Below are 56,094 nucleotides of genomic sequence, written 5' to 3' on the forward strand. Positions count from 1 at the left end.
TCTGCAAGTGCGCTCGACTCTTTTCAATCCTCGGAACGCCTGCATGGACGCACCACAACTCGGTCTACCACTATTTATCCTATAGAGTCTCAATTATTGTCCTCGTGGGTCGGAGCTAAAAACATAATTGAGATCACAAGAACAGGCAGTCGATGGCAAGGTAAAAAAAGCCGTCGTCGCTTAGTTGATTTTCATGAATCACACTATTATTTAAGTAGTTTAGATTGGTCAGCCCGTGAATTTTCGGAGGCAATTCGAGGACACTGGTTAATTGAGAATCGACTACATTGGGTTAAAGATGTGACGTTAAATGAGGATAACTGTATTCATCGTGGCGGCAATGCACCTGCTAACTGGGCAATGGTCAGACAATTTTTAGTATCTTTAGCCCGGATGAGTGGTACGCATACTCTCCCCCAAGCTTTAAGATTGATGGCCAACCAAATTGAAAATATTAGTGAGTTACTTTTCGGCTTTTGTCCCCGTGACAAACCAGTTAAATCCCGAGGGCGCGCATCAGCAAATAGCCCAATCCCCTAATTTATTATTCCGACAATAAATCCGCCCTGCTTTTTAAGGGGGGTTAGGGGGGATCAAGGCCTTGAGAGTCAGCGGTTGAAACCGCATATATACAAACGAAGTTCGTCTCTAAGAGACTGAAGAATAATAAGGACTTTAGTCCTCATTAAGAACCTTTAAAGCAACCCGAAATTAGCAGCACTAATGCTGTTAGCAGAAACACCACTGAGAGAAGCTAAAATCTCCCCTGTTTGTGCAAACCGGATTAAAGTCGAACCGCTATCTTGAGCAATTGCCAATTGCGAGAAACTCAACCCGTTACCCAATACTAACAAGTCTTTACCGACTTCAAAATCAGTAATCGTATCAGTACCGGAATTGGTAGACAGTAAGAACTTATCTACTCCCATTCCTCCTATCAAACTATCAATTCCCAAACCGCCATTCAGCAAATCATCTCCCTTACCTCCGTAAAGAATATCATTACCATCATCTCCATTCAAAATGTCAGCACCGCGGTTGCCAAATAAGGCATCATCACCGCTACTTCCCAAGATTGTATCGCTACCTTTGCCACCGAAAATAGTGTCATTCCCCAGAACTCCATCGAGGGAATCATTGCCGCTCATCCCCATCAACACATTATTTCCGCTGTCGCCACTCAGGATATCGTCGCCATTTGTACCGAGAATTGCATTGGGAGAATTGCTGCCCAAATCTGCATCACCGCTGACAACAGGAGTTGCAATCCCAGCAGGTAATATTACAGCTTCAATTCTGCTATCTAAAGCAGTACCTGTATTGTCAGCAACTACCTGGGAAATAGGTTTATTTCCCGTACCAACTGCTTTGAAGTCTTGAGCTGTTGGGCCCAAGGCTACTTGTTGGAGGCGGGCAAGTGATTCAGGAATTGATGTTGCTGTTGGGTTGGAGACAGCCGCATCTATGCGTTGATTGGCTGTTGCCATTACTGTCGCGGATTGCGAGGTAATTTGGCTGACTTGTTGAGTGTTGAAACTGGGGTCTATTTGCTGGATTTTAGTGGCAGCTTGCTGAATTATTGGTTCTAAAGCTGCTGCATTGCTGAGGTTTAAGACTGTACCAGATTGAATTTGAGCCGTAATTGAACTGACAACAGCTTTGACAATATCGGTATTGACTGCACTGGAAGCACCGTCAATCAAAGCGCTGGTTTGGGTGATGAAGTTTTGGACTTTCACCATTGCGGATAAGACTTGGACTCCGCCCGGTTGGTTGTTGTTGGTGGCGAGGATGGGGTCTAAGCTAGTCAGGTCAACTTCAGCGGGGAGTCCAAGGGCGGCTTTGACTAAAGATTGTGCTTCTTCTGGTTCAATTCCTTTGTCGATTAAGTCGGCGATTAAGGTGGTTAGGAGGGTGACGACACTCGCATCTGGGGGTGCGGTGACTGGTGTTTCTAGGGGTAAGCCGGTGGCGGTGTCAGTGCCTCCGGTGGCTACTAGATTGCCTTCTGATGGGTCGATTTCTCCGTTGTTGTTGGTGTCGAAAATCTCGAAGGGGATATTGAGATTGAATTTACCGCCTGAATCGGTTGTGGTGGATGGTTCGTTGGTGTCGAGGACGCCGTTTTTGTTGGCGTCGAGGAAGAGAGTTGCACCGGAGATATAACCGTCAATCACCCAGCCATTTCCTTGTTTCACTACGTAAATTTCCTGGCTAGCACTCGCACCATAAGGGTCTGTTGCTGTTAACTTGGCGTAGAAGTTTTCCCCGTTGCTTGGGGGAGTTCCGGTGAACTTGATGCTGTTATTGGCAGAGTTAAACGACAATCCAAGCCAACTGCTGTTCGGATTGCTCAGTAATGAGCTGTCGTCAGACCGGGTTAGTGTGTAGGTGAGTAGGTCGCCATCCGGGTCTGTGTAGACGTTAGGAACCTCTACATTGAGAGCAGTGTACCGACCGCCTAGGTTAATCTGCTGTTCTGGAGGACGATTCACACCTGACGGGTAGTTGGGGTCGTTGTCCGCGATCGTCACAGTAGCACTAGAGGACTCGCCTATCTGGCTGTTGTAGTTGCTGGTAGGATCTAAGCTGATAAACACTCTCTCGTCGCCTTCTACTAGGCTGTCGTTGTAGACATCCACATCTATGTTGACGCTGCGCTTACCTGCTGGAATGGTGATCATGTTGCTGCCAAACAGGTTGATAGGCAACGCCTGACGGGGTTGGGAGGGTTGACGGGACTCGGAGTCGGAAAACAATTCGTAATCTCCATACATACCGATACCTGGTATGGCAGTACCGGCTATAGGAGTGTAGCTATTATCGGATAGATTATCGAACTTGTAGTAGACATCCAGCGGACCAGCTAGGCTGCCACCAGTACGGGTAATAGTGAATTTTCCAGGATTGGGTTGTTCGGGTGGAAAGATGGTTTCCGCAGCATTAGCATCCGTAGCGCTGATGGTAAGCGTTGGCTTGATATCGGGGGCTGTAAATGTAAAACTTTGTCCTTCAACAAACGGGGAACCAGCCCAAGCACTGTCGATCGCCTGTACACTCCAGTTATAAGTTTGTCCAGGGATTAAGTAATCTGGTTTTAACAGCCAACCAGGGGAGTAGTAGTTGCTGCTGCTGTTGGCTTGGTTGACATTTCCCAACTGCACTACTTGCCGAGTTCCATCATCAAGGGACATCGGGCCAACAATGTACTCTTTAACATCGCCGCCACCGAAGGGATTGGGACGATTAGTCCAAACTCGCAGGTTGTAGCTTAAACCCTGATTTGGAGTTTGAGCGTCGAGCAGATTCCCCCATCCTCCAGGCAAACTTAAGAAAACTCCTTCCTGAGTAATCTGAGGGTAATTTAAACCTTCAGGTGCAGAGGGTGCCGTGTTCGGTTCAGGGGTCTCGTTGCGATAGACTTTGACAACGTTGCGAGAGTAGGGGTACTCAGGTGAATCCTCTCTTGTCGAGACTGCAATATCTAGTCTTCCATCCTTGTCGTAGTCTCCCCAAGAAGTTGGGCTGGCAACATTATTAGGTAGCGTTGGATCGTCGATGGGTGTAAAATAGCCAGACTCATCTTGTCGGTAAACTTTGGCGACACTCTTACCCGAATAATCCCGTTCTGTCAGCAGAATATCCAGCTTGCCATCATTGTCTTCATCTCCCCAAGTACCAAGACCACCATTAGACCCCCATATAGTCTGACGTTCCTGAAAGCTAGTAGTATCCCCATAGCTGTAGTTCTGGAGTACCCTGGTAGGGGCGTACGGCCCACCATTATCATTTAAACGCTGATTTTGGCCTGTCAGCAAGATATCTAGTTTGCCATCGTTGTTGGAGTCTCCCCATGCACCGTAATTAATAGGTTCGTTGGGGTTTTGATATTGCAGCAGTGGATTGCTCTCTTCGGTAAAGCCATTGTCAGTGTTGCGATACAATTTTGCGACGTATGCTGAACCGGTATCGCCTGTCAGCAAGATATCTTGTTGGCCATCATTGTTGTAATCTCCCCAAGCGGCATTGCCAATAACACCGGGCAAGCTAGCCCCAGTCTCCTCCTCAAAGGTAAGGGCGTAGTTAAAGGTACTGCCGTTGTTAAAGCCAGTAAGCTCGTTGCGGAACACTTTGGCGATGTAGCCTGAACTCGTGTCGCCTGTGAGTACGAGATCCTTTCTGCCATCGTTGTTGTAGTCTCCCCAAGCTGCGGAACCGTTGAAAATACCAGGCAGCTTTACCCTCGTGTCTAGAGTAAATTTAGTGGGGTCGATCGAGGTTGGGTAATAGGGAAGAGTGCTATCAGTCCTTTGGTTCCGGTACAGTCTGGTGATAGGGGTGTAGGGCAAACTGGGGACGTAGGGTTCAGCGGGGATGGAGTAAGGATCTGGTGCAGGAGTATCAATTACCCCTGTGAGCAAGATATCGAGATCACCATCATTGTCGCTGTCTCCCCACGTAGCAGAAGGTTTGGAATCATGATTATTCCCATTTTCCTGGATCACACCTCCATAAACGGTAGGCAGCCCTATATCAATTGGTTTAAAGCCTTGAGCACGTTCGTTGCTGTACACTTTCGGGGTGTATTGCGATTGGGGAAAAGATTGATAATAGTTGTTTTGTAAACTACCTCCTTCCATCACCAACAGATCCAAATCGCCGTCATTGTCGTAGTCTCCCCAGGCATTAGGGCCGACATAACCAGGTATCTTCAGATCGAGTTCGTCGCTGGAAAACGGGAGGTAACCCACCTCCGAAAAGCCAGTGAGTTCGAGGGTGAATTGGTCTGTGCCACCTGCTTCTGTAGTTCCGTTAGATGCAGGTAGATCGTTAGAGCTCGGTATTCCGATCGGGAATATGTTTGGGTTGCCTGTTCCTGTAGTGACTGGCGGTTGCGGATTGACGATGACTGGTGGCTCGACGACTACTGGTGGCTCGACGACTACTGGTGGCTCGACAACTACAGGCGGCTCGACTACAGGCGGCTCGACAGGCGGCTCGACAGGCGGCTCGACAGGCGGCTCGACAGGCGGCTCGACAGGCGGCTCGACAGGCGGCTCGACAGGCGGCTCGACAGGCGGCTCGACAGGCGGCTCGACAGGCGGCTCGACAGGTGGCTCGACAGGCGGCTCGACAGGTGGCTCGACAGGCGGCTCGACAGGCGGCTCGACAGGCGGCTCGACTATCGGTGGCGGCGGTGGTGGCGGTACATCGTTATCAGCGATCGCCACTGTCACGCCCGGAATCGCGATCGCACTATACTTAGTATCAGCACTAGCAGCCGTATGAGAAATACTGCCTGTATGATTTCCTTCAACAACCGCATCGTCTTTCGCCGTGACAGTCACTGGTTTCGCGACATTCCAGTTAGTAGAGTCGAAGGTAACATCAGCGATCGCATTAATTTGACTGCCATTGGCGAAACTAATCGTCACAGGCGCCGTGGGCACAGAAGTTAGTTGAACGCTGTAAGTGCCAGTAGCACCACCTTCGGTAGCAGTTATGTTCGTAGGTGAAATACTCACGCCTGCGGTATCGTTGTCAGCAATCGTGGCAGTCACAGGAGAAATTGTCAGCGCATTATACTTGGTATCGGTGCTGGCCGAAGTGTGAGCGATCGTGCCGCCGTGGGTTCCTTGGGCTATGCTGTCATCGATCGCACTAACAGTGACAGTCTGATCCACATTCCAGTTAGTGCTGTCAAAAGTAATTGGGGCGATCGCATTTATTTGATCCCCTGTAGCGAAACTAACCGTCACAGGCGCGATCGGCTCGGATTTTAACTTAACCCTGTACGTGCCATTCGCCAATCCTTCGGTAGCAGTTGTACTTGTTGGTGAAATACTCACGCCTGCGGTATCGTTGTCAGCAATCGTGGCAGTCACAGGAGAAATCGTCAGCCCATTATACAAAGTATCGGTACTGACAGAAGTGTGAGCAATTGTGCCGCTGTGGGTTCCTTGGGCTATGCTGTCTTCGATCGCACTAACAGTCACATTTTGAGCAACATTCCAATTATTTGGGGTGAAAGTCAGAGGTGCGATCGCACTAATTTGAGTCCCAGTGTCAAAATTAATCGTAACGTTGGCAGCAGGTGCAGTAGTCAAAACTACGCCGTAGGTAGCCGCCGTTGCACCGCCTTCAGCAATATTTGTACTGCCTGCTGATTGCACGATGGAAACACCGGGACTATCGTTATCAGTAATCGAAGCCGTCACATCGGGCATCGCTTTGGCGTTATAACTGGCATCGGTACTGGTAACTGTGTGAGCGATCGTGCCGCTGTGGGTTCCTTGTGCTACATTGTCGTCGATCGCACTAACAGTGACAGTTCGATCGACATTCCAGTTAGTGCTGTCAAAAGTAATCGGTGTGGCGATCGGGCTAATTGCATTGCCAGTATTAAAGCTAATATTAACCGGTGCCGTCGGTTCCGAAGTTAACTTGACTTTGTAACTGCCAGTTGCGCCGCCTTCTGTAGCAGTGATGTTCGTAGGTGCAATGCTGAAACCCCCAGAGTCATCATTTGTGATGGTAGTTGTAGCAGTTGCAGCAGTAAAGGTAGGTGTCGGCCCCGGTGCTACAGGATTCGACAGCGTAATTTCAACTGTTTCGTCGGGTTCTACTAATCCGTCGCCTACCACATTTAATGTAATAGTTTTAGATGTTTCCCCTACCGCAAAATTGATTGTGCCACTAATACCCGTTGCCCCAGAAGTGCCGCCGATGTTGTTGTAATCGCTGTCGTTTGTAGCAGTTCCTCCAATTGCATAATTTACGCTACTTGCTGCACCAGTGCCGTCGCTGCGAGTCACGGTAAAAGTCAGAGGAGTTGTGCCGCTATTACCTTCGGGAATGCTGGCACTATCGGCGGCTACAGCGTAAGAAACAGTACCGTTAGCTGCAATAGTTAATGTTGTTTGAGCGGTTGTACCTGCAACGCCACCAGTGATTGTGCCAAAGTTGAGAATTGCGGTTTCGGCGTTTTCAGGGAGATTGTCAGGTTTGATAGTAACTGCAACATCCTGGGTGAGAGTAGTAGTGCCGGCGGGGAAAGTAACAGTTGGAGGCGAAAAGGTGTAGTCAGAATTTTCGGTGGCTGTGTTGCTGGGGTCGATGACAATTGGTACAACTACATCGCTCAAGGGAGTGGCACTGAGAGTGACGGGAATATTAACAACTGTATCTGCCGTTCCTTCAGTGCCAGCGTAGGTTGCCGCACCGAAATTCACCACAGGTTTTGTATTGAGTAGAACTGAGACATTGTATGAACCAAAGTTCGCCGTAGCTAAATCAGATAAGCCATCTTTGTTAAAATCACCTACAACAATACCTTGGGGATTCGTTCCTACAGTAAGATTAGTGGCTGTGCCAAAGCTGCCATTGCCACTTCCAAACAAGACGGAGACATTGCCCGATCCATTGTTTGCTGTGGCTAAATCGACTTTTCCATCTGCATTGAAGTCTCCACTAGCAATAGCAAGGGGTTGTGTTGCAACGCCAAAGTTGGTAGCTGCACTAAAGCTTCCCGTGCCAGTTCCTAACAGTATTGATACGTTGTTTGAGCTTCCATTGCTGGTTGCTAAGTCAGGAATGGTGTCCCCATTAAAGTCTCCTAAAGCAATGTAATTAGGGCTATTTCCAACGGTAAAGTTAGTGGCGATACCGAAAGTGCCATCAGCATTCTGCAACACGATGGATACGCTGGTAGAACCCGAGTTCGCTGTCGCAAAGTCAGACTTGCCATCCTTGTTAAAGTCGCCGACAAGCACAAAAGAAGGAGTTGACCCCACGCTCAAATTATTAGCTGCGCCAAAAGTACCATTACCATTACCGGACAAGATGGAGACGTTGTTAGAGGTTCTATTGGCTGTAGCTAAGTCAGAATTGCCGTCCCCGTTGAAGTCTCCCACAGCCACGGTATAGGGGCTTGACCCCACACCAAAGTAGGTGGCTGCACCAAAAGTGCCATCGCCATTTCCTAACAGGAGAGAAACGTCGCTAGTCAAATTATTAGCCGTAACCAGGTCAGAATTACCGTCTTTGTTAAAGTCGGCTACAGCGACAGACCACGTATAGAGCTCGGTCGGCGAGTCGGTGTTAAAATAAGTGGCAGCGCCAAATTTGCCAGTGCCATCTCCCAATGCGATCGAGACCCTGTTGGTTCCAGTGCTGGCAAAGGCTAGGTCAAGGTTGCCGTCTTTGTTAAAATCGCCACTGGCCACTTTACGGAGACTGTATGTTATGGGAAAATTAGTTGCCGCACCAAAACTATTCAAAACATACTCGTAACCTGCTAATACTTCGGGTTCAAATACCAGCGGCGTTTCTATTTTCCCGGTTCTGACTTCCAGTTCCCAGTCCCCGCCCTTTGCTACACTTCCGGTGAGGTTTTGGGAAGCTGCAACTCTTGCCCCGGTTAACTCACTCAAGCGTTTGACAAATGCTTTACCTGTCTCGCCTGCTGCTACGTTGCATCCGTACAAGAGGATTTGAGCTCGATTTTTGCCGAGTGAGTCGGTTTGTGGGGAAAACCATTGCTGTAGAGAATCTCGCTCGCACTCTATATCATCTAAACTAAAGCGAACGTCTCCGAGTTGCAAGCTGCCCGGAGCACCGTGAGAAACGATGTGAATGCTGTCAATATTGGTACGAAGAGCTAAAATTTGAGTAATTTGGTCGATCGCATCGCGGTTCCCATCTAAAACGACTACTTCCGTACCCGCTTTTACCCCGGCAATCAAACTTTGATAATTTTCTACTTTAGTATCGATAAAGGCGATCGCACTTGGTGAAACTTGATTATTTAAATTTGGCATACTGCACCTACTAATAGCTAAAAAAAGACAATGATTCCCCTGTTTCGCGACTTGCATCGGAAACTCTTTCTGAATGTTGTAGTAACCATAACTGTTTTTTGAGAAAATCTATATAAACTTTTCTTTATAAACACTTTTTTAATTAAAGTTTTGATAAAGAGGGGGAAATTTATTAAGTAATATTACGGATGAGCCAGCGCGAGGTTGCTCACATAACACAAAAGCCGTTCAATAGCAAGTGTGATTAGACTGAAATATTAAGATCGGGATTTTTGATAGATATCTGCGATCCGGTTCCGCCCTTCGTTTCAACCCCTGGCGGACTTTCGGGCAAGGGTGGGGGCGGGTTTACGAGATAATTGGTTTTAGGCAATTATTTTTGGTAAAACCCGCCCCTAAAACTTATTCGTTACCATCTTTACGGGCGATTCCCTACGGGATAGCTTCGCTTGACGTACTTACTTCTAACTCCGATAGAATAAGTGCTTGAACCCATACCTTTCTTAAATCAATCCGAAATTAACGGCACTGATACTGCTAGCAGAAACACCACTGAGAGAAGCTAAAATCTCCCCTGTTTGTGGAAACCGGATTAAAGTTGCACCGCTATCTTCGACAATTGCCAATTGCGAGAAACTCAGCCCGTTACCCAAGACTAACAAGTCTTGACCCAGTTCAAAGTCAGCAACAGTATCAGTACCGGAATAGGTAGAGAGTAAGAATTTATCATTGCCTACATCCCCTACTAAGGTATCATCCCCCAAATCGCCACTGAGGAAATCGTTACCCTGACCTCCTAGGAGAATATCATTGCCTTGACCGCCGTAGAGGGTATCGTCACTCTTTTCACCAATTACGATGTCTTCACCTCGATTACCAGAAAGGAAGTCACTGCTGGCACCACCAGTCAAAGTATCAAAACCCTTTCCGCCGTAAAGCGTATCGTCCCCAATTCCACCATCTGTTAAGTCGTTCCCCTGATTGCCATTCATCCAATCATTGCCATCAAGGCTAAACAGCAAGTCATTTCCTTTTTTACCGCGCAATATATCATCGCTAGCGCTGCCCGTCAGGGTATCATCGCCATCCGTGCTGTCGCTAGTATTTTCCCCATCTTTAACTAATTCAATACCGCTGCTGGGGAAGGGTTCTTCGGGCGTAGATGGTGCGCTAGAGTCATCAGTATCTAAGGTATTGCGGACTGTTGGGTTGTTAGCTGTCGCCGACTGAATTTTGGTATTTAGAGATGGACCAGTATTTTCGGAAATCGCCGACTGAATCGTTTTATTTCCGGCTGCGACTTGCAGTAAATCTTGGGCTACTTCTCCTTGTGCAACTTTTTGTATGCGGGCGATTTCTGTCGCGGCATCTGAGGGCGAGAAATTGCTGGATGCGATCGCACTAATTCGCTGATTTCCCTCGGCAATAATTTGGGCAGCCTCCGAAGCAATACTAGATACTTGCGGTACTTGCAGTTGACTCGTCGCCGACTCAATCATCGCCTGCAATTGCGTTGAATTGCTTAAATCGACAGTGCCAGATTTAATTTGATTGGCAATGGTAGAAATTACGCGATTGGCAATCTCATTTTTTGCGGTATTTGAAGCACCGCTAATTAAATCAGTTATCAAAACAATGGTATTTTGCACCTGAGCGTGGGCTGCATAAACCGCCAAAGCGTTCGGGTCGTTTTGAGTAATTGCCTGTAGGGGATCGTAGCTAGTCAAGTCAATTCCTGACGACACTCCCAGTGCAGATTTAACCTGAATTTGCGCCTGATTAGGGTCAGTACCTTGCTCGATCAACTCGGTCAATAGGGTAGTTAACGGAGTGACAACAATAGCATCAGGTGTGGCAAAGAGGGGGGTTTGCTGTGGCAAATAAGTAGAAGTATCGATGCCATCGGTAAGGACAATTTTGCCTTCATTTTGTTCGATATCACCACTGTTATTTTTGTCGAAATCGTCAAGAGAGACATCTAAGTCAAAGCTGCCATCGGCGTTAGTAATGGTGAAGGGTTCGTTATCATCTCGGATACCGTTAAAGTTGCCATCAAAGAAAACAGTAGCCCCGGCCATGTAACCGTCAATTGCTCTCCCCCTAGTGCTAGCACTCGGCCCCAAACTAAAGTTAGCTAACTCAAATGTGGCCAAGTTATTATCGTAGACTGTTGTGTAATCAAATCCGCAAGGATAAGGTATCTTGATTTCAGGGGTGATCTTTTTGCGACCCCAGGGCGTCCAAACTTTTACTGCTGGAATGGTTTTCTCACAGAATTTGACTGAAATTACCTTAGCTTCAGCACCCAAGAAAGCATTAACTTGTCCTGTGACATCAAACAGTACGGAGGGTTGGCTGATGCGCGAAGTGATTTCCGATGTTCGGATTTTTCCGTCGCCGCCTTGTTTGGGCTGGAATTCTCCAATATCTATCAAATCGATACCGACTTTTCCTTGAATTCCACCTTTGACATAACCCTCGACAATTTTCGCATCTATCCCTGCACCCACCGCAATACTAGCGTCAAGACTGAGTTCGTCAACATCTGGCCCTGTACCGTCAGCATTTTCGCGATCGCTCACATAAAACCCATTCAAAATTTGGTCAGCAGAGTCCGCAGCAAAATTCGAGTTTTTCCACTCATTTAATCCGTAGGTATCGTACCCAAATCCTAGATGAGCTGAAGCACTAAAATTTCCTTCCAGTAAACCCTCAATCGGCCCCCATATCGGAAATTTTTGCTCGATATTAAAGTCAAATCCCAGTTTGGGCATCTGATAGCTGAAGACCGGAACATCCGGTTTACCTATCAGCAATTGAATCGCGGTTTCTGGTTTCGTCAATAGTGGCAAATCAAAGCCATCAATATCTTGTAAAGCATTTAAGAAGTCCTTGATATTGGCGCTTGTTTTGGAGTTAATTTGTTGGTTAGCCGTTTGCTGTACAGTATTTGTTGGAACTGGTAAAGCATTCTGAAGATTAGCACTTTGGTCGGCAACATCTATATTACCCAGAGTGTAGGAACCCAAGTCGATTTTATCTGGAGAATTTGCTATTTGGTTTGCCAAATGCACAACTTTATCAACCTTCGCAACCGCCTCTAAAAACCTAGTATCGATATCGCGACCAGAGATTTTTGCTGCCAGTTCTAGTACACTGACTATGCCATCCCCATTTTTATCAAACGGCTCCGCTAGACCGATTTGAGACAGTAACTGGGTGTCGGCATTGAGGAAGTTGATAACTGGTCGAAATGGTTTAATGACATCGGAAATTTTACCGATAATTGGTTTGGCAAAATTATTGACAAATGTTCCCAAATCTAGTTGCATATTGTTAAATGCAACTGTGGGCTTTTGCGGCCCGGTGAATTGACCGTTAGCGTAATTTAAAATGGGCCAATCCACTGCTAAGTCGAAGTTATAGGAGGGGAAGGCAGCATTGCCGTTGATGCTGGTTTTTGCTGTGAGACCGAGATTAGCCTCGCTGCTTAAGCTGGCGTTGAATAAGTCTTGAAACTGATAGTTGCCTTGCAGTTCTGGCAAGGTGAGGCGAGATCCATCATTGGGGCCGCCGAGATTATCTAAGTCATTGAGCTTGACTTCGAGGTTGGCATCGACTTTAGTAGGGTTGTTGGTATCGTTTGCCAGGTCAACTTGGAAAAAACCTAAGTTGCCTTTAGCCTTAAATTGGTCATCTAGGTTCAAGTCAATGTTGGCGGTTAACTTGGTTTTGTCAGTATCTATGTAGCAGCCCAAATCTTTACTAACACCAACTCCTAAGGACAAGTTGTAGTTGTATTTTGATTTGGCTTTTCCATCTACATCTAAGCTTAAGGCTGGTACTCCTAAATTTTGCGATAGATTGAGATATGGAAACTGATATTGCTTGCCAAGAGTAATTAGCAAGGTACTTTCATCAGCACTGGAATTCTCAGTTAAAGCAACATTGAAGTCAGATCCCAGTGTAGTGCGGAGGCTACTTTCTAACTGACTCAGACTTTGAGTTCCATAATTTTTAATCGTATCGACTAACTTAGTCTTGAAGTCGCCAATAAAATCTGGGGAAATGTCCTTGAGGGGGCCGACAATCGGCAGGTTAACTGCCTGTAATTGGTCGTCAAGAATTTTCTCAAGTTTATCCAATCCAGCTTCTACGCCGCACCAATTCTTCTGTGTGTCGATGGTACCACCAAGCGTTGGCGGTGTCGGTGTCGGCGGTTCTGGTGTCGGTGTCGGCGGTTCTGGTGTCGGTGTCGGCGGTTCTGGTGTCGGTGTCGGCGGTTCTGGTGTCGGTGTCGGCGTTGGCGGTGTCGGCGTCGGCGGTTCTGGTGTCGGTGTCGGCGTTGGCGGTGTCGGTGTCGGCGGTTCTGGTGTCGGTGTCGGCGTTGGCGGTGTCGGCGTCGGCGGTTCGGGTGTCGGCGTCGGCGGTTCTGGTGTCGGCGTCGGCGGTTCTGGTGTCGGCGTGGGTGTAGTGTCGTTATCCCCGATCGCCACCGTCACCCCTGGAACCACAACCGCATTATACTTAGCATCAGTGCTAGTCACACTGTGAGTAAGATTAGCGCTGTGTCCCCCTTCCACAATCGTATCGTCAACAGCCTGCACTGTAACTGTTTGAGCGACATTCCAATTATCCGCAGTGAAAGTCACAGGGGCGATCGCCTGAATCTGCTCGCCTGTTGTGAGAGTGATCGTAACAGGGGCGATCGGCTGCGACATTAATTCGATCTCATAACTGCCATTCGCACCGCCTTCTGTAGCAGTTGTTTGCGTGGGAGTAATAGAAATACCAGCGGTATCATTGTCTTTATTGGTAATGCTAACATCCGCTACATCTCGGTTGTTATAATTCACATCTGTACTAACAGCAGCCGCCGTGACTATTTTGTAGTCAATATCGCCGTCAGCACTGCTATCCTCAACCCCTGTTACTGTCACCGGCTGCGGTATATTCCAATTAGCCGGAGTGAATGTTAAACTATTAGTCGAAACAGTTCCCTCGGCAACATTATCCGTGTTCAAACCGATAGTCACATCAGCGATCGGCTGAGTATTTAGAACCACAGAAAAGTTAGCCTTGGTGCCATCTTCCCCAGTAATTAATCCCGCCGTCGGATTAATTGTAATTCCCGGAGTGTCATCGTCACTGTTGGTGACAGTGACATCATCAGGATCGAGGCTATTGTAATTAGCATCGGTACTCACAGCAGCAGCCGTGACAATTTTGTAAGCTTGAGGGCCATCAGCTACCAAATCGTTAACACCACTCACCGTTATTGTTTGCGGTTCATTGTAGTTAGCGGGAGTGAAAGTTAAGCTATCAGTCGAAACAGTTCCCTCTGCTGGGTTGGAACTCCTCAAACCGATGGTAACGTTAGCAGTTGGTTGAGAATCGAGTTTGACTGTGAAATCTGCCTTTCCGCCAGCTTCTGTTGTTGATATTTCTTTTGGACTGACAGTGAAACCGGCAGCATCATCATTAGTAATAGTTGTGGTGGCAGTAGCAGTGGCAATTGTCGGTGTAGAATCTAATTTCGAGGGATTGGACAGCGTAACCTCAAGGGTTTCATTGGTTTCGATCGCAGCATCGCCTAAAACATCCAGAGTAATGGTTTTCGATGTCTCGCCCGCGGCAAAATTAATCGTACCAGTCGCAGCAGTTGCACCGGATGTGCCGCCGATGTTGTTGTAATCGCTGGCGTTTGTAGCAGTACCTGCGATCGCATAATCTATCGTGCTCGCCAAATCAGTGCAACCGCTGCGGGTAACAGTAAAAGTGGCAGCAGTTTTGCCGGAGTTTCCTTCTGTAACGGTTGCAACACCAGCAGTAATCGCGTAGTCGATCGGATTAAGCAGAATTGTCACCTTGCTAGCACCCGATCCGATGCGATCGCTATATGCGGAAATGACCCTGTTAAATCCGGCGTAAATCTCGGAATTGACTGGCCCCGTAGCATCAACTTGACCGTTGAGGGCGTAAAGATACGGCGAAGTCAAGCTATTTTTTAGCCCATTTTTGTTATCCCACGCCAGTTGTTCGTTACTGACTTCTAACTCGACACTCGAAGCGTTAGTCACAAAGTTAGGCACATTTCCTGGGGTAAGTTCTCCGCCAGGAGGTGTATTGTAGTCATTGCCGAAAACGCTCATATTGCCGTTAACAATGTTCATCTCGGCATCGCGGCTTTGAGTGCTGCCATCCCCTCCATAGCCGTCGTTTGACCCAGAGTCACCCAGATTTACCGTCCATCCTGACGGGGCTTTGTCGTATTCAACGATAAATTTCGCTTTCTTGATCTTGCCGTCAAAATTGATTTTAGCTACGGCTTCTAACCAACTGTCGCCGTCTGAGTCTTCCGGGGTATTTACTAGAGAAATAAACTGGTTTGGCCCACCAGTAATTGTGCCTGTTTTGAGGTCTATTTGATACGGAATCAGGCTTGAAACAGTACCGTTGGCTTGAATAGTTAATGTGGTTTGAGCGGTTGTATCGGCTATGCCACCTGTAATTGTGTCAAAGTTGAGGATTGCGGTTTCATCGTTTTCAGGGAGATTGTCAGCTTTGATAGTAACTGCAACATTCTGGGTGAGTTCCACACCTGTCGCACCTGCGGGAAATGTAATCGATGTAGGGGAAATGGTGTAGTCAGAATTTTCGGTGGCTGTGCTAGTGGGGTCGATCGCAATTGGTACAATGACATCAGCAAAAGGAGTCCCGCCGCTGAGAGTAACGGGAATATTAACTACTGTATCTGTGCTTCCTTCTATACCGCTGTAAGCAGCCGCACCGAAATTAACTGTATTGCGTGTATTCAGCAGAATAGAGACATCTTTAGAGGTAAAGTTCGGCGTCGCTAAATCCAACTGGCCGTCAGCATTAAAATCTGCCGCAGCGATCGAACGGGGAACATTTCCTACACTAAAATTGACTGCTGTACCAAAACTGCCAGTACCCTCCCCCAACAAAACTGAGACATTGTTATCTCCACCGTTAGACGCGGCTAAATCGAGTTTGCCGTCGCCATTAAAGTCGCCCGCAATTACAGATTCGAGAGATGAGCCGACACTAAAGTTGGTAGCAGTACCAAAATTACCCGTACCATCCCCCAACAAGACTGAAACGTTGTTAGAACCAGTGTTCGATACGGCGAGATCGAGTTTGCTGTCGCCATTAAAGTCGCCTGTAACGACAAAGTGATTCCCCGTCCCCGCACTAAAGTTAACGGGGGCGCTAAAGTTCCCCGTACCATCTCCTAACAAAACTGAGATATTGTTAGTGGCGCTATTGTTCGATGTGACTAAATCGAGTTTGCCATCGCTGTTAAAGTCGGCTGTGGCAATAGTAAGAGATGCTCCTGTATTAATGGTAGCGGGAGTGCTAAAGCTACCAGTACCGTCTCCCAAAAGAATTGAAAGGTTGTTACCACTCAAAGGGGCTGTGGCTAAATCTAACCTGCTATCTCCATTAAAGTCGCCCGCAGCGATTGATCGAGGATTTATCCCTGGACCGAAGTTGGTAGGATTGCCAAAAGTGCCAGTACCTGTCCCCAGCCGGATGGAAACGAAATCGCCGTTAGCGTCACTGAGAGGATTGGCTACAGCTAAATCGAGGTTGCCGTCTCCATTAAAGTCGCGCACTGCACTGAAAAAGGGAATCTCGTTGCCGGGGTTAAATAAGTTGGTAGCAGTACCAAAGCTACCCGTACCTGTCCCCAACAATATGGAAATATCTCTGGAGTTGAGGTTGATCACGGCTAAGTCGGGGAAACCGTCGCCGTTAAAGTCGCCCGTATTAATCGAAAAAGGAGTTGCCGTCGGTGCAAGGCCCGCACTAAAGTTAGTAGCCGTACTGAAGCTGGAGAGAACGTGGCTGTAAGCCGCCAGCACTTCTGGCCGAAATGCTAAAGGTGTTGCAATTTTCCCTGATGTTACTTCTAGGAACCAGTCGCCGCCTTTTGCTGCACTTCCGGTGAGGTTTTGCGAAGCAGCAACCGACGCGCCGGTTAACTCACTCAGGCGTTTTATAAATGCTTTACCTGTCTCGCCTGCTGCTACGTTGCACCCGTACAAAAGAATGTGAGGTCGATTGTTGGGGATTGAGTCGGTTCGTGGCGAAAACCACTGCTGTAGATCATGCCGATCGCACTCTATATCATCTAAACTCAAGCTACCGTCGGCCAGTTGCAAGCTGCCTGAACTGCCGTGAGAAACTATGTGAATGCTGTCAATATTGGTACGAGCGCGTAAAATATCAGTAATTTGGTCGATCGCATCCCGGTTCCCATCCAAAACAACTACTTCCGTACCCGGTGTTACTCCGGCAATCAAACTTTGATAATCTTCAACTTGAGTGTCGATAAAGGCGATCGACCTTACTGAAACTGGAATATTTAAATTTGGCATAATCCACCTGACTGCGGTTTCAAAAAAATACAAAAATTCCGCTATTTCGTGACTGGCGTCCGAAACCATCTATCAATTTTTATTTATACAGACACACCCTTTATCCGTAAAAACCCGGCGAGTCCTCATCTTTTGTCCTAAAAATAACAGTTTTTTTACGGAATATATGTAAATTTTTCTTAAAAAATACCTAATTAATTAAAAGTTTGATAAAAATACGGAAAATACTTAAGTATTATTACTGTAAAAAATGCTAGGTTGAGTTACCACAAATATTTAGGAAACGTAAGTGCAATTGTACAGAAATTTCAAACTCAGCAATTTTGATACATATTTTAGGGTGCGTCAGCAATTAGTCGTGCAGAAAATACAGTCTTCTAACGCACCTACTAAACTTTTTACTACCGCAAGCTCCCATCTATCCCCGCTAAAATCTGCTCGGCTTGCCCGCACAAAGCAGCGTGACAGCAACCGTTACTCGCCAACAATCCCCCCCACTGACTCACATCTCCCCGGTTATATTGCAAAGTAGAACCGTCAAAACGAGTAAATTGACCGCCGGCTTCAGTCAAAATTAATTCCGGTGCCGCTAAATCCCAATCTTTCGGTGCAGACTTTCCCGAAAGAGCAATATAAACATCAGCCTTTTGTTCGACAATTGTCGCAATTTTACAGCCGATACTACCGACAGCTAGTTGATTTTGACAAGGTAGTTTTTGTAACAATTGATTAAAGCGATCGCCCCGGTGACTGCGGCTAGTTACTATAGATAAATCTGCCACTATATTTCGCGCCGAAACCTGCAATTTGACTGCTGAACCGTCCCGACTTTCCATAAAAGCGCCAGCATTTTGCACCGCGTAATAAATCTTTTGCTGCTGGGGCCAAGCCACAACGGCCAATACCGGTCTTCCCTCGAATGCTAAAGCAATATGTACTGCAAATTCCCCTGTCCTGTCAATAAAATCTCGCGTTCCATCCAAAGGGTCAATAATCCAAACCCAACTTTGGGGTAAGGGAACTTTGCCATAAGTTTCTAAATAAGATTTGTAAGTTTCTTCGCTGAGATAGCCAAATTCTGCATTCCCTAAAGCCGACTGCAATTCGTCGAGAATGTAAGAATTGACTGCGACATCGGCGGCGGTGACGGGGCCATCTTTTTTTTCTTGGATGTCGAGGTTAGGAGTGTTGGAATCCTGGCGATAATAGGATTGTAGGATATCTGATGCACTCCAGGCGATCGATCGGGCAATGTCGCTGATTTCTTCGAGAGTTTTCATGAATTTCTTTGTTGTGAACCGCAGATGAACGCCGATTAACGCAGATTTCTGTAGGGGCGGTGCCCCCGTGCCCGCCCCTGGAAACCATACATTAGCAATTACCAATTAATATGAGGATATTTCCATTCATAATAATTGGGAAATACAAAATTAGTAAACGAAACCGAAATACTAACCTCCAATGATTTTACATGATGCCACCAACCGACAGGAATAAAGATAGCCTCTCCCGGTTCCAAAATTACTTCAATAATTTTCGCATCTCTGTAAAGCGGGTATTTGTCATAATCGGGATTTTCGCCGTCCACCTTGCTGAAAACTCCGACGTGATTGTAAAGCAGAGGGGTTTGTTGCGGAGAAATCAATTTAATTAGTTTGCGACCAGACACTTGAGCTAAAATTAAATTAACTGGGTCATGGTGCAGCGGTGTAATCGTGCCTTTCGGGCCGAACCAAAAGAAAACTCTGCCTTTTGTGTCCGTTGGATTTAGGTATTCGGGGAAAATTTCAATGTCGTCGAATAGGGATTTAAATTCCTCTCTTTCCAGAGTTTTGTTATTAGCAACCATGTAGTAGTCGTTGCTAGGCCCGCCCTTGACTACCATCTCTACATATTTGCGGAACAAAACAATTTTTTTGTGATTTTCTATCTTAATTTCGTAATTCGGGTCTGAGTTGCGGTTAGCTTGAATTTGTACCTCTGCATCGCCATATTTTTGCTGCAAATACTCCGGCGTCCACAACTGCAACGCTTTCCAGTTGTGCATAATATTGGTAATAATTACTGGAGTATTTTTTGCGTAGTAATTTTCGAGAAAATACTCTCTAGAAAGGCTGCTTTTGCGTTCGATTGTGCCAAACTTGGAAGACAATGCAGCTAATTGATTGCTAATCCTGAGATGCGATTCTAATTTCTGCAATAACTGCACGTACTGACTGCCTGCTTGAAAGTAGGGATGAGATGATATTTCCCTAACTTCTGCGGTGGCTGTTTCCGCATCTATGCCGGTACTTATTAGTGCTTGAATGATTTCTGCATCGGGTTGATTTAATAATTTGTTAGCCGCCACCCACTGTTTCATATTGTCGGGAAGTTCTTGTTTGCTTGGGGTGAGTAGATTGGGCAAGTTTTGTGTCAGCCATTCTAGGTTAACTTGCTGTTGTTCTGTGAGGGTAATCCGCAAAGGGGGAAGGGTGATACTTAGAGGCTGGGTGTCAGGCATGATTAGGGTATGTTGTTTTGGAAGTGTTTTGTGTGACTTTCACTTGTCTTACTAATATAGCAATTTTGCTAACGAACCGCGAAGGCGCTAAGGGCGCGAAGAAAGAGAAGAGGGAAGTTCACAAATTTTGTCGAGGTTGCTGTCAGGATTTTAACTCAACAAGTGTTGCCAGTTCAAGTTTTCTAGCTTTGAGCGCTTTTAACCGGATAGTTTGGTTAAGTTTAATTTTAAATTAAGCCTTATTCATCCAGGCGCGGGTTCCGAAGTTTTTGCAGGAATGGGAAGCGATTTTAGCCGCTGCGGTGAGAGTATCGATAAAGTAGTTTTGCAATATGTAGTGACAGAAAGCCCCGTGAAAGATGTCGCCAGCGCCTAAAGTATCTGTGGCTTGAATTTGAGGTACTTCTACAGTGCCATAACTGCCATTGCTGAGGTATAAAATAGATTTTTCGCCGCGAGTGATGGCAATATGGGAAATTCCGGATGCTGAGAGATAAGCAAAGACTTGTTCTGAATTGTCGCAGTCTGGCGGATGAAAGTTATCGGAACATACGGCCCATTCTATAAAAGGCAATATTTCCTCTAATCCGGGTTTCCAACTGCCACCGTCGAGGACAATGGGAATGTTTTTTGACTTGGCAAGTTGAGCAATTTCTTTGCTGGCTGCGATTTGATGTCCGTCAACCAGTACAATACTAACTGATGTTAAAATATCCGGGTTAATTGTTTGACTGTCAACTTGCGATTTCGTAGCATTGATGGAAATTACCGATCGATCGCCCGTTGCTTCAGTTACAATAATCGAGGACACTGGCGGCGAGTGCGATCGCCCGGGTTCCAAATCAATTATCCTGACATTATACTCCCCTAAGTCTGCACGAATTAATTGGGCGATCGCGTGAGTACCCAAAACGCCAGCCCATACCGCCGCATTCCCCAAAAAGCTAAAAGTGACCGCAGCATTTGCCGCCGGCCCGCCCGCAGCAATGGTACAATCAGAAGCAACAACTTTCTGATTTTCACCCGGAGGCTTCCCGGCCAAATAAACTAAATCTAAAGTCGCCAATCCCAAAAACAATCCAGTTTTCATATCTGCGTTAATCCGCGTTCATCTGCGGTTAAAAAATCCCAATCTTAAAATGCAAGCAAATCCCACTACAGGAACACTTTACATCGTAGGAACCCCGATAGGCAACCTCGAAGACATGACATTCCGCGCCATCCGAATCTTGCAAACAGTAGACTTAATCGCCGCCGAAGATACCCGCCATACAGGCAAACTTTTGCAACATTTTCAAATCCAAACCCCCCAAATCAGCTATCACGAACACAACCAACACCAACGAGTTCCCGAACTCATCAACAAACTACTTTTAGGCAAAGATATCGCCCTCGTCACCGATGCCGGAATGCCGGGAATTTCTGACCCCGGATACGAGTTAGTCAAAGCTTGCGCCCATGCTAATATTAACATCATTCCGATTCCCGGGCCGACTGCCTGCATAGTTGGCATAACTGCATCAGGATTACCCACAGAAAGATTTGTATTTGAAGGTTTCTTACCCGTGAAAGGTCAAGAACGACAACAAAGTTTAGAAGCTTTGCAAATAGAATCACGCACTATAATATTATACGAATCTCCCCACAGATTGCGGCAAACTTTACAAGATTTAGCAAATACTTTGGGAAGCGACAGACAGATTGTGCTGGCGAGAGAGTTAACTAAAATGCACGAAGAGTTTTGGCGTGGTAGTATGGAAAGTGCGATCGAGCTTTACACCAATCGCGAACCGCAGGGAGAATTTACCCTCGTAATTGCCGGCATCCAAACAGCCGCACCAATATTTTCCGAAGACGCCATTAAAGCAGAATTACAAACATTAATTGCAGAAGGAATAAGTCGTTCCCAAGCCAGCCGCCAACTAGCGCAACAAACATCCCTCCCCCGCCGCCAAATCTACCAAATCGCCCTCACAATAGGCGACAGTTAATGATTATAATAGAAGGAATGCACGACACCGATTTTGACACGCATACACGGATTAATTATTGACCGTGAGGCAGCAGTCAGAAAAAAGACCGAAGTTGGAAGAATACCTACAATCATACTAGAAAAACTTATGGCACGCGGCAACTACGAGCGACACAAACCATATTTACGCAACCCCCACATCAACAAACCAATCGCCGAGATTTATGCAGACTTAGACGCCTTTACGTGGGAGATATTTGAGGATCAACCCCACCGCTTCGATACCGTCAGTTTTTACGTCTTGCTTCCCCCATTGATGTACGAAGGAAAATTCATCAAAGGAATTTACTTCAGCGAAGCAGTCGAACTAATCAACAAACTATTTCCCGGATTATCATCAGTCTTTCATTCCTTTACCTATGCCCCCTGGATTGGATATTCTTGGGCACCGATAGCCGATGCTTACTCCAGCTTATACAAAAACCCGCAACGGGATAAATGGTTTCGCGAAACTTATCCCGAGCGCGCGCACAAACCAACTATACCCTTACAAGACTGCGACTTCATCAACGAATACTGGATTTCCCCCAGGAACGTCCCTGAAAAAGACATCGATTTACTCGCCGTCGCCCGAATTTCCGAAGAAAAGAACTTGCCAACAATTGCCAAAGCCTTAAAAGTTTACCGCCAAAAATACCCGCAAAAACCGATAAAATTAACAGTGATCACCGGACACGACTTTGATCCTAGCAACCTGAACACTCTCGACGAAGGCGCCTTAAACGAATGGCGACAAATCGAGACAATTTTAACCAATCCCAAGGACTACATCAGCTTAGTACCGAGAGTAGACTACTACAGCGAAATGCCGCTGTATTATTCGCGAGCAAAAGCATTTGTACTCGGTTCTCTCCTCGAAGGAAAAAACCGAGCCATTATGGAAGCCATGAGTTGCAACGTACCAGTAATTTGTTTCCAAGAATTCAATCAATACGCCAGAGGAGACTCGCCCGTTTTCCCCGAAGGTGCAGGGCTTTATGCTAAATTCAACCCCGAATCTCTCGCCGATACTATATATACAGTATTGGAAAATCGGACAGAATTCAGACCACGATATCAGTATTTAAAGCATTCCGGGCGCAAAAACTTTTTTAACACTTGTATAGACAGTTTTCCTTACTATCAGCACAACATTCCCGACTACAAGCCCGGAGATGCGATTAACAATTTGTGGCTAGATTTAGCAGTTCAGCAAAATTATCAAGTCAGCTTGAATAGCTTTTTGTACGGAGGTTCACCCATTTCTCACCTGCGCGGAATAAATGCGATTCAGCACAATCTCGGCGAGTTAACAAAATTTAAATGACAGACGAAAATAGCCTGAGTCTACTCACCCTAAGATTGTGCTTTTGCAAGAGATTTATTTTCTACATCAGGCGTTAATTTCCATTCAGAAGCTAATAAACTTAATGGAGTTTGATATTCAGTGGGATTTATAATTGTCTTTAAACTGGCTTTTTGATATTCTTTAATATCTTCATGTATCTTGCTTGCTAGTACCTCCGCTAACTTAACAGGCACGGCATTTCCAACCATCTTGTAGCCATCAATAATATTTTGATATTTCAAAATAAAATCATCCGGGAACGTCTGTATTCTCGCACATTCTCTCACAGAAAGCCTGCGGTAAGGTCTAGGTGAAGTGGGGTCGAAACTGCGTTTGTCTTTGCCAACGACAATCATTTTGCTAGATTGAGGGTGAAGAGGTGCGTGTCTGCCACTAGCCTGGATTGTAAAAGAAGGTTCTAACCAACTCCTAACTCTATTTCTGGACATATAAATACTAGAAAATCCAGTATCTAGATATTCATGGTTAGGAACTTTAAGGTTAGAGTCTTTTGGTTTCTCCTTATATGTAACTTTCAAGGGTTCTATAGATTCCAAATTACCGATAACATCCCTAAGAGTTAAAATTTTACTTCTCGCTTCTGGAAACTCAAAAAAAGCACTCATTTTTTCATGATAGCCAATGATGATTACTCTTTGACGATCTTGAGGAACTTCAAAGTTTTTAGCATTCAGTAATTTGTATGCAATTTGATACCCTATATCTTTAAACTGCGATAAGATATTAGCGAAAGCCTGTTTGTGCTTTGCTGCTAATATGCCACTCACATTTTCAGCAAGAAAAAACAAGGGTTGTTTTTCTTGTACAATTCTAATGTAGTCATAGAATAGCTGACCCCGACTGTCATTAATACCTCTTTGAGCACCGGCTTCGCTCCAGCTTTGGCAAGGTGGTCCACCTATTATGCCTATGCAGTTCGGTATTTCCTCAGATTTAATGTTTCTAATATCTCTCTTGTCTAGTCGAGTGCTAGGATGATTCAATTCATAAGTATCCCAAATAGTGCGATCGTACTCATTCGCCCAAACAATATTAAATCCTGCTTGTCGAAAACCCAAATCCAGCCCACCACATCCTGCAAACAGAGATATGATATCCATAATGCCTTTGCCTTTAGTGTTAGATTTTGTACGTAATAATTTTAGCAGGTATGAGGTTTACAGGATTATCGGGACATTTAATCGGCTGAGTATTAATATTAAATCCTGGCACTGATATGGATTCGATCATTGTTCTGCTGTCAAGTGGAAAAGACAAATATTTACTTTCCTTCATTATGGCGATTATCTGAAAATTTTTCTGGGGGTTAGATTCTATATCTATATAATCAAAAACTTTAGAAGGATTCTTTATTACCCACATTCCTCTAATTCTTAATTCTGTTATATTTAATTTGTCTACTTTATTCACTCTCCCTAACTCTTTTGTTTCGCTAAATTCGACATCGGGAATTGCATTAATCCCAGTGACTATTTGGTCTCTAATTCCTTCATAATATTCTTTGCTAGCAGCATAGCAGTCACCATAAATAAACCAGAGGGTTTGTAGATTTTCTTTTGTATTGTCATCACTGGTGGCTCTAATTGCATAAACAATATCCTTCTCTGTCCATGTTTCACAATCACGACACGCTGAGACAATTTGTGGATTGTCAGAAAACAATTTTGATTTTGGATAGGAACTATTTAATTGAATCGTTGCGCTGGAATTTTTTATTTTACTTACTTCTATGGCATCACCATTTCTGATGATTAAATCGGGAGGATTATTCTTATTGCCACGCATCCAAGAAAATAGTTCATCGTACTTTTCAAGTTTATTGCTGAGTTCCGGTTCATTTATCGTATTGGCAAAAGCATCCTTGACAAAATGCTCGAGTGCATCACCCACAGCATTAGTTCTATTGTTCCTTTGGATTTTATAATGACTGAGTAAGTCAGGTATAAGGTTATTGATAATTGTAGCGATCGCTTGCAGTATATTTGTCATCTGTTATAAAAATTAGAGGACTCAATTTAACTAGGGTCAACCATAGCAGATATCCTCAATGAATGCAAGTTCCCTCCTCCAATCTTACCAACATTTCGGCGTCCATCTTGGGCTAGAAAGAATTCACCAACTTCTCGAAAAACTAGACAACCCCCACAAACAAGTACCCATTATCCACGTTGCCGGCACCAATGGCAAAGGTTCCGTTTGCGCTTATCTCTCTTCCGTACTAGCAGAAGCAGGCTATCGAGTTGGACGCTATACATCCCCGCATTTAATCGATTGGACAGAAAGAATTTGCATCAACCAACAACCGATTTCCTCAACACAATTGCAGCAGTGTCTCCAACGAGTTGTCGCCGCTACTCAAAACAACACCGAAACTCCCACTCAATTTGAAATAATCACCGCCGCAGCTTGGCTGTATTTCGCCGAACAAAAAGCAGACATCGCAGTCATAGAAACTGGATTGGGCGGTAGATTAGACGCGACTAACGTTTGCGAAACACCTCTCGCTAGCGTCATCACTTCTATCAGTCTCGAACACTGGCAAATACTCGGCCCCACCGTCGCAGATATTGCTGGGGAAAAAGCGGGAATTCTCAAATCAAAGTGTCCGGCAGTTATGGGAGAATTGCCAGAATCAGCTAGAATAGTAGTAGAAAAACGCATTCAAGAATTAGATTGTCCGGCAACTTGGGTAAAACCAGCAATAGATTTAGGACAAGGATTCGCCGAATATCAGTTTAATCAAAATGCGGTTAAAATAAAATATCAATTGCCGCTGCTGGGAAAAATTCAATTAATGAATTCAGCAATTGCGATCGCAACTTTGCAAATTCTCCACAACCAAGGATGGCAAATTTCCCAAACCGCCATCGAAAACGGTATCGCCAAAACCCAATGGCCCGGAAGACTCCAGCAGACAACTTGGAAAAACCGCAATATATTAATTGACGGCGCGCACAACCCCGCCGCAGCGATCGCACTGCGCGAATATGTCGATAATCTTAACAGTTCCCAACCGATTAACTGGGTAATCGGCATTCTTGCGACTAAAGACTGCGATGATATTTTGAAAGCATTACTCAAAAAGGGCGATCGGCTTTACCTAGTACCCGTACCCGATCACAACTCCTCATCCCCCGCAGAATTAGCTGCCCTAGCTCAAATTATCTGTCCCGAATTAACTCTATGTCAAGCCTTCTGCGACTTAACAACAGCTTTAGATGCTGCTGTTACAGGTGACAACCTAACAATCCTTTGCGGTTCGCTTTATCTCGTCGGCTATTTTCTGCAACAACAACAATCCCAAGCTTAAACCCATCAGAATTGTGTTTCTTCCTCAGTAAAGATAGGAGGCCACAATTCCGAAACGGGCAATTCCCAACCGGGAAAAAGTTCTGCTACTGTTAAGATATCGCCATTTCCTAAAACAGTCGGTTCACCTGTAGAGCGATAAATAGTCACTGTTTCTTGATCAGGATCGATCAGAATTCCGACGATCGCACCCAGCTCTATAAACTTCAAAACCTTGGTTTCTATAAGCTTAATGCGATCGCTCTGAGATTTAATCTCAACCACCAAATCGGGGACAAGTTCTCCAAAATACCGCGGACTTTGGCGCAAGCGGGCGGCGCGCACAAAAGAAACATCCGGTACTTTGACATTCGTATCCGGCATGATAAAACCGCCTGCGGAGTCAAAAACTCTCCCCAAGCGACGGGGATTTATCCAAGCGAAAAGAAAGGCGATGAGACGGCTACTGATTTCACTGGATACGATGTCTGATGGCCCCATAACTGAAATTATCCCGTCTTCTAGTTCAATTTGGTAATCTAAACCCGCTTCGGAAAAAAGGGTTTGAACTTGGTTTAAATCTTTGAGCGTCATCGCTGGCATAAGAATTTTATCCTATTCTGAGCTGAGCTTTGATTTTAACACGAGTCAAATTTCTGAATATTTGAGGAATTCAGGCTATACTCCTACAAATTATCAATCAAGCTGAATTGATAAAGGCGATCGCACGGGATAAATAAACTCGGTTTCTGGGATGAGCAAGCCTTCTTATCAACAAACATTTACTTCTAAAATATTGGAGATTGTCTTATCCAGAGTTCTCCTCCGACTCCGCCTTGTGAAGAGGCGATAATTTCATCATTCGATAATAACTTAAAAGCTTATATGCTGATATATATGGCGGCACAATTTGCCATGATTTAACAATATGTCAAATTGCCTAAAAAAGCAAGGGGCTAGAGCAAATAAAATCCCGCCCCTGCTGCAATTCAAAACTACCTTTGATCCCAAGCCTTAGCCGCATCAGCCACAGCCTGTTCTACCGATTTCTCCTCCAACATTGCCGCCTGCAAATTGTCATAAATCGCCTTTTGCAGCTTCTTAACATCCTTGAGAGGCGGAATCAATAGCTCGGCGGAACTCAACCCAGAAGCACTAACAACCCGAGCGCGATCGGCTGCAGGAGCGTCAGCCGGAACGTTCTTAAAATAATCGTCCTTTAAAGCCTCAACCGTAGAAGGCAAAACATTAGCAGCCTTAGCAAAAGCCAACTGATTTTGAGAATTAGTCACGTACAAAGCAAACTTGACAGCATCATCAGGGCGCTTGCTGTCGCGGGGCACAACCAAATTCATCACCGCCACAGTCTTCTTGCCGGTTTCCCCCGTAATTTGAGGCGCAGCAGCCGAAACAGCACCAATACTAGGAGCATTCTCAGCAATCGCCTTCAAAAACTGAGGCCCGGAAGCCAACAAAGAAGTTTCCCCAGCTTGATAAAGCTCGATCGCCCTGCGATGTCCCTGCACCAAAACATCCTGCGGCAAAAGTCCGTTCTTGTACAAATCTACCCAATACTGAAAAACAGCTTTGCCCTTAGCAGTATTAAAAGCCGCCTTGCCTTTAGCGTCAATCAAAGGCACACCCATCTGCACGAAAGATTGCAAAACTTCTGCCGAATCTTCCGGCACAAAAGTCACAAAAAAAGCAAACTTACCAGTCTTTTCCTTCACCTGCTTGGCAACAGTTGCCAACTCGGCATAGGTAGCCGGAGGCTTAGCAATTCCAGCCTTCTTCAACAACTCCGTATTGTAAATAGTTACCCCAGTCGTGAGATACCAAGGAATGCCAAAACTCTTGCCGTCGAGTACGCCAGCTTTCCAGATATTTGGCAGATAGGTCGATCGAACTTGCTGCGGAATCCGAGAATCCAAATCCAGCCAAGCATTGCGTCCCGCCAACAGCGAAGCAAAATCTGGATTTAGGTTCACCACATCCGGCGCAGTTTTCGCCGAAACAGCCCCCAAAATCTTGCTTTCCATCGCCGACCAAGGAACGTCCACCCAGCGCACCTTCACCCCCGGATTTTCGGCTTCAAAACCGGCGATCGTCTTGTTGAAATACTCAGTAAACTGAGGTTGAAGCTGCATAGTCCAGAACTCGATTTCCTGCGTATTATTTGCCTGGGAATTAACAGCCGGCTTGCCGCAACTCACCACCGCAGCCAGCAGCAGCCCTACCAGTCCAAAAACAGCAAACAGTTGCCAAGATTTACGTTTCATAGAATAAAATTTGAGAGTTATCGGAACCGTCAGACAAAAAAGCGTGAAGCGAAGCTATCTTCCCGCAGGGGTTCCCGTTCCCCGTAGGGGTTCCCGTAGGGTAGGGTAGGGAATCGCCCGAATCAAGCGCGATCGAGTCAGTAACAAAGTTTTGTACCTGGGCCCAGGATCGAGATAGTCTGTTTTTGTGCAGAATCGGCAGGTTTTCGGTCGATTCTGCTGGAATTTATTGACATTCGCAGCAGAATAGCTATTGTCAAGTAAATTGGATAGCATAAAATCGGAACTAGCGATCGCGCAACACAGACGGAGCTGCGTAGCTACGGCGGGATACCGAGATTACAGCACTCTTGCGGCAGTTGGAAACCAACCCTCCAACACCGGGCACGCTGAATCAGGCTGGCCAACAACAAAAGAAAAAAATAGCAATTATCGGCGACCCAATCACATGGTTAACTTTTTCAAAGGTCTACTTTCCCAACGCCAGCCAGGAATCGGGATCGAAATAGCCCCAGACCGCATCAACATCATTCAGCTCGAAAAGAAAGCTCAGGCATTAAAATTAGGCATCCTAGCCTCCATAGAAGTTCCAGAAGACTATGTACAAGAAGGACAAATAGTCGATCCGCCCGGAATGGCAGAACTAATACGTACCGTCCTTGCCGACAACAAAATCAAAGCCAAGCGAGTAGCCACAGCCATTCCCGGCCGCGAAGCCGTCATCCGTCTCATCCCAGTTCCTGCAGAGCTCAACGAAGAAGAACTGCGGGATTACATGAACGCAGAAGCAGGACTGTACTTGCCGTTTCCCAGAGAAGACGCCGACGTAGACTATCAAAAAATAGGCCTTTTTGTAGATGACGACGGAGTAGAAAAAGTACAAGTCGTGTTAGTAGCAACCCGCAGAGAAGTTACCGACACATACATCGAAACATTCAAAGAAGCCGGACTGATTATAGACGTATTAGAAGTAACCAGTTTTGCCCTAATCCGCACCCTCAAAGAACAACTGCAACAATTTTCCTCCCAAGAAGCAGCAGTTCTCACCGCCATAGAATTTGACAGCACCGAGTTAGCTATAGTAGTGGACGGCATACCTCAGTTCAACCGTACCATCCCGATCGGCACCTACCAAATCCAGACCGCCCTCAACCAAGCCATGAACCTGCCGCCAACCAGAGACACCAGTGAACTGCAAGGCATGACCCTGCCCGTCACAGATACAATGGGCGCATCGGGAGACGCCAATCCGGGAACAAATGCGATGATAAAAGTATTGGGAGAACTAGCAGACGAACTGCGCCGCTCAGTAGACTTTTACCTCAACCAGAGCGAAGAACTCGAAGTAGCGCAACTGCTGCTAGCAGGCCCAGGAGCTGCGATCGGCAAACTAGACGAATTTTTTATGCAAAGATTAAGCTTGCCCGCATCTCAAGTCGATCCCATCGAAACCCTAGGACTCGAAATCAGCCAAGAAATTACCCCAGAACAGCGAGCAGGTTTAGGAGTCGCCCTAGGTTTAGGACTAAGGGAGGTTATGTGACCTAACACTTTTAGATGAGAGAAAAACAGATTTGAGAATTTTAGGTAAAAACCCCTTCCAAAAGAAGAAGGCAGAAAGCAGAAGGTAGAATATTGGAGGTAGAAGATAGAAGGTAGAATATATCTGAGGTAGAAGCAGCCCCTTCCTTCAGTAGAAGGCAGAAAGTTGTTTCTTTCTTCCCTAAATAAATCCTTCACTTGTACCAGCAATCTTGGGTTCTGTCTAAAATCTCAAATTTCAAATTTAAATCTATAGCAACAGCCAAGACTGTTAGGACATTCTTAATTCCTGAAACCTAAACGCTAGATCACTTTTTCCTTCTACCTTCTACCTTCTACCTCGTGCCTTCTACCTTTTACCTTGTGCCTTCTGCCTTCTACCTTCTGCTATAAAATCGAGTGAAGCCATGTACAGCCTAGATATTAATTTTCTCAACGACCGTCCCGACTACAAACCCGTTGCAACCAAAAGCCCAGCTAAAAAAAGTTCCGGTGGAGCCAAAGACCAACTGCCCATATATGGGGCGACGCTGTTTGCCCTTGGCATCATCGCCGCAGTCATGGGCGCCTGGTGGTGGGCGACTAACGAAAATACCAGCTTGGCCACAAAACAAGAAGCCATCGACCAAGAACTGGCCAAGTTAAACACTCAAGCCAACACCATCAAAGCCATCAACGCCGAAACCGACCAAGTTACCGCCGAATACAAAGCATTAGCCGGAGTATTCGACCAAATTAAACCTTGGTCGGCGATGCTGCAAGACCTCAGTGCCCGTACTCCGGCGGGAGTGCAAATTGGCAAAATCGAGCAAATCGACCCGAGTCCCTCCCCCGTTGCAGCAGCACCCCCACCCCCTGCTCCAACTCCCGCAGCCTCCCCAGGGGCGAGTCCGTCTCCAGCAGCCAGCCCCACCCCGGCAGCACCTCCCCCCGCCGTCGTCCCGCAGCAGGCATCAAAAGTACAAATTTCAGGGATAGCCAGTACCTTTGCTCAAGTTAACGACTTTATGTTGCTAGTCCAGCGCTCTCCTTTCTTCCTTAACACCGATACAAAACTGATAGCGGCCACATTAAAAAACAACCCCGCACAATTACAAGTGCGTAACGAAAACGCAGCACCAGCAGAACTTCCCAAACTGCGACCGGTGGTGGAATATAAAATTGAAACGACACTCAGCCCGACGGGGGCCTCCGAGTTGCTCCCCGAGCTGCGAAGCAAGCAAGCAGACGGCCTAGCAATACGGATAGAAACACTTCAAGAAAAAGGAGTGCTAGAACCACAAAAACCAGAGGTGAAAAAACAATGACAGCAAATCAGTTTATTCCCAGCGGCGCACAAGCACAAGAGACAGGGGGTCAGGAAATATTCGGCATTAAGCTGACACCCCAAGTCCAAGCAATCGGCATCGCGGTTCTCGGCCTCGTCATTGCCGGTGGCATTGGCTACCAGTTCGTACTGCCCGAATTCGAAAAAAGAGACGCATTCAAGCAAAAACTTAGCGAAAGCGAGCAAACGCAACTGCAATTGCAAACTCAAATTCAAAAAAAGGCAGAAGCAGAAGCAAAGCAAGAAGAAGCAAAACAGCGCCGGGCCAACGTGACGGCAATGTTTGCCAGCGACGCCAGCGCCAACACGCTTTTGCTTGACATGACCCAACTCGTTAATAGAATCAACGCCGGCGTGCAAGGAGATGACCTCAAGGCTAAAATTACCAAATTTGAGCCGGATATGCCCCCAGCAGCAGCAAACGCCGCGCCGGGAGCTCCAGACCCTGATATTCTGGCGGATACCTCCTTCGGGCCGTCCCTGGCTGGCAAGCTCAGACGCAAAAAATTTAAGGTAGAGTTTGAAGGCACTTTCGCTCAAACCCGCAATTTTATGCGTAACTTGGAGTTGATGCAGTCGCTGTTGGTAGTTAGGAATTTGAAATCTGAATTGCTAGCATCAAATCAGCCAATTGAGGTTGATTTTTTGAAGGGGAAAATAGTTCCTGTGGAGCAGCCGCCAACTAAAATTAAAACTGCTTTTGACTTGCACGCGCTGCTGCCGTTAAAGCAAGAAGAAAAACCGCCAACTCCGGCTCCGAGTCCTGGTGCTAAGTAGCGGTAGTTGGGCGGATAGATATTAGCTATTGTTCCCAACTTGCTTTTTCACAAAAAAAGAGAAGGCAGAAGGTTTTATTTTGAAGATTGAAGGTAGAAGTAAAAAAATATGAATGCCACAAAAAAAAATATATGGCAATCAAAAATTTGCTCTAGAACCTACTTTCTTCTAATACCAAGTTTCCCAAAAAGGGAACTGTAGGATAGTTTCTAACCATTATGTCAGCGGTTATTCCCCTCGAAAATCTAAAATCGAAAAGGGCATAATTTCTGCTTTTAAATAGACTCGAAGCGAGAATCTTTCAGTCAGTTTAGCAGCTAGCGACAAAAGACTGCGAACAACAAATACAAATTGTAGTTGAGGAGAGAACGTGAAACAGCATCTACGGTTAAGTGGAGGACTCTTATGCAGCGTTGCAGGAGTTCTGATCGCCCAAGCCCCCGTCTTGGCAGTGCCGACTCAAGTCACAGGAGTGCAAGTAAGTCAAGGTAATAATGGCGTAAATATTGTCATGGCGACAGAAAAGGGCGATCGCCCGCAAGTTTTCGCCATCAATAACGGGAATACTTACCAAGCCACAATTATCAACACCCAGCTTCGCTTGCCACAAGGCAACAGCTTCCGTCAAGATAACCCCGCTCCGGGAATTTCTTCAGTAGAAATCAGCCAGGTAGAGGCTAACAGCATCCGCGTTGTGGTAGCCGGCACCAACGGAGTTCCCAACGGACAAATTGTTCCGGGACAAGGCCAAAGCATCGTCCTCAGCGTTGCCGGACAGGGTGGTACAGTACAGTCTGCCCAAACTGCACCCCCGCCGCCTCCGGGACTGCCGCTGAGCCAAACAGCTCCCGCGCCGGCTCCCCAAGTCCGCACCTCGCAAAACTCAGGTGTGCTGCTGCCAAATCCCGAAGTTACTGTTACCAGAAACGATCGCCCCCCCCTCCCCAGCGAAATACAATCCCAGACAAATCAGGCGGCGCCTTTCCAGCCGCGGGCCGTGGCGCCGCCCTTGGGAGATATCGCAGTGTCTAACATCGCCCCTGGCGCGGGAAATATTGAACTGAGTTCGGGAGAACGCATCCCCCGCTTGGTGCTGCGGGATGCCCCAGTCCGGGACGTTTTGGCTCTGCTGGCCCGCGCTGCTGGATTGAACATCGCTTTTACAGGCGGTGCGGCCCCTGGTCAACCGGGTCAGCCCGCAGTGCCTGGTCAGCCGGGAGCCTCCGGCTCAGATGAAGGGCCGAAAATTTCTTTGGACATCGAAAATGAGTCGGTGCAAGATGTCTTTAATTACGTGCTGCGGCTCAGCGGACTGCAAGCTAACCGCCAGGGGCGGACGATTTTTGTAGGGACTAGCTTGCCGATCGACTCGCGCAATATTATCATTCGGACTTTGCGGCTCAATCAAGTTCGGTCTACGGATGCAGCTAACTTTTTGAGCGCTCAAGGCGCGGAAACTCAACTGCCGATTACTCGGGTGACGATTCAAAGCGTGGGCCAGGGAAATGCGGCGCGGGATGTAGAAATTAGGGAACCGGACATTAAGGCGATCGGCGCTAGGGAAGGCACCGGGCCGCTCTTGCTGAGGGGACTGTCGGTGCTGGCGGATTCTCGCCTCAATTCCATCACTTTAGTGGGAGACCCGCGCAAAGTTGACATGGCTGTGGCTTTCTTGACGCAGCTAGATTTGCGTCGCCGTCAAGTGGCTGTCAACGTCAAGGTGATCGATATCAACTTGTTGGGAGACAACAGAACCAACAGCAGCTTCTCTTTTGGAATTAATAACAATTTCTTTGTCAATGACGGCGGGGTGGCAAGTCTCAATTTTGGCGGCATCAATCCGCCCAGTGGGACTGACCTTGAGGGGATCAACGCTCGGCCGATCGTCCCCAACCCCCTAGGAACCCCGGATGTTTTCTACGATGCGAACGGCCGGCGTATCGTGCCATTTACAGGTCAAGGTCTCGAAGGTCCCGCCAAAGGTGTTTTCCTCCAGCCGACAGCCCCAATTACTAATAACCCCACGCGAGTTGGAATTACGGATTACGAGCCTGGATCTCGGGACGCCTCGGGAAGTGCAACTTTCGGCCTGTTCCCGCTGTTCCAGTATCCGAGGAGGTTCCTGTCGGCGTTGCAGGCAACTATTCAGAGCCAGAATGCCAAAATCCTGACCGATCCGACTCTGGTGGTTCAAGAAGGAGAAACGGCGAATGTGAATATTACTGATGAGGTGATTACTAACATCACGTCCCAAACCCAGAGTACCGGCAATACAAGTACCACAACGGTGACGGCCGTCAAAGACAGGGCTGGTTTGCAGTTGGGGGTGGCGATCGACCGGATTGACGATAATGGCTTTGTCTCTCTGCGGGTGAACCCGATTATCAGGACACCTGGCGGCGAGCAAAACCTGGCCACAGGCGCGAACACCAATACTATTAGGCTGCTGGGCGAGCGATCGTTGCAATCAGGCCTAATTCGCCTGCGGGACGGTCAGACTTTGATTGTTTCGGGGATTATCCGCGATGAAGAACGGGTTACAGCGAACAAGATTCCGATTTTGGGAGATTTGCCGATTATCGGTTCGCTGTTTAGGAGAACCAGTAAGGCCAACCAGCGGGCGGAGTTGATTGTATTGCTGACACCGCAGATTTTGGATGATAGCGATCGATCGAACTTTGGCTACCAAAACAACATTAGTCCCGACGCGCGCCAACTGTTGCAGCGCAGTCAGCCGGTCCAGCCGAGACAGTAGGAACAAAGGAAAAATGCCTTGCTGTCAACTTTCCACGCTCTTTCCCCTGAGTCCGACAGTCCTACAGTCCGACAGGGGTTGAAACCCCTGCCTCAAAGCTTTAGTCCTCTTTTAGAGGACTAAAGCACTTATTAGTCCTATGCAAGAGGAGTATAAATCACTCTTTCAGTCGTCTTCAGACGACTTCAGCTATGAGACAGGGACTTCAGTCCCTGGCGGGTTTCGGGAGAATGAAACAGCCCGACCCCACGGGGGAAAGAAAGAGGGGAAAGGAAGAGGGAAGAAGGAAAAAAATTTTCCTTTAGCCCTTGACAAATTACATTTTATTCCTTCTATTTCTCCTTTTTTAAGGCTTTCAAATCCACCGAGGCGAGAAATCTTCTCTCCAAGGTGGTATTTTTTTACCTAAATTTTGGGATTAATTAAAAAAATTGTCCAAATCCATATAAATTAAAGGTTCCACCGATCCATAACGGTCGGCAAGACTTTAGAATAATGCAGTGAAAATTAGATGCTGTGGGGTTTTCAGCAGTTAGAAACAAAAATTCCTTTTCTGACCAATTATCCTAGGGTAATTGGTATTGAGCAGGAGTTGTGATTCGGGGAAGCGGACGGGAGCAATCGGGAACCACCCAAACCTCCCAATCCACACCTCAATCGAGTTGATAACTCACGGCTAATAGTTGAACTAAGTCTGTTTAACGTAATTTTGCAAATCCAGAAGGAGTTCGCAATGAACAAAGGTGAATTGGTTGATGCAGTCGCGGAAAAGGCTAGCGTGACGAAAAAACAGGCAGATGCTGTTTTGAGTGCCGCCCTCGAAGCAATCATGGAAGCTGTCTCCGATGGCGACAAGGTGACGCTTGTCGGTTTTGGCTCGTTTGAGTCGCGGGAACGCAAGGCTCGCGAGGGTCGCAATCCCAAAACTGGCGACAAGATGGAAATCCCGGCAACCAGAGTTCCTGCATTTTCCGCAGGGAAGTTGTTTAAGGACAGAGTTGCACCCCCGAAAAACGCAGAATAGCTGGCGAACTGAGTCTTGATTAGACCTGTACACGGTGGGAATTTAGCTTGGGCAGCCGCACTGGCAGGCTGCCCTCCCTCTGCTATTCTCGATTTTTCTGCGAGTATCAGTCCTTTGGGCCCTCCTGAGTCGGCCCTGGCTGCGATTCAATCAAACTTGAGCAGTCTGACGGCTTACCCAGACCCGGATTATGGGGAGCTCAGGACTGCTTTGGGGGAGGCTTTGAATGTGGACCGGGATTGGATTTTGCCAGGGAATGGTTCGGCGGAATTGTTGACTTGGGCGGCTTGGGATTTGTCGAAGCTGGAGGCGACTTATTTGGTGACTCCGGCTTTTGGCGATTACTGGCGGGCTCTTTCGGCTTTTGGCGCGCAGGTACTCAAATGCCATTTGGATCTTAAATCTTGCACCATTGTCAAGAACGAGCAAGATGCCCATTCCACAAAAGATGAATTTTCTTGTGGAACAGGCAAGATGCCTGTTCCGAAACAAGTAATTGAGAAGGGTGCGACATCTCAGTTGGATCTGAAATCGTTGGACGCGGAGGCTGGAAGCCGGTTAGTAACTGATGATTTGTCGGTTTCTAACCCTTCCCTTGTCTCCCCTTCTCTCCGTCTCCCGGTTCCTCTTGCTCTTGATGCCGATCATCGACGAGGTTTGCTCCTGAACAACCCGCACAATCCTACGGGTTTGCTATTTGGTAGGGAGGCGATTTTGCCTTATTTGAAGCAGTTAGGTATGGTGGTGGTGGATGAGGCCTTTATGGACTTTCTACCGCCTTCTGAGCAGGAAACTTTGATCGATGCTGTTGAGGAGTTTCCGAATTTGGTGATTTTACGATCGCTCACTAAATTCTATTCTCTGCCGGGACTGCGGTTGGGCTGCGCGATCGCCCATCCCGATATTCTGCGCCGCTGGCAGTTGCTGCGCGATCCTTGGCCTGTAAATGCTTTGGCTGCTGCTGCTGCTGCTGCTGTGGTGCGAGATACTGTTTTTGAGCGGCAAACTTGGGATTGGCTGCCTGTTGCTCGCCGAGAGCTATTTGAGGGTTTGGCTAATTTGCCGGGTTTGCAGCCTTTTGGAGGGGCGGCTAATTTCTTGTTGGTTGAGTCGTCGATGTCGGTTTCTTCAATTCAAAAAAGTCTGTTGGAACGACACCGGATTTTGATTCGGGATTGTTTGAGTTTTCCTGAGTTGGGCGATCGGTTTTTTCGGGTGGCTGTGCGCTCAAGGGCGGACAATCTGCGGCTGATTGCTGGACTTGCCGAAGTTATTCGTTAGCTGACAGTTGACAGTTGACAGTTGTCAGTTGTCAGTTGACTCTTTACAATAAATAACAAATAACTCATAAATAAATAACAAATAACTCATAAATAAATAACAAATAACTCATAAATAAATAACAAATAACTAACAAATAGCTAACAACTGACTTCTTTATTTATGCTTGACTATGATTTAGTGATTATTGGTGGAACTCCGGCCGGACGTTATGCTGCTTTGACTGCAACTAATTTCCCGGCTCGCGTTGCTTTGGTGGAACCGCTAAGTAATTCCCAAGATTTGCCGACAGGGGGGAAAGAGTCGATCGACCTTGGTTTGAGATACAGCCAAACTTTGAGGGAGGCTGCTCGTTTTGCCCAGCAGATAACCCGCCAGCAGTTGGGGGTTCGCTGGGAAGTCGCTAATTCCTCTATGCCTATCAAATTGGGGTTTGACGGGGTTCTCAAGTGGGCCGAGGGTGTTGTTTCTAATTTGTCAGAAATTGACGATCTCGGCGTTTTGGCTGCTCGCGGGGTCGATGTTATTTTTGGCAGCGGCGAGTTTGTGGCGAAACCGGATTTGGCTTTTGTCGCGGGCGGTAGGAAATTGCGATCGCTCTGTTATTTGCTGGCTTGTCCAACTCTGCCCACGATTCCCAATATTGAAGGACTTTCATCTGCTGGCTTTTTTACTTCGGAAACTGTCGGGGAATTAGCAAAACTTCCACAGTTGCCTAAAAGTTTGGCTGTAATCGGCGCAGATCCCAGCGGTGTTGAAGTGGCTCAGACTTTTGCTCGGCTGGGGGTTGCTGTCACTTTGGTAGTGAAAAGTTCGCACATTTTGGCTAAAGAAGACCGGGAGGCTGCTGGGTTGGTTCAAGCTGCAATGGAAGCTGAAGGAGTGCGAATTCTGACTGCGACTGAGGTGACTCAAGCGAGGGTGATTGATGGTAAGAAGTGGATTCAAGCTGGGCCAAGGGCGATCGAAGCTGAGGAGATTTTTCTGGCCGCCGGTAGAGGACACAATTTTTCATCGTTAAATCTCGAAGCGGCTGGGGTTAAATTCAGCAATCGCGGGGTGATTTTAAATGAAAAGCTGCAAACAACTAATCACCGAATTTACGCGATCGGCGATCTTGCTGGGGGTTATCCGTTCCCTCACATCGCTAATTGCGAAGCTGCGGTTGCTGTGAAAAATGCTTTGTTTTTGCCCATGTTTCAAATAGATTATCGCGGGATTCCTTGGGCGATTTTTTCTGACCCGCAATTGGCGAGGGTGGGCTTGACTGAAGCGCAAGCAAGGCGCCGTTTTGGAGACGATCTCATTGTTTGTCGGGAATATTTCAAGAATGTTGAAAGAGCTCAAATGTCCGGGGATACAAGTGGTTTTTGTAAGATTGTCGGGCGTCGCAACGGGGAGATTTTGGGATCGAGTATTGTGGGGCCACAAGCTGCTGAGTTGATTCACGCGATCGCATTGGCTGTGCGTCACGGGATGAAGGTTGAGGCGATCGCCGAACTTCCTTATATTTGGTCGAGTTTTTCGGCAATTAACGGTCAAACTGCTGCTGTTTGGGAGTCGCAGCGCTTGGGCAGCAATACTTTTATGCAGAATTTGTGGGAGAATTTGTTTCACTGGCGCAGGTATTGGAAGTGAAACAATCAAAGGGGTAATTTGTAATTTGTAATTGGTAAATATGTGAGTGGCAAAATATAATTGATTTGGGCTAATTCCATAGTCTAGTTACGAACTTTTGCATTTAATGCCTGATTCACTTATTAGATTGGGCCAGCTTGTTGTGGCATCTCGACAAATAATTCTGCTAGCGATCCCATGAATCCCAATTTATCCCAAATTTGACACACAAACTCAATTTTTTCTGCTTCCGGCTTTAAATTCCGCTGCGATCCAATTGTATTAATGACATTAAATTATCACCTAAACTATACATTAACATTTAATAGGCGATCGCATACAAGCATTGGTGTCAAAAATACTCTTAAGTACCTGATTAGTCTCTTAAATTCCTCTTCTATCAACTGCTGTCCTTCACTCAGCCGTAGCCTCCTTCATTTTCTACTTAGTCTTAACTCAAGTATAAACAGCTCTTACATAAACAATTCAAGTATTGTTTTAAACTCGTGCTTTCATAAGTTGAACCACAAAGTATATTAAGAAAAATGTAATACACTGAATACCACAGCAGATAGAGCGACAATAGTAGATATCAACTCTCAGAAACTTCAGGCTTTATAGAAGTAGTAGGAATACGTAGGTATGACTAGCATCACAAATCTTGTTCTAGGATATCACATAAACGAGCAAATATACGCAGGTAATCGAACTCTAGTTTATCGTGGCATTCGCTCGGAAAATGGGCAGCCAGTCGCGATCAAACTGCTGCGAAATGACTTTCCCCGCTTCAACGAACTGGTTCATTTCCGCAACCAGTACATCATTGCTAAAAACTTAGAGATCCCTGGCAGTGTTAAGGCATACAGCCTGGAGACTTACCAGAACCACTATGCTCTGGTGATGGAAGACTTTGGCGGAATTTCCTTAAGTAACTACCTTGCTAGCCTCGCATCCGATAGCAACGAACCTCTAGAAGGCTTGCCCGTTAACGAGTTTCTTCCCATTGCCATTCAAATTGCCAACGCCCTTGACGGACTTTATCGCCACCACGTCATCCATAAAGACCTCAAGCCCGCCAACATTCTAATTAACCCCACCAGCAAAGAAGTGAAGCTGATTGACTTCAGCATCGCTTCCCTGCTGCCTCGCGAAACCCAAGAAATTCAAAATCCTAACGTCCTCGAAGGCACTTTACCCTACATATCTCCAGAACAAACTGGCCGGATGAACAGGGGTATTGACTACCGCACAGATTTCTACTCTCTAGGAGTAACATTCTACGAATTACTAACAGGAAAGTTACCATTTCAAACAGATGATCCAATGGATTTGGTACACTGTCACCTCGCCAAACAACCTATCCCAGCCTCAACGATCAACCAGAGTGTTCCATTGGTGCTGTCTGAGATTGTCAGCAAACTGATGGCGAAGAATGCTGAAGCTCGGTATCAAAGCGCCCTAGGACTCAAGTTTGATTTGGAAACTTGTTTATTCCAGTGGCAAGAGACAGGGGCGCTGACTAACTTTAAAATAGGGGAGCGAGATTTGTGCGATCGCTTTACTCTTCCAGAAAAATTATACGGTAGAGAAAGCGAAGTATTCTCCCTGCTAGCGGCCTTTGAGCGCGTCAGTGGGGGAAGCACCGAAATGATGCTCGTTGCCGGTTTCTCCGGCATTGGCAAAACCGCTGTTGTCAACGAAGTTCACAAACCAATTGTGAGACAGCGAGGCTACTTTATTAAAGGCAAATTTGACCAATTTCAACGCACCCTTCCCTTTTCAGCATTTGTCCAAGCTTTTCGCGATTTAATGGGACAATTGCTGTCAGAAACAGATGCTAAAATTGAAGAATGGAAGTTGAAAATTTTGGCAGCTTTGGGCGATAGCGCTGGGGTGATAGTTGAAGTCATTCCCGAACTCGAACGTATTATCGGCTCGCAACCGCCAGTCCCAGAACTTTCTGGCAGTGCCGGGCAAAATCGCTTCAATTTGTTGTTTGAAAATTTTATTCAATTATTCACAACAAAAGAACATCCTTTAGTGATTTTCTTGGACGATTTGCAATGGGCAGACTCAGCATCGTTAAAATTAATTCAATTGCTGATGAGTGCTGCCGATAACTGCTATCTCTTATTAATTGGAGCTTATCGAGATAACGAAGTGTTTCCAGCACATCCATTGATGCTGACCTTAGCAGATATTCAAAAAACTGAAGCAAAGGTGAATGCGATTACCTTAGCTCCGCTCGCTCAAGCAGACGTAAATTGTTTAGTGGCCGATACTCTAGCTTGTTCTACAGCGTTGGCTCTGCCTTTGACAGAACTCGTTTATCAGAAAACCCAAGGCAATCCATTTTTCAGCACACAATTCCTTAAATCTTTGCATGAAGATGGGCTAATTAAATTTAATTTTGAAGAGCGGTATTGGCAGTGCGATATTGCCCGAGTGCGAACCTTGGCACTAACAGATGATGTAGTAGAATTTATGGCACTTCAGTTGCGAAAGTTGCCAACCCAGACACAGGAAGTTTTAAAGTTAGCTGCTTGTATTGGCAATCAGTTCGATTTAGGTACTTTAGCAATTGTTAATGAAAATTCGCCCGTAGAAACCGCAACAGCTTTATGGAAGGCACTACAAGACGGGCTAATTTTACCCATTACCGAAGTTTATAAGTTTTATCAAGCAGAGGGGAATAGCGAATCGGTAATCGGTAATGGGAAGGAATCTGACCAATTATCATTGACCCATGACCAATTACCCAAATATAAGTTTTTACACGATCGCGTCCAACAAGCAGCCTATTCTCTCATTCCTGAAGACCAAAAGCGCTCTACTCACTTAAAAATAGGTCAACTGCTGTTAAAGAATACGCCAGAAGCCGATCGAGAAGAAAGAATTTTTGATATTGTCAATCACTTAAATGTGGGAGTTGAGCTAATTACCCCGGAGGCAGAACGGGAGCAATTAGCAAGATTGAATCTGGTTGCTGGAAAGAAAGCCAAAGCTGCTACCGCTTATGCTGCTGCGGTTGAATATTTCAAGATTGGCAAGGAATTACTGACAGCCAATAGTTGGGATAATCAATACGAACTAACTTTAGGGCTGCATACCGAAGCAGCAGAAGCGGCATATCTCAGCGGTGACTTTGACGGGATGGAAGAATTAGCCTCAGTCGTGGAAAGCTGTGCCAAAATACTACTGGACAAAGTGAAAGTATATGAAGTACAGATAGAAGCTTGTATGGCGCAAAATAAGTTACAGGAAGCGCTGAATACGGGACTACAAGTTTTAAAACTGTTGGGGGTAGAGTTTCCCTCGGAGCCAAATCCGTCTGATATTGGGCAGGCATTAGGCGAAACTGCGGCAATTTTGAACGAGAAGCGAATTGAGGATTTAATTGAGCTGCCTCAAATGAAGGAGCCCTATAAACTAGCAGCCATAAGACTTTTATCAAGTATCTTTGCTACTGCATACCTTGCTGCTCCTGCACTGTTGCCTTTGACTGTATGCAAACAAGTACAATTATCCGTCCAATATGGGAATGCTTCCGTTTCTCCCTTTGTTTACGCCAATTATGGTTTTCTTCTTTGTGGAGTTGTGGGAGATATTGATTCAGGTTATCAGTTCGGTCAATTGGCTTTAAGTCTAGCGTCAAAGTTAAATTCTCAAGAAATCAAAGCCAAGACAGCTTTCGTAGTAAATTTCTTTATCCGACATTGCAAAGAGCATCTCAGAGAAACCTTAGAGCCTTTGGTGTCAGCTTATTCTAGCGGAATGGAAACAGGAGATATAGAATATGCAGCCTATAATTTATTACAGTCTTCCTGTTCAGCTTACTATAGTGGCAAAGAACTCGCTCTCCTTGAAAGAGAGATAGCAAGAAACAGAGATGCTATTGATAAAATTAAGCAAAAAAAGCCGCTTAATTATATAGAGATTTATTGGCAGGCTAGCTTGAATATGCTGGGAAAAAGTAACAATCCCTGCATTCTAAAGGGTGAAGCCTACGATGAGGATATCAAGTTGACGGTTTACCAGCAAACAAATGACCAAATAGGATTTGCATACATATATTTACACAAGTTTTTACTTTGTTATTGCTTTGAAAAATACTCAGAATCGATTGATAATATCGCTCTAGCAGAGAACTATTTAAATGCAGTAATAGGAATGCCCGTTGTTCCTGTTTACCATTTCTACGATTCTTTGGTGCGGTTAGCGGTGTATTCTGACACTCCACAGTCAGAACAAGAGAAACTTCTCGACAGAGTACAAGCTAATCAAGAAAAAATGCAAAAATGGGCACATCATGCCCCCATGAATCATCTGCATAAATTCTATCTAGTGGAGGCAGAACGGCATCGGGTGTTAGGCGAAAAAATAGAAGCGCTTGAGATGTACGACAAGGCTATTGCTCTGGCCAAAGAGAACGGATACCTCAACGAGGAAGCACTGGCTCACGAACTAGCAGCCAAATTTTATTTGTCATGGGGCAAAGAAAAAATTGCCAAACCATATTTAATTGATGCTTACTATGCTTACGCTCGTTGGGGAGCAAAAGCAAAGATTGACCATCTAGAACAGCGCTACCCCGAATTGCTTGCTGTGATCCTGCAACAAGAGCGAACTCGCCAGAATTCGAGCGAAACAGTTCATACATCCACCCATAGTGAATCATCCGTATCTAACACGAATAGAACAATTATCGGTAGCACCAGCAGTTGGGGCTTAGTAGATTTGCCGACAGTTATCAAAGCTTCTCAAGCTCTATCTAGCGAAATTAAACTCGATCAATTGCTCACTACCCTCATGCAAGTGGTGGTGAAGAATGCCGGAGCACAAAGCGGAGCATTAATGTTGAATGAAGAGGGAAACTGGAGGCTCAACGTCCACTGCACAAATCGTCAAGACTGCCTTCTGCAATCAATTCCGGTTGAGGAGAGCGAAGTAATTCCTCTGAGCCTGCTCAACTACGTCAAACGTACAAAAGAAACCCTGATTTTTGATGATGCGAGCAATCAACCAAGATTTGCATCTGACCCCTACATAATCCAACACCAACCTCAGAGCCTGCTGTGCACTCCCATCAGCGAGCGAGGGAAAATGATGGGGATTTTGTATTTGGAAAATAATTTAGCAACAGGGGTATTCACGGGCGATCGCGTCGCCATCCTCAATATCCTGTGCTCGCAAGCAGCAATTTCCTTACAGAACGCCCGACTGTATCAGCAATCCCAGGAATATGCCCAAAAACTAGAGCAGTCTATCCACGACCTCAAACAGATGCAGTTGCAATTGGTACAGGGTGAGAAAATGTCTGCTCTGGGAAATTTAGTCGCAGGTGTAGCCCACGAAATTAACAATCCCGTAGGCTTTATCGCCGGCAACTTGCAACCCGCTCAAGAATACGTCGGGGATTTATTCAACTTGATTGATTTGTATCAAGAAACATTTCCCAATCCGGGAGGGGAAATTGAAACAGAAATTGAGGATATGGACTTGGAGTATTTGCGAGAAGATTTGCCCAAATTAATTGGCTCAATGAAGGAAGGAGTCGATCGCATCCGCAATATCAGTACGAGTTTGAGAACGTTTTCCAGGGCAGATAGCGATCGACCAGTTTCTTTCAATATTCACGACGGACTCGAAAGCACTCTGCTAATTCTCAAGCACCGTTTAAAAGCCAGCGAGTTCCGCCCTGCCATTGAAGTTGTGAAAGAGTATGGTAACTTGCCCCTAGTGAAATGCTTCCCCGGACAGTTAAACCAGGTATTTATGAACGTACTGGCAAATGCCATTGACGCTCTGGAAGAGTCAAATAAGGAGCGCACTTTTAAGGAAATTAAAGCCAGACCTAATCAAATCACGGTTCAAACTGCTCTGAGCGAAGATCACAATCAGGTTTTGATTCGCATTAAGGATAATGGAGTGGGGATGTCGAACTCAGTCAAGGAAAACATCTTTAACCACTTATTCACCACCAAGTCTGTGGGTCAAGGAACTGGATTAGGATTGTCTATAGCCCACCAAATTGTTGTGGAAAAACATGGAGGTACGTTACTCGTGAATTCCTCCCTCGGTCAGGGTTCGGAGTTTGTGATTTCTATTCCGGTATGAGCAGTTTGTGCTAGGCTTTAACGCATAGAACACCGCCTCCAAAATCGGAACCCCGTTATTAGAAGAAAGAGGACACGGGGAACGGGCAACAGTCTCTTTTGCTCTCAGGCTAGGAACTAGCGACTACAAACTAGCGAAACAAAGAATCTAGACTAATTCCCCCATCCTCCGCCCGCACCTTATTAGTGATTGAGACAGCGGTTTGGAACCGCCCGCTTTACCAACACTCTTCCCTTTTTTTGTGCCCTGTTTTGAGTTAAGAGTTTCCTTGAGATTTTAAGCCTCTACCTTACCGAAATGAAAGCAGCTATCATGCTACTGAGATTGTGGAGCTAAATTTCATCCTATGATAAGGCGCGCGCACCCTAGGTTAATAAGGTGCGCGCTTGACGCTTGACGCTGAGATGTACGGAGAGGGTGGGATTTGAACCCACGTTAGAGTTACCCCTAAAGTAGATTTCGAGTCTACCGCATTCAACCGCTCTGCCACCTCTCCAAGTGATTTGAGATGTGAGCTAAAAGTATTTTACCGCACAGTGCGCCAGATTGTAAATCTTTATAAAAAAGAAGTTTGATTTTCTTCAGATTCCAAAGTGGTCTTAAATCCCCCTGCTGGAGTCCACTGGAGGGCTCCGTCGCGCCCTGTCCAGAATATTTGAGTTTTGCTTTGGCGCAGTTGGGCTGCGGTTTCTGGGTCGATTTCGTCAGCAGATGCGATCGCCACTTGCGGCGCAACTGCGCCCAATAACTCAGCCGTCAGGGCTTTTCCTGACCACCACAGCACTTGAGCCGGCTTCAAGGTTCCCGTTGCGACCAATTGTTTTTGCGCTTCCGGTGTCATTTCACCGACGAGCAACCAAGTTCGATTTCCCACCAGGAATTTTACCACCGGAATCTCCGCATTCACCAACTGCAACCGGGTCGAACCCAGATCAACTGTACTGTTAGTTTCTAAAGGAAAGTAAACGCCTTGGCGAGACTGCACAGCCGTCATAAATTCCTGATTGTTGCCACGGTGAATTTGTTTCGGAGCATTATTATCATAAAATGTTTTAATTGGCAAGCGTTCTAGTAATTTTCCCCAACCACTGCTCAAACCTAAATGACCGTGAGTGGCGATCGCAAAATTCACAGAATTAACTCCTTGCTGCTGCAAAAAAGGCAACACTGTAAACCTCACGGTATTTTCATCACCGCTATTAATTAGCGCCACTTTTCCCCTATCTTGAATTACTAAAACAGGTTCGCCAGATGTCGCCAGCAAAGTAACTTGAAATAAAGATGCTTGAACGTGCCAAGCTGGCAAAACTATGATACTTATTCCCGCCACCAGCGCCAGCGGTAAAATCCAAGCTGCAGAAAAAACCGGCAGCGCAATAACTCTGCTTTTCCCCTTCTTCCCTTTACCTTTTTCCTGGTTTTTCCCTCTGACTGCTTCCGGCTTCCGTCTTTTTTCTTCCTTCCTTTTTCTATCCGTTACATCCCGTACATTGCTCGTTGCCGAACTTCCCCCGATCCAAACCCAGCAAATTAAACTGTAAAGCGCTATTAGCTGAAACACCGATACTTGACCGACAGCTACCGAATTACCCGGTAATTGCGAGAAATATTCGGCGATCGCAATTAACCCCTTTGCCGGATAATCGAGCAGTTGCGCTAAAACACTGCCAGCCGGCGGAAAAAGCAATCCCGCTAAAGCGCTAACCATCCCCCCAATACTCAAAATCCACAGCAAAGGAGCCGCAATAATATTAACTAAAATGCTGTAAGGTGATACCACACTAAAAACATAAAGTAACAGCGGCAGCACCCAAACTGAAGCGGCGATCGGAACCACAATAATTGAAGCGATCGCGGGAGGCATCCAGTCCAACTTTGCCATCAGTGGCGGCGTTGTCACTATTAACCCCAAAGTCGCCAAAAAGCTCAGTTGAAAACCTAAATCCCAAATCCACAAAGGGTTAACCAGCAGTAAAATAGTAGCAGCAATTAACAGCAATCCCAGCGGCTTAACTTGGCGGCTCAGCACCAAAGCAAATAATGTTCCAAATCCCATCAAAGCAGCGCGGCATACTGAAGCTTCAAAGCCAGTTAAGCCCACGAGCAAAAATAAAGCACCGACACCAAAACTAAATTGTAATTGTTTGGAAAAACGTCTGGTTAAACCTATAACTAAAGCCAAAACCATTGAAACTTGAGTGCCGGAAGCTGCGATCGCGTGTGCCAATCCAGCCTGCACAAAATAGTCGCGGATGTTGTAAGGTAAATCTACCGCTTGTTTGCCGAGGGCGATCGCACTGATTAAGGGCCCTTCGGGAACATTTAACTGCGATAGCTGCGATCGCACGATCCGCTGCCGCATCGCCTGAATTTTTGATGGCTGCATCCCGCTGGGCTCCAAGAAAGCAGCCGTTTGGCTGTTAACTCGATTTACATCCGCAATCGCCTTTTCTCTCGTCCAGTCAATTTGACGACCTTTGAGTCCGACAAAAGCCCCTTCTCTGGCTAAATATGCTTGAAAATCAAAAGCCCCCGGATTCGACGGCGGCTGCGGTTTGTACAACGAACCCACAACTGCGATCGTATTGTCGGCGTACAAACCCGTTGCTTGCAGCACGGGCACTGTAACGTAGAGTTTGCCGGATACTGAGCGGTTTACGACTGCTCCTCCCTCGCCGCCGTTGATTTCGCTAACTAAATCTGTTTCTAGCCAAAATTGCGATCGACCCGATCGAGTCAATCGAGGCGTACTGACAACTCTACCGCGAACTGTCACTGCCACTTCCTGAGTGTTCCCGCCAGCCGGGATCAGTTTGCTGATGTCATCTACTGCCGGTTGGGGCGATCGAACTGCAAAATAAATGCTAGCTAGAAATGCCACCAAACCCGCCACTGCCCACACCCCTTTCGCTCTCGGCAGCCTTTCCAACAAACTCAACTCTTCCCTCGTATCTAAGGGCTCTTCCAGAGAATTTTCTTTTTGTCGGCTGCGTCTTTTCTTAGTAACTTTTACAGAATTTAGAGTAAATTTTCGCAACAATTTCGGCATGGCGATTGCCACCGCTATTCCCAAAGCAAGTATCCCGTATCTCCCCCAAGGAACCGCTGTAGAAATCAATCCCAAAATGTAGGCAAGACAGAAAATGGCACCCGTTGCTTGATTCATTAATTAGTAATTTAGAGGGGGAATATTTCAGGGAAACCTATGCACTCCTTACCAAAAAAACCGGGTTTTTAAACATAGATAAAAAGCTAAACGCTATGTATTTAGATAAAAAACCCAGTTTCTGGCTACCCGTGCGTAAGTTAGGGCAAAATTTCTTTCCTTACATTCTTTCCCTTCCCCTTCCCCTTCCTCTTCCTCTTCTAAATAGACAGCCCCAATTTTAAACCGAAAGCCGCGTGCAGCACCATAAGTGCAAGGGCTGTCGTGCCTAAATAAGCGTGAACCGCGCGCAGTGCCAGCTTATTGCCCCCAAAACCCGTTAGCGAAATCAAGCTGCCAACAGCCAGTAAAACCAGCACTGCCGAACCTGTCCAAAAATGCGGACTTTCCATCACAGGTTGGTGCTGCATCACCAGCGACAGCAAGCCGCCTGTATAGCCCAAAGCTAGAAACAGAAACATCCAGGGTGCAAGCTTGCGGTGATCCGAGCGACTTTTGAGTGCGACATCTTTATCGGCGGCCAAACGTCCCTGCCATCCCGTATACCCGACAAAACTGCCCATCGCCACCACCACTATCCCCATCATTACAGGGTGTCCCCAATGGGTAATTGGTTCGGGAATTCCCAGACTGCGAAATTGACTGGCGATGGGTTCTAGTAGTTCGCTGAGATTTATCATTTGCTTGAGATTCCTAACTTCGCGATCGCTAATTTTGATTTAACCAACAACTTACTCTAAATAGCAATATATCGATCGCGATTTTCAATCACTGTTTCCAGCCACAAGTCTGTATAAAATAAAAGAGCCGGACACAGGAGAAGTGTATTCCCTAGCCTCAGCAGGGGAGCGGTCATTTCATGTAATTTGAGCTGAGCAGTATCCAGTTTTTTGTCCCCACACCAGTAAGAGGATGCTATTGCAGACGGCGCTATGATTAAGCCTTACCGATTTTTGCAGCTAATTGCTCAACTGCTCGCCTACGCTTACTCAGCACTGATTGTCAGCTATCTGATTCTGAGACTGATCTTTTGGGACAGGCTGTGGCCGATTGCCTTGATGGGGGATTTTGTTCCTTGGATTTTCTTGCCAATCTTCCTGCTGCCAATTCTAGGGTTTTTTATCATAAAGAAACGCTGGTTCGCGATTGTTTCCTCTGTCGCTGGCATCTGTTTGCTGGGTTGGCTACACGTCACCTACTTTTCTCCCCAGCAGACGAACATCAGTGATTCCCAGCCAACCCTCAAGATTTTTTCTCTCAACCTCGGCTGGCATCACAAATCCCCACAAGCTTTGGTCAACCTAATTGAAGAAGAAAAACCAGACCTCATTTGTTTGCAAGAAATTAAGGAGGATTACGCCAAAGAAGTATTCTCTAAGTTGGCCGCATTATACCCGCACAACCTGGGGCGCGGATACCATGTGATTCTCAGCAGATATCCCATTCGCTCTTTCCAAAAGTTAAAGCTAGCCGGTGGGAACGAACCACAGGAACGAGCTATTATCGCAATGAACCAGCAAGATGTAGTTCTTTATAACATTTCAACCACCCCACCGTGGTTTCGCCAGCATAAAATTTTGCCTTTCCTCAAAATCCCAGTTTACGAGTACGGCGACCGACCGGCACAAATTCAAGATTTAGTGCGGCGACTCCAGAAAGAAACGCTGCCGACTATTGCTGCCGGGGACTTTAATCTGACTGACCAATCTCAAGACTACTATTATTTGAAAGCGGTTATGCAAGATGCTTTCCGAACAGCAGGAGTGGGTTTTGGCTTTACTTTTCCGCACGGGTGGGATCTGAGTTTACTGGTTAAACAGTTAAACTGGAAATTAACTTTTCCCCTGGTGAGGCTTGACTATGTTTGGTATTCTCACCACTGGGGGGCAAAATCAGCCAATGTTTTACCGCCAATTGGTTCAGAGCATCTGCCGGTGTCGGCCCAACTGCGGATGCAACCGAAATTTGGACGAGTGTAGGGGGTTGGCAACACTTTGGTGGGGCAACCACAAGGGCATTGGTATCAATTTAAGCTCCGCGCCGTGATGCTGTTGGCGAATCCGTGAAGGGTGACACCTCACATTTGCTCCCGTCGCACCCCTCTTAGAGCGTGCCCGGATAATTGCCCGCAATTAATTTTTCTATCCTTCTTCCTCTTTCTTCTTCCTTTTTGGCGTAGTTGGCGTCTTGGCGGTTCATTATTAAACCCCCCAAAGAAACAAAGTATTGATTCGCCAACAGTCTCATGGAATGCGCGACTATACAAACAGGGAATTTTAGACAAATGAAGATGTTTTCAACCAAGCACAGACGAATGGCTCGAATTAAGCCTTACTGGCTTTGCACTTGACTGCTGAATCGCCCGTATGCCATAGCCCTGGGTCTGCGCTTCACCCAATCTTCACAGCCTCATTCTCACTCTGGATGTTAAATCCTACCTGCCTGCTCAAAGTTAATTTCAATTCCTTGACTTTTGAATGCCAAAGTTAGAAATTAACGTCGCAGCCGACGAACACTCCCACTTCTACATTTTGCTAATCGCTCTCAAGGGAGAACCAAGTCCTGAAAAAAAAACTAGAGGTTCCAAGTTTGAGACTTCTGGCATAAAGTATGCCGTCTGCCCAGGCTCACTTCGATAGACTGAGCGCTAAACCGTCTGAAGGCACCCTGATAGCACCCTTGTCTGTTGAGCAGCCATCGCTGTGCACCTAAATGAACCCTCTCAACTAACTCGCTGGGGATTCGGTTTTAGCAGACAAGCACCCACTTTCTTGCGTCGCCTTCCTCGGAACCGTGCAATCGCTACACTCACTGCGCCGTCGCTAAAGTAGCTTCCGAAGGTTGGATTTGATACTTTACGAGATTTGCCAGTTCTTGTAACTGATTAATCGCTTCTGCACCTTCTAGTTTCATCAGTTCGCGGTCGTCCCGCATCTCAGTCCAAGTGATACCGTAATCTGACACTAAAAATCGAATCAGATGGTTGTCCGTCAAACTGACCATAAATGAGGCACTGTTCATCTGACCCCCGCAAGTGTAGCAGGATGCCAGATACCCCCGATGCTCTAGCACGATCGCTAAAGCTTGAAGGTTCATTACCAAATCTTGAACGAATTTACGGTGTTGTTCTGCAAGTCTCAGAAACACAGTTCTCCTCCTATCACCACACCGTGTATTTTACATCCCATTTAATAATTTCTTAATAAGTGGGTATTTAGGTGCTGGTTCAGTATACGTTTAGTATGCTCAAAAAAAATCGGATTAGCGACCTCTTCAGCCTACCTATACTAGATTAACCGAGTTGTGATCGAAACGAAGTATCAGCAGCGACATTCAGCCAAAACAGGCTCTAGCGGGGTACTCCAGCCGGAAAATTTGCCTGCTGTCACGGGTGATTCAGCCGTCGGAGAGCCCAAAGATACAAATAACTAATGATAGTAATGAAATTAGTTAAGTATAAGAGTTCAATCACCCTGCGGGTACTCGTCCCAAAGCGTCGTCGTCTGCCGCAAGCTCCGAAAATCGCCATTCCCCAAAATCAAGTGATCCAGCAGCGGAATCGACAAAAACTGCGCTCCCGCCAGCAACTGCCGCGTCAAAGCAATATCCTCCGGGCTGGGTTCCACAATTCCCGATGGGTGATTGTGCGAGATAATCGCCCGCGTCGCCCCCTGGCGGATCACCTCGCGAAAAATATCCCGTGGGTGAGCCAAAGTTTCCGTTGCTGTGCCGATCGTAATTACCTGAGTACCCAGCAGCCGATTTTTCACATCCAGCAACACCACAGCAAAACGTTCCTGAGACTGCCACATCAAATCCTGACTCAGGGCATCCGCCGCCGCTTGCGGAGAGTCAACCACAGCCATTTCCGGCGGCCGCGACTGAAACACCCGCTTTCCTAACTCCACCGCAGCCAAAATCGAAGTTGCCTTGGCAGGGCCAATCCCGTGAATCTGCGTCAACTCCTGAACGCTAATAGTGCGTAGCACAGCCAGAGGATCACGGTGGTGCAAACTCAACTGATTTAAAATATACTGTCCGAGCCCGACGGCGGAAAGCTTGCCGGGTCCCTGACCAGTACCCAGGAGAATCGCAATCAATTCTGCAGTCGCCAAACTTTTCGGGCCACCCGCCATCAACCGTTCCCGTGGCCGTTCACTCGTTGGCAAATCGACAATTCTCAAGCTGTAAGTCATAGCTGCACCCGCACCGCAAGCTCAACAATTAGACAATTTTAGCCGATCTATTTGCGTTCTTCAATTCGTACAATCACCCAAAAAAGCCTTCATCATTAACCGAGGCTGTTGGCAGAGCAAATCTAACCTAGCGTTTCGCAAGCGATCGAGTCTCGATCTCGATCGAGCTTAAAAGGATCGCCCGGATATGCTTCTAAAACTCGCTGCGCTTCGGCCTGAGTCGCAAAGTCAGAACAGTTGCAATCTGAGTTAACGCAACTCGGAAAATCGGCACTTTTAACCTTCGGTTTAGAAGACTCGTAAATAACTTTCTTGGTATCTTCCTTTGGCTGCTGTGCATCAAGAGCAATCTCTGCGGTTCGTTCAACAGATTTGACTGAAGATGGCAATTTGCGATCGGGCCTTGGTTTGGCAAGTGCAGGTACCTTCGCAGAAATGGCAGGTTTCGGTGTTGGTGTCGGCGTTTTCACAGTCTCCGGCTTCAGTGTCGGCGCTGCCGAAAGCGGTGACGGCTTAGCGGTTTGAGATGATACTAACGGATCGCTTGGGGCCGAAAGCGCCACCGAAACTTCCTGAGACGGATTGGGTGCGGTGACGCCAACAAGTACAAACGAAGCCGCCATCAACCCGCCGTACATCGCGATCGATCGCTTGCGGGTTGGTGCGCCCACCCATTTCGGATTAACAATACCCAGAAAGAAGGCAGGTATCGACAATAGAAAGCTTAAGACGAAAAAATTAAACATCGCAACTTTTAACAGTAAAAAAGAGAAGTAATCCAGGACGCAGAAACCAGGTTTCTTTTCCCAAAATCCGAGGTGAAGCACGAAGGATATCTGTTTAAACAACCCGATTTCTTTAATTTCTGTGCGTAAGTCCTGAGAAGTTAACTTCCTTATTTATCAGCAGGCAACTCACAAATCCGTAGGATTTACGAAGTAAATATAACCCTAGACACCGGACGCTGGTGAAACTCGGTTGGTGAGTGTATTTTTCCTTACTAAACCCACGATTTTTTCCTAGAGTTCGCGAGCGCACTCCGACGCCTATAAACCGGGGTTTTTAATTGCAGTAAATGAGTAGAACCAAGTATTTTTATTAAAAAACTACGTTTCTCGCCCCAACCGGGCGTAAGTCCTGGTAAAATTTCTCGTAATGCTGGCAGAAAAGTGAGATGCATACCCAGCTACGTTCAGCGCAAAGGTGCGCTTACCGTAAATTCTGGCCATTCAGTTGAGGCCAGCAGCCCCGAGGAAAGTGGTTGCGGCGGCTTAGGTGCTGTAACTCCAAGCAAAAGGAACGAAACTGCCATCACTCCGCCGTACAAGGCAGCCGAGCGCTTGCGATTTCCCTGTCCCACCCATTGAGGATTTAGCAGACCCAGACAAAAAGCCGGCGTTGAAAACATGAAAGTTAATACAAACAAGCTGGACATAAGGCACCTCCGACTCGCAAACTGCAGCGATCAATTAATGTTCTCTCCACTTAACATCTCAAAAAATCCGCTAAAAAAAGTTATAATTTAGAATTTATGACTTTGGACTTATTGCCTCTTATTAAACAATAATAAAACTGCTTAAATCTCTTACTTTAGATAGTGGTTTAAAAAAATAAGAGCTTTTTACCGAACCCCAAAATTCAGCTTAAAATAGAAACTAAATTCCTCACTCAAAATATGAAAGTCCGCTTTAACGTAGTCCGCCAAAATCAAAACGAGGCTCCCCGGGTTCACACTTACACCCTAGACGTTGAAGAGAGCAATACTATCCTCGACTGCCTCAACAGTATTAAGTGGGAACAGGACGGCACTTTAGCTTTTCGCAAAAATTGTCGCAATACAATTTGCGGCAGTTGTTCTATGCGAATTAACGGTCGATCGGCATTAGCTTGCAAAGAAAATGTCGCCAGCGAACTCGCAAGACTACAAAAAATAGCTGATTCCAGCTCAGCAGAAAAGCCGGCCGATTTCATCCCAGAAATCACCGTCGCCCCAATGGGAAATATGCCGGTAATTAAAGATTTGGTTGTTGACATGACCAGTTTTTGGGACAACCTAGAAGCAGTTGAACCCTATGTGAGCACAGCCTCGCGAGCAATTCCAGAACGCGAATTTCTGCAAACTCCAGAAGAGCGATCGAAACTCGACCAAACCGGCAACTGCATCCTCTGCGGCGCTTGCTATTCGGAGTGCAACGCCCGCGAAGTCAACCAGGAATTTGTCGGCCCCCACGCCCTCGCCAAAGCTTACCGCACGATCGCCGACTCCCGCGACAGCGAAACCGAAAATCGACTGGAAAAATACAACGAAGGCACCGCAGGCGTTTGGGGATGCACCCGCTGTTACTACTGCAACTCGGTTTGTCCGATGGAAGTGGCGCCGATGGATCAAATTGGTAAGATTAAACAAGAGATTCTCGATCGCAAAGACGACCAAGCCAGTCGATCAATCCGCCACCGCAAAGTTTTAATCGATCTCGTCAAAGAAGGCGGCTGGATAGACGAGCGCAAATTTGGCATCGAAGTAGTAGGAAACTACTTCCGCGACGTTAAAGGTTTGCTGAGTCTGGGTCCCTTGGGTTTGAGAATGATCGCTCGCGGCAAGTTCCCACTGTTCTTTGAACCTTCAGAAGGTACTGAAACCGTGCGAAATCTGATCGAATCGGTTCAAAGTTTAGAAAAGTCAGCAGATTAGTGATCGGCTGTCATTTTCCTGGTAAATTACAAGTTGTGCGATCGCAAAGCTTCCCCAAAGCCATCACTCAAAACACGAAACTCAAAACTTTTAAATGACTGCTAAAACTCCTCCATCCCCAAAACCGACAACCCCAAATACCCCAAAACTAGAACCAGCCTTTGGGTGGAATGCCTATGCAGAACAAATCAACGGAAGATTTGCGATGGTGGGGTTCGTGGGACTTTTGCTGCTAGAATTCTTCACCCGTCAGGATTTTTTTACCTGGCTGGGCCTGCGTTAAATTAATCAAAATCAATTAAAAAAGGAAGCTGAAAAATTATCTATATTTCAGCTTCCTTTTGATTTTTAAGAGTTATTTAAAATACAGTTAATCAAATTAAAGGTACAATATTATAACATTTATAGTGGCATAAAAACATATGAATTTACACAAGTGGATAGTAGTTGCTTGTAGTGCGATCGGTCTAACATTATGTGGAAATAGGCTTGGAGCGTTAGCAGCAGAAACGCAACCGGGAAACAGTGGACGAACATTTACTGATTGGTGTCGTGAAAAAGCTGATTTGAGTCCTGAAGCTAAACGTACTGTTGAGGTACTGTTGAAGACAGCAGGGACTACTTAGTGCGATGCCGCTAATCAGAGACTTTCGACTCTCACGAAACTCGACCTCAACGGCAATCAAATCAGCGACATCAAACCGCTAGAATCTTTGACTAACCTGACTTGGCTCGACCTCAACGGCAATCAAATCAGCGACATCAAACCGCTAAAATCTTTGACTAACCTGAATTATCTCTACCTCTATAAAAATCAAATCAGCGACATCAAACCATTGCAATCCTTGACCATTCGTAACAAGTTAAGCCTGTATGGCAGTTGTCAAGGGGATTTCAGAAGATGTCTCAAAGAAATATTGGTTCAG

General features: G+C 46.3%; 33 protein-coding genes, 1 tRNA gene and 1 pseudogene. 18 read left to right on the plus strand and 17 right to left on the minus strand.

From position 1 onward, the window contains the following. Positions 1-540, plus strand: a 540-nt coding sequence (locus tag QUA57_RS17395; protein WP_333251222.1) for an ISAs1 family transposase, incomplete at its 5' end; no start/stop codon positions are given. Between the two features lie 155 nt (positions 541-695). Here the strand turns inward: QUA57_RS17395 and QUA57_RS17400 are convergent. The 5 genes from QUA57_RS17400 to QUA57_RS17420 all read right to left on the minus strand — a co-directional run bounded on the left by QUA57_RS17400 (position 696) and on the right by QUA57_RS17420 (position 20,817). Further along, positions 696-8,819 (minus strand): FG-GAP-like repeat-containing protein, encoded by an 8,124-nt coding sequence (locus QUA57_RS17400; RefSeq protein ID WP_333251224.1) that lies wholly within the window; start codon positions 8,817-8,819, stop codon positions 696-698. A gap of 503 nt (positions 8,820-9,322) precedes the next feature. Beyond that, positions 9,323-17,293, minus strand: a complete 7,971-nt coding sequence (locus QUA57_RS17405) for a DUF4347 domain-containing protein (RefSeq protein ID WP_333251227.1) — start codon at positions 17,291-17,293, stop codon at positions 9,323-9,325. 332 nt (positions 17,294-17,625) lie between these two features. Next, entirely contained in the window at positions 17,626-18,504 is an 879-nt protein-coding gene (locus QUA57_RS17410; protein WP_333062545.1) for an inositol monophosphatase family protein, read from the minus strand. Between the two features lie 98 nt (positions 18,505-18,602). Beyond that, positions 18,603-19,727: a cupin-like domain-containing protein gene (locus QUA57_RS17415; RefSeq protein WP_333062543.1), complete on the minus strand. Its 1,125-nt coding sequence runs from the start codon at positions 19,725-19,727 to the stop codon at positions 18,603-18,605. A 232-nt stretch (positions 19,728-19,959) separates the two neighbouring features. Next, a complete protein-coding gene (locus QUA57_RS17420; protein ID WP_333062542.1) occupies positions 19,960-20,817 on the minus strand; it encodes a PfkB family carbohydrate kinase in 858 nt (285 codons plus the stop codon). Between the two features lie 49 nt (positions 20,818-20,866). Between QUA57_RS17420 and rsmI the strand changes: the two genes are divergently transcribed. Together rsmI and QUA57_RS17430 are read left to right on the plus strand one after the other, a co-directional pair. Further along, positions 20,867-21,718 carry a 16S rRNA (cytidine(1402)-2'-O)-methyltransferase gene (gene rsmI, locus QUA57_RS17425; protein WP_333062541.1) on the plus strand — a complete coding sequence of 284 codons (852 nt, stop codon included), beginning with the start codon at positions 20,867-20,869 and terminating at the stop codon, positions 21,716-21,718. Positions 21,719-21,847: 129 nt separating this feature from the next. Beyond that, on the plus strand, positions 21,848-23,065 hold the full coding sequence (locus QUA57_RS17430) for a glycosyltransferase (protein ID WP_333062539.1): 1,218 nt from the start codon (positions 21,848-21,850) through the stop codon (positions 23,063-23,065). Between the two features lie 29 nt (positions 23,066-23,094). Here the strand turns inward: QUA57_RS17430 and QUA57_RS17435 are convergent, their stop codons facing one another. Further along, complete coding sequence (locus QUA57_RS17435) at positions 23,095-24,207, minus strand: DNA cytosine methyltransferase (RefSeq protein ID WP_333062537.1); 1,113 nt, start codon at positions 24,205-24,207, stop codon at positions 23,095-23,097. A gap of 19 nt (positions 24,208-24,226) precedes the next feature. Continuing rightward, on the minus strand, positions 24,227-25,096 hold the full coding sequence (locus tag QUA57_RS17440) for an NgoPII family restriction endonuclease (RefSeq protein WP_333062535.1): 870 nt from the start codon (positions 25,094-25,096) through the stop codon (positions 24,227-24,229). 58 nt (positions 25,097-25,154) lie between these two features. On the opposite strand from QUA57_RS17440, the gene QUA57_RS17445 reads away from it, so the two are divergent. Then, the gene (locus tag QUA57_RS17445; RefSeq protein ID WP_333062532.1) at positions 25,155-26,417 is read left to right on the plus strand and encodes a folylpolyglutamate synthase/dihydrofolate synthase family protein; all 1,263 of its coding nucleotides are present in this window, start codon (positions 25,155-25,157) and stop codon (positions 26,415-26,417) included. Between the two features lie 5 nt (positions 26,418-26,422). On the opposite strand, the gene QUA57_RS17450 is transcribed toward QUA57_RS17445, so the two are convergent. The 3 genes from QUA57_RS17450 to QUA57_RS17460 all read right to left on the minus strand — a co-directional run bounded on the left by QUA57_RS17450 (position 26,423) and on the right by QUA57_RS17460 (position 28,950). Next, positions 26,423-26,998 carry a Uma2 family endonuclease gene (locus QUA57_RS17450; RefSeq protein WP_333062531.1) on the minus strand — a complete coding sequence of 192 codons (576 nt, stop codon included), beginning with the start codon at positions 26,996-26,998 and terminating at the stop codon, positions 26,423-26,425. Positions 26,999-27,390: 392 nt separating this feature from the next. Beyond that, on the minus strand, positions 27,391-28,674 hold the full coding sequence (locus QUA57_RS17455; protein ID WP_333062529.1) for a sugar ABC transporter substrate-binding protein: 1,284 nt from the start codon (positions 28,672-28,674) through the stop codon (positions 27,391-27,393). Positions 28,675-28,728: 54 nt separating this feature from the next. After that, complete coding sequence (locus tag QUA57_RS17460; protein WP_333062527.1) at positions 28,729-28,950, minus strand: hypothetical protein; 222 nt, start codon at positions 28,948-28,950, stop codon at positions 28,729-28,731. A 172-nt stretch (positions 28,951-29,122) separates the two neighbouring features. On the opposite strand from QUA57_RS17460, the gene pilM reads away from it, so the two are divergent. The 8 genes from pilM (at position 29,123) to QUA57_RS17500 (ending at position 45,114) form a co-directional block, all read left to right on the plus strand. Beyond that, the gene (gene pilM, locus QUA57_RS17465; protein ID WP_333062549.1) at positions 29,123-30,217 is read left to right on the plus strand and encodes a type IV pilus assembly protein PilM; all 1,095 of its coding nucleotides are present in this window, start codon (positions 29,123-29,125) and stop codon (positions 30,215-30,217) included. A 406-nt stretch (positions 30,218-30,623) separates the two neighbouring features. Beyond that, a complete protein-coding gene (locus tag QUA57_RS17470; RefSeq protein WP_333062524.1) occupies positions 30,624-31,523 on the plus strand; it encodes a PilN domain-containing protein in 900 nt (299 codons plus the stop codon). Beyond that, the gene (locus QUA57_RS17475; protein WP_333062522.1) at positions 31,520-32,320 is read left to right on the plus strand and encodes a pilus assembly protein PilO; all 801 of its coding nucleotides are present in this window, start codon (positions 31,520-31,522) and stop codon (positions 32,318-32,320) included. The genes QUA57_RS17470 and QUA57_RS17475 overlap by 4 nt, the downstream gene beginning before the upstream one ends. A gap of 370 nt (positions 32,321-32,690) precedes the next feature. Next, the gene (locus tag QUA57_RS17480) at positions 32,691-35,075 is read left to right on the plus strand and encodes an AMIN domain-containing protein (RefSeq protein WP_333062520.1); all 2,385 of its coding nucleotides are present in this window, start codon (positions 32,691-32,693) and stop codon (positions 35,073-35,075) included. A gap of 715 nt (positions 35,076-35,790) precedes the next feature. After that, on the plus strand, positions 35,791-36,099 hold the full coding sequence (locus QUA57_RS17485; RefSeq protein WP_278187376.1) for an HU family DNA-binding protein: 309 nt from the start codon (positions 35,791-35,793) through the stop codon (positions 36,097-36,099). Positions 36,100-36,114: 15 nt separating this feature from the next. Then, positions 36,115-37,380 carry a threonine-phosphate decarboxylase gene (locus QUA57_RS17490; protein WP_333062519.1) on the plus strand — a complete coding sequence of 422 codons (1,266 nt, stop codon included), beginning with the start codon at positions 36,115-36,117 and terminating at the stop codon, positions 37,378-37,380. 162 nt (positions 37,381-37,542) lie between these two features. Beyond that, a complete protein-coding gene (locus QUA57_RS17495; protein ID WP_333062515.1) occupies positions 37,543-39,018 on the plus strand; it encodes an NAD(P)/FAD-dependent oxidoreductase in 1,476 nt (491 codons plus the stop codon). 621 nt (positions 39,019-39,639) lie between these two features. Beyond that, positions 39,640-45,114, plus strand: a complete 5,475-nt coding sequence (locus QUA57_RS17500) for an AAA family ATPase (protein WP_333062513.1) — start codon at positions 39,640-39,642, stop codon at positions 45,112-45,114. 409 nt (positions 45,115-45,523) lie between these two features. Here the strand turns inward: QUA57_RS17500 and QUA57_RS17505 are convergent. The 3 genes from QUA57_RS17505 to QUA57_RS17515 all read right to left on the minus strand — a co-directional run bounded on the left by QUA57_RS17505 (position 45,524) and on the right by QUA57_RS17515 (position 48,960). After that, positions 45,524-45,610: transfer RNA gene (locus tag QUA57_RS17505), tRNA-Ser, on the minus strand. Between the two features lie 60 nt (positions 45,611-45,670). Further along, complete coding sequence (locus QUA57_RS17510) at positions 45,671-48,280, minus strand: ComEC/Rec2 family competence protein (protein WP_333062512.1); 2,610 nt, start codon at positions 48,278-48,280, stop codon at positions 45,671-45,673. Between the two features lie 200 nt (positions 48,281-48,480). After that, on the minus strand, positions 48,481-48,960 hold the full coding sequence (locus QUA57_RS17515; RefSeq protein WP_333041247.1) for a DUF4079 domain-containing protein: 480 nt from the start codon (positions 48,958-48,960) through the stop codon (positions 48,481-48,483). 252 nt (positions 48,961-49,212) lie between these two features. Here QUA57_RS17515 and QUA57_RS17520 point away from each other — a divergent pair, with 252 nt between their 5' ends. Beyond that, entirely contained in the window at positions 49,213-50,259 is a 1,047-nt protein-coding gene (locus tag QUA57_RS17520) for an endonuclease/exonuclease/phosphatase family protein (protein WP_333062511.1), read from the plus strand. A gap of 829 nt (positions 50,260-51,088) precedes the next feature. Here QUA57_RS17520 and QUA57_RS17525 read toward each other — a convergent pair. Next, positions 51,089-51,427 (minus strand): DUF1815 family protein, encoded by a 339-nt coding sequence (locus QUA57_RS17525; RefSeq protein ID WP_015176985.1) that lies wholly within the window; start codon positions 51,425-51,427, stop codon positions 51,089-51,091. Positions 51,428-51,583: 156 nt separating this feature from the next. Here QUA57_RS17525 and QUA57_RS17530 point away from each other — a divergent pair, with 156 nt between their 5' ends. After that, on the plus strand, positions 51,584-51,712 hold the full coding sequence (locus QUA57_RS17530) for a hypothetical protein (protein WP_333041245.1): 129 nt from the start codon (positions 51,584-51,586) through the stop codon (positions 51,710-51,712). Positions 51,713-51,744: 32 nt separating this feature from the next. Here the strand turns inward: QUA57_RS17530 and radC are convergent, their stop codons facing one another. From radC to QUA57_RS17545, 3 genes are all read right to left on the minus strand, one after another. Further along, the gene (radC, locus tag QUA57_RS17535) at positions 51,745-52,476 is read right to left on the minus strand and encodes a RadC family protein (RefSeq protein ID WP_190736147.1); all 732 of its coding nucleotides are present in this window, start codon (positions 52,474-52,476) and stop codon (positions 51,745-51,747) included. A 122-nt stretch (positions 52,477-52,598) separates the two neighbouring features. After that, positions 52,599-53,222 carry an excalibur calcium-binding domain-containing protein gene (locus tag QUA57_RS17540; RefSeq protein WP_333062510.1) on the minus strand — a complete coding sequence of 208 codons (624 nt, stop codon included), beginning with the start codon at positions 53,220-53,222 and terminating at the stop codon, positions 52,599-52,601. 446 nt (positions 53,223-53,668) lie between these two features. After that, positions 53,669-53,911, minus strand: a complete 243-nt coding sequence (locus tag QUA57_RS17545) for a hypothetical protein (protein ID WP_333062508.1) — start codon at positions 53,909-53,911, stop codon at positions 53,669-53,671. A gap of 240 nt (positions 53,912-54,151) precedes the next feature. Here QUA57_RS17545 and QUA57_RS17550 point away from each other — a divergent pair, with 240 nt between their 5' ends. From QUA57_RS17550 to QUA57_RS17565, 4 genes and pseudogenes are all read left to right on the plus strand, one after another. Then, entirely contained in the window at positions 54,152-55,168 is a 1,017-nt protein-coding gene (locus QUA57_RS17550) for a succinate dehydrogenase/fumarate reductase iron-sulfur subunit (RefSeq protein WP_333062506.1), read from the plus strand. A gap of 94 nt (positions 55,169-55,262) precedes the next feature. After that, a complete protein-coding gene (locus QUA57_RS17555; RefSeq protein WP_333062505.1) occupies positions 55,263-55,451 on the plus strand; it encodes a chlorophyll a/b-binding protein in 189 nt (62 codons plus the stop codon). 139 nt (positions 55,452-55,590) lie between these two features. Continuing rightward, on the plus strand, positions 55,591-55,794 hold the full coding sequence (locus QUA57_RS17560; RefSeq protein WP_333062504.1) for a hypothetical protein: 204 nt from the start codon (positions 55,591-55,593) through the stop codon (positions 55,792-55,794). Between the two features lie 21 nt (positions 55,795-55,815). After that, a pseudogene (locus QUA57_RS17565) lies at positions 55,816-56,094 on the plus strand (leucine-rich repeat domain-containing protein); the annotation flags it as partial.

Source organism: Microcoleus sp. Pol7_B2 (assembly GCF_036701035.1).
Taxonomy (GTDB): Bacteria; Cyanobacteriota; Cyanobacteriia; order Cyanobacteriales; family Microcoleaceae; genus Microcoleus.

Bases quoted from the DNA above. Each gene is read 5' to 3' on its own strand.
- QUA57_RS17400 (WP_333251224.1), bottom strand. From the start codon at position 8,819: ATGCCAAATTTAAATAATCAAGTTTCACCAAGTGCGATCGCCTTTATC.
- QUA57_RS17405 (WP_333251227.1), bottom strand. From the start codon at position 17,293: ATGGTTTCGGACGCCAGTCACGAAATAGCGGAATTTTTGTATTTTTTT.
- QUA57_RS17410 (WP_333062545.1), bottom strand. From the start codon at position 18,504: ATGAAAACTCTCGAAGAAATCAGCGACATTGCCCGATCGATCGCCTGG.
- QUA57_RS17415 (WP_333062543.1), bottom strand. From the start codon at position 19,727: ATGCCTGACACCCAGCCTCTAAGTATCACCCTTCCCCCTTTGCGGATT.
- QUA57_RS17420 (WP_333062542.1), bottom strand. From the start codon at position 20,817: ATGAAAACTGGATTGTTTTTGGGATTGGCGACTTTAGATTTAGTTTAT.
- rsmI (WP_333062541.1), top strand. From the start codon at position 20,867: ATGCAAGCAAATCCCACTACAGGAACACTTTACATCGTAGGAACCCCG.
- QUA57_RS17430 (WP_333062539.1), top strand. From the start codon at position 21,848: ATGGCACGCGGCAACTACGAGCGACACAAACCATATTTACGCAACCCC.
- QUA57_RS17435 (WP_333062537.1), bottom strand. From the start codon at position 24,207: ATGGATATCATATCTCTGTTTGCAGGATGTGGTGGGCTGGATTTGGGT.
- QUA57_RS17440 (WP_333062535.1), bottom strand. From the start codon at position 25,096: ATGACAAATATACTGCAAGCGATCGCTACAATTATCAATAACCTTATA.
- QUA57_RS17445 (WP_333062532.1), top strand. From the start codon at position 25,155: ATGAATGCAAGTTCCCTCCTCCAATCTTACCAACATTTCGGCGTCCAT.
- QUA57_RS17450 (WP_333062531.1), bottom strand. From the start codon at position 26,998: ATGCCAGCGATGACGCTCAAAGATTTAAACCAAGTTCAAACCCTTTTT.
- QUA57_RS17455 (WP_333062529.1), bottom strand. From the start codon at position 28,674: ATGAAACGTAAATCTTGGCAACTGTTTGCTGTTTTTGGACTGGTAGGG.
- QUA57_RS17460 (WP_333062527.1), bottom strand. From the start codon at position 28,950: ATGCTATCCAATTTACTTGACAATAGCTATTCTGCTGCGAATGTCAAT.
- pilM (WP_333062549.1), top strand. From the start codon at position 29,123: ATGGTTAACTTTTTCAAAGGTCTACTTTCCCAACGCCAGCCAGGAATC.
- QUA57_RS17470 (WP_333062524.1), top strand. From the start codon at position 30,624: ATGTACAGCCTAGATATTAATTTTCTCAACGACCGTCCCGACTACAAA.
- QUA57_RS17475 (WP_333062522.1), top strand. From the start codon at position 31,520: ATGACAGCAAATCAGTTTATTCCCAGCGGCGCACAAGCACAAGAGACA.
- QUA57_RS17495 (WP_333062515.1), top strand. From the start codon at position 37,543: ATGCTTGACTATGATTTAGTGATTATTGGTGGAACTCCGGCCGGACGT.
- QUA57_RS17500 (WP_333062513.1), top strand. From the start codon at position 39,640: ATGACTAGCATCACAAATCTTGTTCTAGGATATCACATAAACGAGCAA.
- QUA57_RS17510 (WP_333062512.1), bottom strand. From the start codon at position 48,280: ATGAATCAAGCAACGGGTGCCATTTTCTGTCTTGCCTACATTTTGGGA.
- QUA57_RS17515 (WP_333041247.1), bottom strand. From the start codon at position 48,960: ATGATAAATCTCAGCGAACTACTAGAACCCATCGCCAGTCAATTTCGC.
- QUA57_RS17520 (WP_333062511.1), top strand. From the start codon at position 49,213: ATGATTAAGCCTTACCGATTTTTGCAGCTAATTGCTCAACTGCTCGCC.
- radC (WP_190736147.1), bottom strand. From the start codon at position 52,476: ATGACTTACAGCTTGAGAATTGTCGATTTGCCAACGAGTGAACGGCCA.
- QUA57_RS17540 (WP_333062510.1), bottom strand. From the start codon at position 53,222: ATGTTTAATTTTTTCGTCTTAAGCTTTCTATTGTCGATACCTGCCTTC.
- QUA57_RS17545 (WP_333062508.1), bottom strand. From the start codon at position 53,911: ATGTCCAGCTTGTTTGTATTAACTTTCATGTTTTCAACGCCGGCTTTT.
- QUA57_RS17550 (WP_333062506.1), top strand. From the start codon at position 54,152: ATGAAAGTCCGCTTTAACGTAGTCCGCCAAAATCAAAACGAGGCTCCC.
- QUA57_RS17555 (WP_333062505.1), top strand. From the start codon at position 55,263: ATGACTGCTAAAACTCCTCCATCCCCAAAACCGACAACCCCAAATACC.
- QUA57_RS17560 (WP_333062504.1), top strand. From the start codon at position 55,591: ATGAATTTACACAAGTGGATAGTAGTTGCTTGTAGTGCGATCGGTCTA.